Source organism: Bradyrhizobium sp. CCBAU 25338, from assembly GCF_028128965.1.
In the GTDB taxonomy this organism is placed as follows: Bacteria; Pseudomonadota; Alphaproteobacteria; order Rhizobiales; family Xanthobacteraceae; genus Bradyrhizobium; species Bradyrhizobium liaoningense.
Genome location: NZ_LFKY01000002.1, coordinates 676,980 through 734,127, shown reverse-complemented (window position 1 = coordinate 734,127; position 57,148 = coordinate 676,980). Strand labels below are relative to the sequence as shown.

The following is a 57,148-nucleotide window of genomic DNA, read 5'->3' as shown; positions in this document are numbered from 1 at the left end:
TTCGAAATATCTCCAGAGAACCACGCGAGGATGCCATGACCCTGCAGATGTCACGACGAGGCAAGCAATACATGGAAACGGCGCAGAGCCTGCTGCGCGCTGCGATGAGCATGACCGACGAGGTGGTCGCGACGCGGCTGAAGCTGCTGGCCGATGATTATCAGCGCCGCGCCGAAAAGGCCTCGAGCGTCGATGCCGCCAAACCGGCGGCGCGCTCGGCGGCCAGGCCCGAATACGATTGGTCGAAGGAGCTGACGTGAGATGATCAGGATCATCGCCGTGCTCTGCAGCCTCTCGTCTCCGACGGACTGTCATGAACAGATCGTCACGACCTCGGACTTCGCGGATGTGACGATGCAGTCCTGCCTGATCGGCGCGCCGCAGCTCGCCGAATGGATGGCGCAGCATCCGGCCGAACGTCTGGCCGGGTGGCGCTGCACGATCGGCAAACAGGGCGGCAGAGGAATTTAGGCTGCCAGCCTGGGGGCGCAGTGCAGGGCAATCGCAAATGGCATCTTCTCAGGGAGAAGCCAAGCGCATCGGTGCCCGCTGAAACTGCTGCCGCGCACTCCGTCCTCATCCTGAGGGCCCGCCAACGGCGGGCGTCTCGAAGGATGGCCACAGGGATGTCGCTTCCACATGCGATTGCTCTGCAGGGCGGGGGGGGGCGGATTGGGAGTCCGGTTGCCAACGCCGGGTTGTGCGACTAGGTTTTGCGACAAGCTACGCCCAAACGGTCTTTGGCCGCACATTCATGCCGAAATTCCTTCGCATCGGTGTCCATCAGTCGAACGTCTCCGGGTACACGTCGAAGGCGTGGTGCGTCAGGCGCGTTGGCTCGGCGGTCTTCCTGAAGTGGGGCGCCGTGGAGGTGCATGGCGCCGGTGCCGGCCGCAAGGTCTACTGGTCGCGTCTGCCGCAGGAGAAGACAGTTCGTTGCGGCAGCGCGCAGCGCGCGCAGGACTACACCAAAGCCGCGATCGCGCGGCGCCGCAATCATCGCTACGAGCCGCTGACCGGACCCATCGCGAACCGGAGCCCCTCGGCCGCACGCAGCGCCGAGCTCAAGCAGGCCCTCGCCACCATCCTGATCGTCGACATCGTCGGCTCCACCGCGAAGGCGGCCAAGCTCGGCGATGCGCGCTGGACCAAGGTGATGGGCCACTACTATGCCGCCGTTCGCAAGGAGCTGAAGACGTGCGGCGGCAAGGAGGTCGTGACCACCGGCGACGGCGTGCTCGCGACCTTCAAGAAGCCCGCCGCCGGCATCGCCTGCGCGACGGCGATCCAGAAAGCCATGCGCACGCTGGGCCTCGAGATCCGGGTGGGCCTGCACGCCGGCGAATACACCATCAGCGGCGGCGAAATGGTCGGCCTCGCCTTCCACATCGGCACCCGCGTCGCAGCGAAAGCGCGCGCCGGCGAGGTGCTGGTGTCGAGCGCGGTGAAGGAGCTGATGACATCGCAGGCGCAGATCAGCCTGAGGGATCACGGCGTGCACCGGCTCAAGGGCGTGCCGGAACGGTGGAGGCTGTGGCGGGTGGAGGGGTGAGGGATCGCGGGGCCATTGATGTAAATCCCTTCTCCCGCGCGAGCCTGTTGCTGGTGGGATGTACTAGAACTCGTGGAACAAAGCGGCCTGCTCGACTTGCCGATGCCCCATCATGATCTTCAGTCCTGCCAACGAGACAGACTGAATCACTGATCTACCTGCGTCCTTTCAACAGAAGCGCCCCTTAGCTGGCCCCAGCCCTTCGCGCCCTCGAAGTGAGAGGACCGACCAGCGGTCCGTATTTCCTTCAATTTCGAGCTCACTGTACTTCAGCGCTGGAACACAACCCTGCCGCCGACGATCGTGATGTCCGTCTTTATGTCCTTGATCTGCTCCTCCGGTACGGCCAAGTAGTCCGCGGAAAGGACCGCGAAGTCGGCAAGCTTCCCGGACTGGATCGTTCCCTTCCGCCCTTCATCGAACGTGTAGCGCGAAGCTGCAGACGTATAGAGCCGGAGTGCCTGCTCGCGGCTGATGGCTTCCGAGGATCCGTACACGCTTCCCTTGGGATCCTTTCGGGTCACCATGATGTACATGTTGAGAAACGGGTTAATCGGGTTGACGGGAAAGTCGGTGCCGGCACCAAGACTGTCAAGCCCCATCGTCGCGATCAACGTCTTAGTCGGCACCGCGCGGTCGGCGGTAGGCCGACCCAAGAAGCGTTCGACCGTCGCGGCCTTGTCCCACATGAACACGTTCTGGAAATCCACTCTGACCCCGAGCTTGCGCGCACGCTCCATCTGCTCCGGCCTGATCAGACTCGCGTGAATGAGAACGAAACGACGATCCCGGATCGACTTTTCCTTGTCGACTGCTTCAAACGCGTCGAGAACCTGGTCGATGCCGAGGTCGCCAACGACATGAACCCCCACACGCCAACCGAAGCGGTTACAGATCGAGACGAGCTTCGTCAGCCGCTCGGGGGTCTGTTGGGCGACGCCGTGGTAGTTGTCGTGAGAGTCAGGATAGACATCGCGCATCAGCGCCGTCTTCAGAGTCATGCCGCCATCGTAGAAGATCTTGATGCCGGCAAACCTGACCCAGTCGTCGCCGAATCCGGACGAGGCGCCGTTCCCCGACATGACGGCTTCCCACGAGCTAAGATCGGCGGGCGGTTCTGGCCGGAACATCAAACCTGTTCGCAGGGTCGCCTTGCCAGACGCCGCGATCTTCTGCAGGATGCGGACGTCGCGCGCTTCCGTCGCACCTTCGACTGCGCTTGTGATTCCAAAACTGTTGAGCGCGCCTTCGGCGATCATGAATTGTCTGATCTCGTCTTCTTCCGTCCATGGCGGAACGGCCTTCTCGACGCGGTCGATCGCCGTCTCGACGAGGACGCCAGTCAAGTCGCCGGTCGAATCGCGCTCGAAAGAGCCGCCACTCGGATCGGCGGTGGTCTTGTCGACACCAACGATTTCCAAAGCCTTCGTGTTCGCCATCGAGAAATGCCCGACGGTTCGCAAATAAACCGGGTTATCTGGAGCGACGCTATCGATCTCCTGCCGTGTCAGATAGCGTTTCTCCGCAAGTTGCGACGGGGGATGCCACGCGCCACCCACGATCCATTCGCCCGGCTTCTTCTTGACTGCGAATGTCTTGATGGCTTCGAGTGCGTCGGCGACCGTCTTCGCACGGCTCATATTGACGACGTAATCCGCAAGACCGGCAGCCTTGAAGTGGGCATGGGTGTCGATCAGACCGGGAACCACGGTCTTGCCGGAGACATCGAGTACCTGCGTGCGCGCGCCGGCAAGCGACCGGATCGATGCGCTAGTCCCTGTTGCAAGAATTCGTCCGTCCCGAACTGCGATCGCCTCGGTCACGCTCGATTGCTCGTCGAGCGTCAGAACCTTTCCGTTGACGAGAACGAGGTCGGGCGCTCCGAGGTCCAGCGGCTGAGCCACTGTCGAAGGAGCGCCTGCTATCAGCACTAGTGCGCCAAGCGTCGCGAGTGTCGCCAACTTGCAGGCCATTGCATCCCCCTCAACACTCGTTGTTCAATAGACGAACAGTTCTTCTTCCCAGAGTACTTTCCGATCAATTGCGGATCAATGCTTCGTCGAACGATCACGCCGCGGTGGTTGCGCACCATCGGCAATGATCGTCGAACAATCGAAAAGATTGCTGCCAGGACGACCGTTCCGGGATGGGCATGCGCTTCAATCTACCTGCATCTGCGAGCCAGCGCCGGCCGCTCGAACTTCACCAGCAGGGGCGCGGGCTCCTGCCTGAATGCCCATGATGACGCGCTTGCGCTCGGGGAATCGCCTCGTCCATATGCCGTGCTTGCGAGCGCAGCGTAGGCCGGATCGTGGAGCATAATCCGCTTCGGCCTCTATGAGATCGAGTCGTTCTGAGAACGAGATTGAGTCGTTCAAGGCGGAGATCGAGTCGCTTTCAAAGTGTCCGCATAGTGGCGGGGCAACTGGTGGGCCCGGCAGGACTCGAACCTGCAACCAGACCGTTATGAGCGGCCGGCTCTAACCATTGAGCTACAGGCCCCGCCGCGAGGCAGCCGCGGGGAGGCGGCCGGCAACGGTGCGCGGTTCGTTTACAGGGCCCGAGGCGGGGGTGCAATCCTCAAGCGTTTTCAAGGCGAAGGGGTCCCCGGTTCGCGCCTGGAAACGCGCGTCAAACAGCGCGGCCTGTTCGAGGGGAGCCGCCGGCGCTGCGCGGAACATGCGGCGTGTCGAATGATCGGATCATTGCGGAATTCGGAATAGTCGCATTTTGCCACTGTTTTGCCCGACAAGTCAAACGGCCCTCGCGATCATCCGGCCGGGGCCCATTCGGGGTGTCCGTAACCCGCTGTGATTGCACACCTCTTCTACTGTGCATGGGGTTGTTTTCGCACTTTTTGCTTTGAGAGGGCCTGTCGGCCCCCTCAAACGCCGTGCCGGCGAGCGGCGGCCTCCGCGGCGGGGCGCTGCCTAGTCCACCGAGACCCCGGCGAACTCGACCACCTTGCGCCACTTCTCCGTCTCGCTCGCGACCAGCTTGCCGAACTCGGCCGGCGTCATCGGCTTGGGGATGCCGCCGGTCTCGGCGAGCTTTGCCACCAGCTTCGGGTCCTTCAGCGCTTCGCCGACGGCCTTGTTGAGGATCTCGATCACCTCGGGCGGCGTGCCCTTCGGCGCGGAGATGCCGTAGAAGCCGACCGATTCGAAACCCGGCACGGTCTCGGCGATCGCGGGCACGTCGGGCACGCTCGGCCAGCGCTGCGGCGAGGTCACGCCCAGCGCGCGGACGTTGCCGCCCTTCACCTGCTCCATGGCCGAGGGCAGATTGTCGAAGATCAGCTGCACCTTGTTGGAGATGATATCGGGGAAGGCGATGGCCGAGCCGCGATAGGGCACGTGCACCATGTCGCACTTGGTCAGCACCTTGAACAGCTCGGCCGACATGTGCACCGAGGTGCCGTTGCCTGAGGAGGCAAAGGAGATCTTGCCGGGATTGGCCTTGCAATAGTCGACGAACTCCTGAACCGTCTTCGGCGGAAACGCGTTGGAGACGACCAGCATGTTGGTGAGTTGCATGATGCTCGCGACCGGCACGGTGTCGCGCAGGAAGTCGAACGGCAGCTTCTTGTAGAGCGAGGTCGAGATCGCGTTGTTGGGCGCGACGAACAGCAGGGTGTAGCCGTCCGGCGGCGAATTGATCGCGGCGGCGGCGGCGATGTTGCCGCCGGAGCCGGTGCGGTTCTCGACGATGACCTGCTGCCCGAGCCGCTCCGACAGCCACTGCGCCATGATCCGCGCCACGATGTCGACCGGGCCGCCGGCGGAAAAGCCGATCAGCCAGTGCACGGGACGGTCGGGATAGGCGGCGGAGGCGGGAGGGGTGGTGCTGAAAAGACCTAACAGGACTGCGAGCCCGAACAAACCGTGACGCAAAATTCGCACCATGACGTCTCCCATTGCTTTATTGTCGTTGGCTGCATGCTTTCACAAAATCGGGTCGCTGCCTATATCGTCGCAAGTCGGTGTTGACGCAGGTCCGCCAGGAGCGGCCATGAGATTCGCGATGATCCTTCTCGGTGCGGCGCTGCTCGCAAGCCCGGCTGCCGGCCAAACCGGAGGCACGGCCATTCCGACCACGACGATCAGCCTGACGATCAGCCTCGGGACCGCGACGCCCGGCGGCGGCTTCCCGCTCTATGGCAACGCCTTTGCGGGGGTCATGAACGCGGCCGATCCGCAATTGTCCATCGCACCCCGCAACACCAAGGGCAGCAACGAGAACATCCCGCTGCTGGAGAAGGGCGAACTCGATCTCGCGCTGGTCGCGGGCGAGCCGGCCTATGAAGCCTTCGCGGGCATCGGCCGCGCACCCGTGCGGCTGAAGATCCTCACGGCGATCTATTCCAACCCCGGCATGTTCGTGGTGCGCGCGGACAGTCCCTACAGGACGATCCGCGATCTCGTCGGCCAGCCCGTGGCGTTCGGCGCCAAGGGCTCGGGCCTGCCGATCCTGGCGCGCTATGTGCTGGACGGGCTCGGCCTGAAGCAGGACGATGACTTTAGGGCGGTCTATCTCGACCGCGCCGGCGATGGCCCGGCGATGGTCGAGGACGGCCGCGTCGCCGCGCTGTGGGGCGCCGGCATCGGCTGGCCCGGCTTTGCCGCGGTGGCATCGAGCGCTTCAGGCGCGCGCTTCATCGCGCCCAGTGCCGAAGAGATCACGCGCATCCGGGCCAGGCACGCGTTCCTGAAGCCGCTCACCGTGCCGGCGGGCAGCTATCCGAACCAGACCGCGCCGATCGCTTCGCTGGGGTCGTGGAGCTTCGTCCTGACGCGCGAGGATCTGCCTGACGATGTCGCCTACCGCCTCGCGAAGACGCTGCACGGCGTCGAGGCGACGTTGTGCAGGAAGCTCGCGCAGGCCTGCGAGACCACGGCGGCGAACACGGTCGCGGCCACGCCGAAGGCCGAGCTGATCCATCCGGGCGTGATGAAGTATCTTCGCGAGATCGGGGTAGTGAAATAGCGAATGGCGAGTTGCGAATAGCGAATGGAGGTGTTCCCCCATTCGCCACTCGCTATTCGCCATTCGCCAATCTCACTTCTTCACCATCGCACAGGCTTGGTCCGGCGGCCCGAACGCCTTGTCGCCGGAGATGGTCGTGAGGATCTTGTAATAGTCCCACGGATATTTGCTTTCCTCTGGCGTCTTCACCTGCACCAGCCAGAGGTCGTGCACCATCAGATTGTCCTCGCGCAGTTTGCCGTTGCGGGCGAAGAAATCCTCGATCGGTTTTTCCCGCATCTTGGCGGCGACCTTGAGCGGATCGTCGGTGCCGGTTTCCTTGATGGCGTTGAGATAGTGCATCACGCTGGAATAGACGCCGGCCTGCCACATCGACGGCATCTTGTTCAATTTGGCGAAATACCGCTTCGACCATTCGCGGGTCTTGTCGTCCATGTCCCAGTAGAACGACGTGGTCAGGAGCAGGCCTTGCGCCGCCTGCAGGCCGAGGCCGTGGATGTCGGTGATCAACGCCAGGAGCGCCGCCATCTGCTGGCCGCCCTTGAACACGCCGAATTCCGAACCGGTCTTGATCTCGTTCATGTTGTTGGGGGGACCGGCGGCAATGCCGATGATCTTGGCCTTGGAGGCCTGGGCCTGCAGCACGAAGGAGGAGAGGTCGGGGGTCGCCAGCGGCGGCCGTACCGAGCCCAGCACCTTGCCGCCATTGGCGGTGACGACCGCGGACGCATCGCGCTCCAGCGAGTGGCCGAAGGCGTAGTCGTCGGTGATGAAGAACCAGCTGTCGCCGCCGCGCTTGACCACCGCATCCGCGGTTCCAACCGCGAGCGCGCGGGTGTCGAACACCCATTGGATCGCGTAAGGCGAGCAGAACTTGCCGTGGAAATCGGCGGTGCCGGTGGAGTGGGTGATGAACAGCCGCTTTTTCTCGTTGGCGACGTTCTGCACCGCGAGCCCGACCGCGGAGACCGGCACGTCGACGATCAGATCGACCTGGTCGACGTCGTACCAGCGCCGCGCGATCGTGCCGCCGATATCGGCCTTGAGCTGGTGGTCGCCGATCACGATGCTGATCGGCTTGCCGAGCACGGTGCCGCCGAAATCGTCGATCGCCATCTGCGCCGCGGTCACCGAGCCCTGGCCGGTCGGCGCGGAGGCGGGACCGTTCATGTCGGTGAGCACGCCGATCTTGACGACGTCGTCGGAGACCTGCGCCATTGCGGCACCCGGCAGCAAGGCCGTCACCAAGGCAGCCGCGACCGGCAGTCCAAATCTGGTTGGATACACGCTTGTCCTCCCCTGAGCCGGCTCGTTGGCCGGTGTTGCATCCGGGTATGGCCCGGCTGAATTGGTTTCTTTTGCAACTATTCGGGGGCAGACGTCAACGTCAGGCCGCGAAGCGGATCTGTCCTGCGGGCGAGGGATCGTAACCGGTCAGCTCATCGGCGCGCTGGTGCAGCCGCCGGTCGTTCAGGAAGCGGAGCACGGCCTGCATCGCCGGGCGGAAATAGCTGCGCTGCCGCATCGCGAGGTCGAGATTCTCCCAGACCAGCGGCACGAAATCGAGACCGGCCGAGCGCGCCGCCGCGCGCGTCGCGATGCCGCAATCGGCCTGGCCGGCGCGGACCAGTTCGGCAAGATCCGGCCCGGTCAGGGCTGCGGTTTCGATCCGGCGCAAATCGCGCGTCGAGGCGCCCGCGCGCTTCAGGAGCACGTCGAGCAGCATCTGCGCGCCCGTGCCCTGTTGCCGCATCGCCATCCGGGCGCCGAGTGCGAGCACGTCGGTCAGGCTGTGCAGCCGCTTGGGATTGCCGTGCGGCAGCACCAGACCCTCTTCGCGGCGCACGAACGCGACCAGCACCACATCATGCAGGTCCGGCGTCGCCCGCAGGGCTTCGATACTGGCATCGCTGGCGAGATCGTCGGAGGGGGTCAAGGCATGGAAGTGCACCGCCGCTGCCATCACCTCGTTGCGCTGCAGGCGCTCCAGCCCGCGCGCGCTGCCCTCACTCATCGATCCCAGGCCAGAGCCGGATTCGCGCAGGCTCCAATCCAAGAGTTCGTCCTGGCTGCCGCCGACGACCGGCGGCGGCTCCGCGATCATCATGCCGGCCGGACGTGCCAGTCCCGACAGGACCCAGAGGTCGAGTTCGTGCCGCGGGAAGAGCCATTTCCCCGTCACTTTGGTGCAGGGGATCGCACCGGTGGTGACGAGTTCGTAAAGCTTGCGTTCGCCGAGCCGAAGATAGTCGGCGGCTTCGCTGGTCGTCAGGAATTCCATCCTGCATTCCTATGCAAATTATTGCTTCTTTTTGACGCCCGACGCAGGTGGAATTCTGCATTTCAGATTTTTTGTCGGCGGGAACCATGCCCGATCATCTCGCCGCTTTGCAATACATCAGCACGCGCGTCTTCTGCTTTGGTGAACGATCCTGAATCAATCGCTCGCGAGGCGCGCTTCGGCGGCGTTGCCGAAATTTCCCGGCCAGGCCGCGCGCAAGCGCGTCACGAGTGCGGCGCAATCGCTCATCATCATGATCGCATCATAGCCAAGGGGAACCCCGATCATGGGCCGCCTGTCCGTTGTATTTGCGCTTCTCTGCGGGCTTGCCGCGGGCGTTGCGGCGTCATCCGCGGAAGACCGCGCCATCGTCCTCGCCACGACCACGGCGACGCAGGAGTCCGGCCTGCTCGATCATCTGCTGCCGATCTTCCGCGACAAGACCGGCATCGTCGTCACCGTGATCGCGCGGCGCGCCGACGAAGTGCTCGATGGGGCACGACGGGGCGAGGTCGACGTCGTGCTGATGCACGCGCGGCCCCAGGAGGAGAAATTCATCGCGGACGGATTTGGCGTGAAGCGCTACGACGTGATGTACAACGATTATGTGCTGATTGGGCCGAAGAGCGACCCCGCGGGCGTGAAGGGCAAGGACATCGCGACGGCGCTGAAGGCGATCGAAGCCAAGGGCGCGCCGTTCGTGACGCGTGGCGATCGGTCGGGCACCCACGCCGCGGAACTCGCGCTCTGGATCGTCGCCGGCATCGACATCGCCGGCGCCAAGGGCGCCTGGTATCGCGAGGTCGGGCAGGGAATGGCCTCGGCGCTCCACGCGGCGCGCGCCGCGAATGCATATGTGCTGGCGGACCGCGGCAGCTGGATCGCCTTCAAGGATCGCGGCGATCTCGACATCGTCGTCGAAGGCGACAGGCGGCTGCTCAACCAGTACGGCGTGATGCTGGTCAACCCCGCGAAGTTTCCGAACGTGAAGAAAGACCTCGGGCAGACCTTCATCGACTGGCTGACATCGCCGGAGGGGCAGACGGCGATCGCCGGCTACAAGGTCGACGGGCAGCAACTGTTCTTCCCCAACTCGGACAGGTCGGGCGGTTGAGGCCCGCATCGCCGGCGGTTGCCAAAGCGGGCGATGCATGGTCCATCATGGCACATGACCCAGCGCCTGCCACCATCGCTGACGCCGCTCGACACCGCCCTCGCCGCGTTGCTGGACGGGCTTGAGCCGCGTGCAGTGGTGGAGCTGCAACTGGCGGAAGCGGCCGGCTGTATCGCGGCGGGCACGCCGCTGCTCGCGGCCCGCCCGTCCCACGACATCGCCGCCGCGGACGGCTGGGCGCTGCGCGCCAACGGTCTCGTCGGCGCGTCCTCTTATTCGCCGCTGCCTTTGACAAGCGCGCCCGTGTGGGTCGAGGCCGGCGACGCGATGCCGGCAGGATCCGACTGTGTGCTCGATGCCGATGCCGTGGAGGTGTCGGGGCCGCTCGTGCAGGTGCTGGCGGAGGGCGTGCCCGGACAGGGCGTCCGGCGCGCCGGCAGCGACATCGCGGAAGGCGCGCCTGCCGGCGCCGAGGGCTATCCGGTCGGTGCGGCCGATCTCTTGATGGCGCGCGTTGCGGGTCTGGAAAAGCTCGGCGTGCGGCGGCCCCGGCTGCACATTGTCAATGTTCCGGGCGCAGCGGCAACGATGCATATGGTCGCCGGGCTCGCGCGGGCGGCGGGACTCGACGTCGAGACGCGTCACGCTCGAGCACGCGACGAAGCATCGATTGCCGATGTGCTCGATGCGTCCTCTTGCGATCTTCTGCTGACGATCGGCGGCAGCGGGGTTGGCCGGCAGGACGCCGCCATCACGGCCCTGGCCCGGCGCGGTGAGGTGATGGTGCACGGCCTTGCGCTCGCGCCCGGACGCACTGCCGCGGCCGGACGGCTCGGACAGGTTCCCGTCGTCGCCTTGCCCGGCTCGCCCGATCATGCGCTTGCGGCCTGGCTCGCGCTCGTGCTGCCGCTCGTCGATCGTCTGTCGGCGCGTCGGCCGCGCCAGCGGATGACCCTGCCGCTCGCGCGAAAAATCGCATCCAGTGTCGGCATCGCCGAGATGGCTTTGCTGGCCGGGGAACATCGCGCCTGGATGCCGCTTGCCGTGGGCGAATGGCCGCTCCAGGCCATTGCCCGTGCGGATGCATGGCTGCTCATTCCCGCCAGTCACGAGGGATTTGCGGCAGGTACGCCGGTCGATGCCCATCTGTTGCGGGAGTGATATGGGTCCTGGCATGACGATGATCCCGAAATCACCGGACCGCAGCGCGCTCGAGCAAGAGCAGTTCCTCAGGATACTCTCGCGCGAGGAGGCCCTGGCGCGCTTCGAGGCGGCCTTGTTCCCGCGCGCGCTTCCGAGCGAATCGCGCAAGCTCGCTGCTGCGCTCGGTGCGGCACTCGCCGAAGATGTCACCGCGCCGATCGACGTGCCGCCGTTCGACCGGTCCAATGTCGACGGCTTTGCCGTGCGCTCCGCGGATCTTGCGGCGGCCGGCGAGGGCGCGCCCGCGCGCCTCGCGCTGAATGGCGAGACCATTCATTGCGGCACCGCGCCGAGCCTGCAGGTGGCGGCCGGCACCGCGACGCCGATTGCCACCGGCGGTCCGCTGCCGCGCGGCGCCGATGCCGTGGCCATGGTCGAACACACCCAGCCGGCAGGCCTCGATGCGATCGACGTCCGTCGCGCCGTCTCGCCGGGGCAATTCGTCTCGTACGCCGGATCCGACATCGCGCGCGGCGAGGCGCTGCTGCGCGCCGGCACCCTCATCGGCTCGCGTGAGATCGGCATGCTGGCGGCTTGCGGCATTGCCGAGGTGAGTGTCGTGCGCAAGCCGCGGGTTGCCGTGATCTCCACCGGCGACGAACTGGTTCAGCCCGGCCAGCCGCTCGCGCCTGCCGAAATCTACGATACCAACGGCGCCATCGTCGCGGCCGCGGTCGACGAGAATGGCGGCGAGGCCATCTTCCTCGGTGCCATTCCCGACGATGAAGCCAGGCTCGAAGCGGCCATGCGCCGCGCGCTTGCGGACTCCGACATGCTGGTGCTGTCGGGCGGTACGTCGAAAGGCGCGGGCGATCTCTCCCATCGCATCATCGGCCGGCTCGGCGCACCCGGCATCGTCGCGCATGGGGTTGCGCTCAAGCCCGGCAAGCCGCTGTGCCTTGCGGTGTGCGACGGCAAGCCAGTGGTGATCCTGCCGGGCTTTCCGACCTCGGCGATGTTCACCTTCCACGACATGATCGTGCCGGTGCTGCGCAGGATGGCCGGCCTGCCGCCCCGCTCCGATGCGAAGGTCAACGCAAGCGTGCCGGTGCGCATCGCCTCCGAGCTCGGCCGCACCGAATTCATCATGGTCTCGCTGGTCCAGGGCAGGGATAGCCTGATCGCCTATCCCTCCGGCAAGGGGTCCGGCGCGATCACGTCATTTGCGCAGGCGGACGGTTTCTTGCGCATCGATGCGCTGGCGGACCAGATGCCGGCCGGGACCGAAGCAGAGGTGACGCTGTTCACGCCGCATGTGCGCGTGCCCGATCTCGTCATCGTCGGCAGTCATTGCACCGGCCTCGATCTCGTCACCGCACCGCTCGCGCATGCCGGCTTGACCGTGCGCTCGATCGCGGTCGGCAGCCTCGGCGGGCTTGCGGCGGCCAGGCGCGGCGAATGCGACCTCGCGCCGATCCACCTGTTCGACGACAGAAGCGAGACCTACAACACACCTTATCTCGTCGAGGGGCTCGAGCTCGTCCCCGGCTGGCGGCGGATGCAGGGCATTGTGTTCCGCAAGGGCGACACGCGCTTCGAGGGCCTGAACGCGAAGGATGCGGTCGCTGCCGCGCTCGCTGACTCCACCTGCATCATGGTCAACCGCAACCAGGGTGCCGGCACACGCATCCTGATCGACCGGCTGCTCGGCGGCCTGCGGCCGGAAGGCTATTGGAACCAGCCGCGTTCGCACAATGCGGTCGCGGCGGCCGTCGCCCAGCGCCGCGCCGACTGGGGCATGACCATCGCGCCGGTCGCCCATGCGGTCGGCCTCGGCTTCATACCGCTGGCGGAAGAGCATTATGACTTCGCACTGGTGACGGCGCGCAAAGACCGGCCAGCCGTGCGGGCCTTTCTCGACGCACTCGGCTCGGACGAGGCGCGCGCGGCACTCGAGCGAGCCGGATTTCGGCCCGCGTAGCAACCTTGCAGGAGACCTCGCGCGCCAACATCTGGCTGGAGGAAAGGACCGGCACGAGCAGGGTCTATGGTGACGGGGCTGGTGGTGCCGCCGGCGGCCACAGCGGAGCGGTCTGGTCGAGGGCCATGAACTCAGACGGCCGCCGCAGCGACCAAGGGACGTGAGCCAGATCATGACCGCGTCAACATCCGCAAATTTCCGCAAGATTGCTGCACTCGTCGCAGCGGCCGGCACGCTGTTCTGGCTCTACACGTTCTACTTCATCGCTCATGTCCCGCCCGGTGACGGCAGCGGCTTTCAATGGCTCGCGGTGTTTCCGCTGGGCATGATCTTCATGCTGTTCTTCGTGCCGGCCTGGCTATTGATCGCCATCGGCCGCTTGCCGCGGTTCACCATCGTCGTCGGCCTCTGCGGCCTGATCGCGTTCGCGATCATCTGGTCGCAGCTGCTCAACGAGTTTCCGAAATCTTGAAGTTGCTAGGATGCCTCATCCAGCGCCGCCAAGCGCTCGGCTTCGGAGATGTCCTCGACCGTGTTGGCATTGAAGAACGGATCGAGCGGCTCCGCCGGCCACGTCACCGTTGCGAGCGGATAGCGCGCGGTCCAGCGGTCGATCTTGCGGAGGTCCTCGACGACCAGCGCGTGGCGCAGCTCCTCACGCAAGGCGACGCGCCACAGCCCGATTACCGGATGGGACTGCTGGCCTGACGCGGCGACCGCAAGCTGCGCATTCTCACGCGCGCGTGCGTCATGCAGCCGTGCGACGAGATCGCGCGGCAGGAACGGGCAGTCGCCGGCGGCGCTGACCACCCATTCGGTCTCCGGCCGGTTCGTCGCGGTCCAGTCGAGCGCAGCGAGGATGCCGGCGAGGGGACCGGGAAAGCCGGGCACGTCGTCGGCGACGACTTGCAGGCCGAACGCAGCAAAGCGGGCGGGATCGCCGTTCGCGTTGAGGATCAGCCCGCTGCACTGGGGCGAAAGGCGCGCGATCACGCGCTCCAGGATGGTACGCCCGCCAATGGTGCGCATCGGCTTGTCGCCGCCGCCCATGCGCCGCGCGAGACCGCCGGCGAGCAGCACGCCGAGAGTCGAAGGAACGCTCGTTGCCGGAACCCTAGTCGTCACCACCTTCACCCTTGCGCTTGTGCCTGGCCGACTCCTCCTCGACATAGGCAAGGTTCTGGTCGTAGACGATGCGCTCCTCGCCTGCGAGCGCGATGAAGCGCTTTCCGCGGGTGCGTCCCACCAGCGTCAGCCCGACCTGCCTTGCGAGATCGACGCCCCAGGCGGTGAAGCCGGAGCGCGACACCAGAATCGGAATGCCCATGCGGACCGTCTTGATCACCATCTCCGAGGTAAGACGCCCGGTGGTGTAGAGGATCTTGTCGCCAGGCTCGACGCCGTGGCGGTACATCCAGCCCGCGATCTTGTCGACGGCGTTGTGGCGGCCGACGTCCTCGGTGTAGCAGAGCGGGGTGCCTTCCTTGCACAGCACGCAGCCATGGATCGCGCCGGCCTCGAGATAGAGCGAGGGCATGGTGTTGATGGTCTGCGTCATCTGGTAGAGCCAGGAGGTGCGCAGCTCCGCCTTCGGCAGCGCGACGCTCTCGACCGCCTCCAAGAGATCACCGAAGGCGGTGCCCTGCGCGCAGCCTGAGGTCTGCGTGCGCTTCTTCAGCTTGGCCTCGAAATTGGTGTGATGTGCGGTGCGCACCACGACCACCTGGAGGTCGTCGTCGTATTCGACCTCGGTGACCACGTCGCTAAATTTCAGCATGTTCTGGTTTAGCAGATAGCCGAGCGCCAGATATTCGGGATAGTCACCGATCGTCATCATGGTGACGATCTCCTGGGCATTCAGGTAGAGCGTCAATGGCCGCTCCATCGGGACCTTGATCTCGACCCTGGCGCCGGTCTGGTCGGTCCCGGTCACGCTCTGGGTCAGGCGCGGGTCGTCGGGGTTGGGGATGATCAGGGGTACCGGGGCTTTGTCGATCTTCATCATGGCGGCGAGGTTAGCATGACATTCGGGTCAAGCCGATATATGCATGGCGGGGAGATAACGAAATGCCGCTTTGTCGTCTTTGCGAGCGCAGCGAAGCAATCCGGACTCCCACGCTGCGCTCGCAATGACGGGGAGAGGCCGCAGGTTCCATCGGCCAGCGAGCCGTTGGCGGAGTCGAACGTTTATGAAAGTCATCGGCCTTGCGGGCTGGAGCGGTGCGGGCAAGACCACGCTGTTGACGCGGCTGATCCCGCATTTCAATGCGCAAGGCTTGCGCGTTTCCGTGATCAAGCATGCGCATCACCAGTTCGACGTCGACGTGCCCGGCAAGGATTCCTGGCGCCATCGCGAGGCCGGCGCGGCGGAGGTGCTGGTCGCTTCCTCGAACCGCTGGGCCCTGATGCACGAGCTGCGCGGGGCGGCGGAGCCGCGGCTGCCGGAGCTGCTCGGCAAGCTCTCCGCCGTCGATCTCGTCGTGGTCGAGGGTTTCAAGCGTGAGCCGCACCGCAAGATCGAGGTGCACCGCGCCGGCAATGGCAAGCCGCTGCTGTTTCCCGATGATCCCGGGATTGCCGGGATCGCGAGCGACGTCGCGATTGACACAAGGCTGCCGACTGTCCATCTCGACGATATCGCGGCTGCCGCGGAACTGTTGCTGCGCGCGGCGATGCCGGTCGAGGAAGCGGTGGCAAAGAGCGCCGCGATACGCTGACGAGGCACCATGGCGCAACTATCGGACGATTGTTTTGCCTTCGGCGGCCCTATGATGTCGGTCGACGAAGCCGTTGGCCTCATCACGACGCGCGTCAACGCGATTGTCGATCTCGAAACCGTGGCGCTGGTCGATGCCGACGGGCGCGTGCTCGCGCGCGACGTGGCCGCACCTTTGCCGCTGCCGCCGTTCACCAACTCCGCCGTCGACGGGTACGCCCTGCGCAACGCCGACCTTCCGGAAAGCGCCGAACGGGCGTTTCCGCTCGACGGTCGCATCCAGGCCGGCGGCCTTGCACAGGCGCCGATCAAGCCCGGTCACACCGCGCGCATCTTCACCGGCGCGCCGATGCCGCCCGATGCGGACACCGTCTTCATGCAGGAGGACGTCCGCATCGACGATTCCGGCAGGATCGTGCTGCCGCCGGGGTTGAAGCCCGGCGCCAATGTCCGTCCCGCAGGCGAGGACATTCCGCAAGGTCACGTCGCGCTCCGCGCCGGCCAGCGCTTGCGACCGCAGCATGTCGCCCTTGCCGCCGCGTTCGGTCTGACGGGGCTCGAGGTCGTCAGGCGCATCCGTGTCGCCGTGTTCTCGACTGGCGACGAATTGGCGTCGCCCGGCGAACCGCGCGCCGCCTCGCAGCTGTTCGATTCCAACCGTTTCATGCTGCTGGCGATGCTGCGCCGGCTCGGCTGCGAGGTCAGCGACCTCGGCATTCTGCGCGACGAACGCAGTTCGCTCGCGAACGGCTTGAAGCAGGTCGCGGGTCACCATGACCTGATCCTCACCACCGGCGGCGTCTCGACCGGAGAGGAGGATCACGTCAAGGCTGCGGTCGAGAGCATCGGCTCGCTGGTGCTGTGGCGGATGGCGATCAAGCCCGGACGTCCCGTGGCGATGGGCATCATCGGCGGCACGCCGCTGATCGGATTGCCCGGCAATCCCGTCGCGAGCTTCGTGACGTTTGTCCATGTGGTGCGACCGACGGTCTTGGCGCTCGCGGGCGGCTTGCCGGAGCCGTTGACGCCCATCCCGTTGCGCGCGGCGTTTGCTTACAGGAAGAAGGCCGGCCGGCGCGAATATGTGCGCGCTTCGCTGCGGCGCGCGCAGGACGGTGCGCTCGAGGCGATCAAGTTTCCGCGCGAAGGGGCCGGGCTGCTGTCCTCGCTGGTCGAGACCGACGGCCTCGTCGAGCTCGGCGAGGGCATCACGACTGTCGAGCCGGGGCAGGACGTCGGCTTCCTGTCCTACGCCGGTCTGCTCTAGGCGCCTTTGGTTGACGCGATCGACTGGTCCCGCCATGTTGCAGCCATGACCAGAACGATGCTCGATCTCACCGGACTGAAATGCCCGCTGCCCGCCCTGAAGACGCGCAAGGCGCTCAAGCCTTTGCAGCCGGGTGATCAGCTCGAGGTTCACTGCACCGATCCCCTGTCGGTGATTGACATTCCGAACCTGATCCGCGAGACCGGCGACAAGGTCGAGATCACCGAGCGCAACGAGGCGCGCATCGTGTTCCTGGTCGAAAAGAGCGGCGCCCTGTAAAAAGGCGAATGTTCACGGCGGCGACGTTTGACTATGCTGCGCCTGCGGGGGAACGGCCGGAGCTTCGCTGCAATGCGAAAGACGCCGATTATTGCGGTGGATGATCTCAAACCCAAGTTTCTCAAACCCAAGATTCTCAAACCTAAGACATCGGGCATGACTTTCTCAACATCGAGGGCAAGCGCAACCGCAAACTCCGCGGTGGGACGCGAGCCTGACGTCAAGCTCGGCAAGACGGCCGCAGGGCCGGAGTTCAGCGCGCTGGCGCAGGCCTCCATCCTGATCGTCGACGACGAGCCGGGCATGCGCAACTTCCTGGTGCGCACGCTTGCGCCGCGCTGCAAGCTGGTGGACGAGGCGGCCGATACCGACCAGGCTTCGCGCAAGCTCGATTCCAACCGCTACGACGTCGTCATTCTCGACAACATCATGCCAGGCAAGAATGGCGTCGACTGGCTCGCCGAGCAGCGCGCCGTCGGCTTCTTCGCCGATGCCATCCTGATCACCGCCTATGCCGACCTCGACACCGCGATCCAGGCCTTGCGCGCCGGTGCGGCCGATTTCGTGCTCAAGCCGTTCCGCTCCAATCAGATCCTCAACGCGGTGGCACGATGCCTCGACCGCGTCCGTCTCCAGCGCGAGAACTATGTCCTGCGCTATGCTCTGCGTGCCTCGTCCGACCGCACCTTTCTGCGCGACAATCTGATCGGACAGTCGGCAGCGACGCTGCGCGTGCGTGAAACCATCGCGCGCGTCGCGCGCCTGCCGACCTCGATTCTCCTCACCGGTGAATCCGGCACTGGCAAGGAAGTGGCAGCGCGCTCGATCCACTCGCTGTCCGATCGCGCCGACAAGCCCTTCGTGCCGGTGAATTGCGCGGCGATCCCGCCGGACATGATCGAGGCCGAGCTGTTCGGACACATCAAGGGCGCCTTCACCGGCGCCGATTCGGGCCGCGAGGGCTTGTTCCTGTATGCCCATGGCGGCACGCTGTTCCTCGACGAGATCGGGGAGCTGCCGCTGCCGATGCAGAGCAAGCTGCTCCGCGTGCTCGAAGACCGCCGCGTCCGTCCGGTTGGCTCCGAGCGCGAAGTTCCGGTCGACCTGCGCTTCATCTTCGCGACCAATGCCGAGCTTCAGAAGGAGGTCGAGAAGGGCCGCTTCCGAGCCGACCTGTTCTACCGGCTCAACGTGATGCAGATTCGCCTGCCGCTCCTGAAAGATCGCGGCGACGACGTGCAGGAGCTCGCCACCATCTTCATGAGCAAGCTGTCGGTGCAGCTCGGCATGCCGCCGGTGCCGATCGACGCCTCGGTGCGGGCGGCGCTCGCAAGCTATGACTGGCCGGGCAATGTGCGCGAGCTGCGCAATTTGATCGAGCGCACGCTGATCCTCGGCGCCTTCCCCGACGATTTCGCCGGTCCCCGCAACAACGGTCAGTCGGCGCCTGCCGACAGTCTTGCGGAACTCGAGCGCCGTCACATTCTCGGCGTGCTGAAGGAGGTCAATGGCAACCGCGAGGAGGCGGCTCGGCGTCTCGGTATCTCGCGCAAGACCATCGACCGCAAATGTGCGTTGTGGGATGTCTGATGCTGCCGGCCGCAGCGGCGAGCCCGTGCGGGGACGCTCCGTCCGCTTCCGGCTGCTCGCGATCGCGCTGCTGCCGATGCTGGTCATCCTGCCGCTCCTGCTTGGCGTTGCGATCTATCGCTGGAACGCGAAATTCGACGCGACCCTGATCTCCAAGGTGAACGGCGATCTCACCATCGCCCACCAATATCTTGCCCGCATCCTGGAAAAGACCGGCGTCCAGATCCGGGCGCTCAGCCTGTCGGCTCGCTTCCACGAGGTGCTGGCGCCGGAGGCGCGCGGCTCCCTGCAGGATCTGCTCGACGAGACCCGCAGGGAGATCGGTCTCGATTTCCTGTATCTGACCAACGGTCGCGGCGACGTCCTGGCCTCATCGCCGCCGTTGCAGCATCAACCGAGAAGTGACTGGCCGATCATCATGTCGGCGCTGTTGGGCCAGGTCCCTGCGACGGGCATCGACATTTTCGGCAATGACGAGCTCGCCGCAATTTCGCCGGCCCTGGCCGAGCGCGCGCGATTGGACCTCGTGCCGACCCCGAACGCGGTGCCGACCGACCGCAGCACGGAGACGCGCGGCATGGTCGTGCATGCGGCGAGTCGGGCGATGCTACCCGACGGTGGCGCCGCTGCGCTGGTCGGCGGCACCCTGCTCAACCAGAATCTGGAATTCATCGACACGATCAACGATCTCGTCTATCGCGCGGCAAGCCTGCCGGAGGGCAGCCAGGGCACCGCGACGCTGTTCCTGGACGACGTGCGGATATCGACCAACGTCCGCCTGTTCGAGGGACGGCGCGCGCTCGGCACGCGCGTGTCGGCGGCGGTGCGCTCGGCCGTGCTGGGCGAGGGGCGCACCTGGCTCGACAGCGCTTTCGTGGTCAATGACTGGTACATCTCCGCCTACGAGCCGCTGGTCGACAGTTACGGCAAGCGGGTCGGCATGCTTTATGTCGGCTTCCTGGAGAAGCCGTTCAGCGAAGCCAAATACCAGACATTGGTGATCATCGTCGCAGCGTTCATCGCGATCACCGCCGCGACCGTGCCGATCTTCCTGCGCTGGGCGACCTCCATCTTCATGCCGCTGGAGCGCGTCACCGCCACGATCACCGAGGTGGAGCGCGGGAATCTCTCCGCCCGCACCAGGATGCCGGTGTTGGGTGACGAGATCGGCCGCGTCGCGGTTCATCTGGACAGCCTGCTCGACCAGATCCAGGAACGCGACCGACAGCTCCGGGAGTGGAACGAGGAACTGAACGTCCGCGTGCGGGAGCGCACCCGGGACCTCGAGCACGCCAATCTCAAGCTCGAGGCAACCACCAAGCAGCTCATCATGTCCGAGAAGCTGGCTGCGATCGGCGAAATCACCGCCGGCGTTGCGCACGAGATCAACAATCCGATCGCGGTGATGCAGGGCAATCTCGATGTCATCCGCAGCGTGTTCGGGGCCGATGCCGACAGGGCGAAGGTCGAGTTTCGCCTGCTCGACGAGCAGATTCACCGCATCAGCCAGATCGTGACCAAGCTGTTGCAGTTTGCAAGGCCGGAGGAATATGCCGGCTATGTCGAGCGCCATGCGCCGGCCAGCGTCATCTCCGACTGTCTGCCGCTGGTGCAGCATCTTCTGAACAAGACCGAGATCGCCGTGGTCAGGGACGACCGCGCCAACCGGCTCGTGCTGATGAACCGCAACGAGCTGCAGCAGGTGTTGGTCAATCTCATCGTCAACGCGATCCACGCCATGCCGGACGGCGGAACCCTGACGCTCCGCTCCTTCGATGCCGAGCGCGACGGCCATCAAGGCGTCGCCATCGAGGTCGCCGACACCGGCATCGGCATGAGCACTGAGGTGATCGAGAAGATATTCGATCCCTTCTACACCACGAAGCGGCGGCAAGGCACCGGTCTGGGCCTCTCCATCAGCCAGACGCTGATCGAGCGACAGGGCGGACAGATCACCGCCGAAAGCCGCGTCGGCTCCGGAAGTACATTCACGGTGTGGCTGCCGGAAGCGGCCTGATTGGACATTTTGTCCGAGGCTTCCAGGACATTCTGTCCGGCGCGGCACATTGCGCTGCGGGAAGTCGTTGAATCGTCACGACGCGACTTCTGGCACGCGCGTTGCTCATCTCAGGACAGGGTGTTGAGGGGGGATGAGGGCGCGATAGCCGTCACGGCAACGCTGCTTGCGAGGCGAAAGGATCACCCGCGATCAGCTGCTTGCTCGGCGCACATGACGCGACGTGCATCAGACGATTCCGCTTCGACATGAAGTCCGACCTGTGGTGCGCGGCTGCCGAGCCCGCGCGCGACCGGTCTCAAACCGATGTGCCGGCAAGGCCGCGCTTGGGAGGTAATGCTTATGACGACTGCCGATACTGTTCTTGCACCGGTCGGTGCGTCCGGCTTCCTCGATCGTGAACGCACGATCGCGACGGCCGGCTTCAATCGCTGGCTGGTGCCGCCGGCGGCGCTGTGCATCCATCTCTGTATCGGCATGGCCTACGGCTTCTCGGTGTTCTGGCTTCCGCTGTCGCGTGCGATCGGGATCACGGCGCCGAAGGCCTGTTCGGACATGTCGCTGTGGCAGGAGCTGTTCACCACGAGCTGCGACTGGAAGGTCGCCAGCCTGGGCTGGATGTACACGCTGTTCTTCGTGCTGCTCGGCGTCTCCGCCGCGATCTGGGGCGGCTGGCTCGAGCGGGTCGGTCCGCGCAAGGCCGGCTTCGTCGCCGCTCTGTGCTGGTGCGGCGGCCTGTTTCTCGGCGCGATCGGCATCTACACCCACCAGCTCTGGCTGATGTGGCTGGGCTCGGGTGTGATCGGCGGCGTCGGTCTTGGCCTCGGCTACATCTCGCCGGTGTCGACGCTGGTGAAATGGTTCCCGGATCGCCGCGGCATGGCAACCGGCATGGCCATCATGGGCTTTGGCGGCGGTGCCATGATCGGCGCGCCGCTGGCGAATCTCCTGATGAACTACTTCAAGAGCCCGACCTCGGTCGGCGTCTGGGAGACGTTCGTTGCGATGGGCGTCATCTACTTCGTGTTCATGATGATCGGCGCGTTCCGCTATCGCATTCCGCCGACCGGCTGGCAGCCCGAGGGCTGGACGGCGCCGGTCAAGGCCAATGCGATGATCTCCAAGAACAACGTCCACCTGAATGACGCGCACAAGACGCCGCAGTTCTGGCTGATCTGGTGGGTGCTGTGCCTCAACGTCTCCGCCGGCATCGGCGTGATCGGCATGGCCTCGCCGATGCTTCAGGAAATCTTCGCCGGCAAGTTGATCGGCCTGCCCGACATCGGCTTCAACCAGCTCGATGCCGGACAGAAGGCGCAGATCGCGGCCATCGCCGCAGGCTTCGCCGGCCTGCTGTCGCTGTTCAACATCGGGGGCCGGTTCTTCTGGGCCTCGCTGTCGGACAAGATCGGACGCAAGAACACCTACTACACGTTCTTCATCCTCGGCATCGTGCTTTACGCGCTGGCCCCGACCTTCGCGGCGATGGGCTCGAAGCTGCTCTTCGTGCTCGGCTTCGGCATCATCCTGTCGATGTATGGCGGCGGCTTCGCCACCGTGCCGGCCTATCTCGCGGACATGTTCGGCACCCAGTTCGTCGGTGCCATCCATGGCCGGTTGCTGACGGCATGGTCGACCGCGGGCATCATCGGCCCGGTCGTGGTGAACTACATTCGCGAGTTCCAGCTCGCGGCCGGCGTTCCCCGCGACCAGCTCTACAACACCACCATGTACATCCTCTGCGCCATGCTGGTCGCGGGCCTGATCTGCAACTACCTGATCAAGCCCGTCGATTCGAAGTGGCACATGAGCGATGCAGACGTCGCCAAGCTCCAGGCCGCGAGCGCCAGCGCCGCCGCCGCAGGCCCGCACGGCTCCTACGGCATCGGCTTCGGCGGGCTCGACGCCAAGGCGGCGCTGTTCTGGGCCTTCGTCGGCATTCCGCTCGCCTGGGGTGTCTGGAAGACGCTGGAGAGCGCGGTCAAGATCTTCTGATCGCGCGCATTCGTTGCGAGCGGGAGCGCACCATGCGCGCGCTCCCGCCGTTCATTTCGATAAGGAGTGTCGCAAGGACGTGAAGGCCAAGGGCCTCGCGGGTGACGATCGCCAATTCCATATCAAGGAGTGCACGAGCAAATGCTGACCTTTCAACACCCTGGGCATGGAGGGTCACCTGTAGCCTCGGAGCGGGAGCTCGATGCGATTTCGCTATCGCAGCATAGGAAGCCTTTATTGATCTCCGGACCAATTCAGGCTTCGTTCTGTGAGTTGGCGCGTTGGACGAACGCAAGGCCACGTCCGGACAGCGATGCAGGGTTGCCCTTGGGCTGCGCGCTTAACTGCTTCCGTGAGCATGATAATTTTCTTGGCATATGGCATGCCAGAAGCTAGAACTGGAGCAGTTCTAAAGGACGAGATCGGGACGAATCGATGAGCCATGACGACGTGCACAAGGTCCGCTCCTTCGAGCATCCCGGAGAGGGACGCCGGCGCGCCAAGGCGACCCCGAAGGGACGCCAGGTCGATCCGGCCGCTGCGCATGAAATTGAGTTGCTGCTCGGCGACCGTCCACGGCGGCGCGACCTGCTCATCGAATATCTGCACCTGATCCAGGACAAATATCGCCAGATCTCGGCCGCGCATCTGGCAGCCCTCGCCGACGAGATGAAGCTCTCCTTCGCCGAGGTGTTCGAGACCGCGACCTTCTACGCCCATTTCGACGTGGTGAAGGAGGGCGAGCAGGATATTGCGCCGCTCACCATCCGCGTCTGCGACTCCCTCACTTGCGCGATGCTCGGCGGTGAGAAGCTGCTGGAAGACCTGCAAAGCAAAGCTGGACCGGGCATCCGCGTCGTACGCGCGCCCTGTGTCGGCCGCTGCGATACCGCACCCGCCGCCGAGGTCGGTCACAACTTCGTCGATCACGCCACCGTAGCCAATGTGATGGCGGCGGCAAAAGCAGGCGACACTCACGCGCATCTGCCCGGATATGTCGACTACGACGCCTATGTCGCCGGCGGCGGCTACAGGCTGCTGGGCCGTGTGCGCTCGGGCGAGCTGCCGAAGGACGATCTCCTGAAGGCGCTCGACGACGCCTCGCTGCGCGGCCTCGGCGGTGCCGGCTTCCCGACGGGGCGCAAATGGCGCGCGGTGCTGGGAGAGCCCGGCCCGCGGCTGATGGCGATCAATGGCGACGAGGGCGAGCCCGGCACGTTCAAGGACCGCTACTATCTGGAAACCGATCCGCATCGTTTCATCGAGGGCATGCTGATCGGCGCGCAGGTGGTCCAGGCCTCCGACGTCTACATCTATCTGCGCGACGAATATCCGGCCGCGCGCGAGATCCTCCAGCGCGAGATTGCAAAGCTGCCGCCGGGCGGCCCGACCCTGCACATGCGGCGCGGCGCCGGCGCCTACATCTGCGGCGAGGAATCCTCGCTGCTGGAGAGCATCGAGGGCAAGCGCGGCCTGCCCCGGCACAAGCCGCCTTATCCGTTCCAGGTCGGCCTGTTCGGCCTGCCGACCCTGATCAACAACATCGAGACGCTGTGGTGGGTGCGCGACATCGTCGAGAAGGGCGCCGACTGGTGGAAGGGCCATGGCCGCCACGAGCGTCACGGTCTGCGCAGCTTCTCGGTCTCCGGGCGCGTGAAGAATCCCGGCATGAAGCTCGCGCCCGCCGGCATCACCGTGCGTGAGCTGATCGAGGAATATTGCGGCGGCATGGCCGATGGCCATCAGTTCTACGCCTATCTTCCGGGTGGCGCGTCCGGCGGCATTCTGCCGGCGTCGATGGACGACATCCCGCTCGATTTCGGCACGCTGGAGAAATACGGCTGCTTCATCGGATCGGCCGCGATCGTGATCCTGTCGCAAAAGGACAGCGTGCGTGCGGCGGCGCTGAACCTGATGAAGTTCTTCGAGGACGAGAGCTGCGGCCAGTGCACGCCGTGCCGGGTCGGAACCCAGAAGGCAGCGCTGCTGATGCAAAAGCCGGTCTGGAACCGTGCCTTGCTCGAAGAATTGAGCCAGGCGATGCGCGATGCCTCCATCTGCGGGCTCGGACAGGCGGCATCGAATCCGCTGTCCTCCGTGATCAAATATTTCCCTGACGAGTTCAAGGAAGCGGCCGAATGACGAAGATTACGTTCGAGCTCGACGGCAAGCAGGTCGAGGCCAATCCCGGCGAAACGATCTGGCAGGTGGCAAAGCGCCAGGGCCGCGAGATTCCGCATCTGTGCTATTCGCCGGCACCGGATTATCGCCCCGACGGCAATTGCCGCGCCTGCATGGTCGAGATCGAGGGCGAGCGCGTCTTGGCGGCGTCCTGCAAGCGCACCCCGTCGGTCGGCATGAAGGTGAAGACCGAATCCGCGCGCGCGGTCTCGGCGCAAAAGATGGTGATGGAGCTGCTGGTCGCCGACCAGCCGGCGCGCGAGACCTCGCACGATCCGGATTCGAAGTTCTGGCACTGGGCCGAGACGACGGGCGTCACCGAGAGCCGCTTCCCCGCCGCCGAGCGCTGGGCGACCGACGCCAGCCATCCGGCGATGCGCGTCAATCTCGATGCCTGCATCCAGTGCGGCCTCTGCGTGCGCGCCTGTCGCGAGGTCCAGGTCAACGACGTCATCGGCATGGCCTATCGCAACCATGGCGCCAAGATCGTGTTCGACTTCGACGATCCCATGGGCGAGTCCACCTGCGTCGCCTGCGGCGAATGCGTGCAGGCCTGTCCGACCGGCGCCTTGATGCCGGCCGTGATGCTGGACGAGAAGCAGACCCGCGTGACCTATGCCGACAGGAAGGTCGACTCGCTCTGCCCGTTCTGCGGCGTCGGCTGTCAGGTGACCTACGAGGTCAAGGACGAGAAGGTGATCTATGCGGAAGGCCGCGACGGCCCCGCCAATCACAATCGTCTTTGTGTGAAGGGCCGCTTCGGCTTCGACTACATCCACCATCCGCATCGCCTGACCAAGCCGCTGGTACGGCTGCCGAATGCGAAGAAGGACGCCAACGACCAGGTCGATCCGGCCAATCCGTTCACCCATTTCCGAGAGGTGAGCTGGGAGGAAGCGCTCGACATCGCGGCCAGGGGGCTCGTCAAGATCCGCGACGAGAAGGGCGTGAAGGCGCTGGCCGGCTTCGGTTCGGCCAAGGGTTCGAACGAAGAGGCCTATCTGTTCCAGAAGCTGGTGCGCACCGGTTTCGGTTCGAACAACGTCGACCATTGCACCCGCCTGTGCCACGCATCGTCGGTCGCAGCGCTGTTCGAAGGCTTGAGCTCGGGCGCGGTGTCCGCGCCGTTCTCCGCCGCGATGGATGCCGAAGTGATCTGGGTGATCGGCGCCAACCCGACCGTGAACCATCCGGTCGCCGCGACTTTCATCAAGAACGCGGTCAAGCAGAACGGCGCCAAGCTGTTCGTGATGGATCCGCGCCGGCAGACGCTGTCGCGCCATGCGACCAAGCATCTACAGTTCAAGCCCGGCTCGGACGTCGCCATGCTGAACGCGATGATCAACACGATCATCACCGAGGGCCTCACCGACGACCAGTACATCGCCGGCTACACCGAGGGGTTTGAGGAGCTCAAGGAGAAGATCAAGGAGTTCACGCCGGAGAAGATGGAGCCGATCTGCGGCGTCCCGGCGCAGACGCTGCGCGAGGTGGCGCGGACCTATGCCCGCGCGAAGTCGTCGATCATCTTCTGGGGCATGGGCATCAGCCAGCATGTCCACGGCACCGACAATGCGCGCTGCCTGATTGCGCTGGCGCTGATCACCGGCCAGGTCGGCCGTCCCGGCACGGGCCTGCATCCGCTGCGCGGCCAGAACAACGTGCAGGGCGCCTCCGACGCCGGCCTGATTCCGATGTTCCTGCCGGACTATCAGCCGGTCGGCCGCGACGACATGCGCGGCGCTTTCGAAAAGCTCTGGCAGCAGGATCTCGATCCCGTCCGCGGCCTGACCGTGGTCGAGATCATGAACGCGATCCATGCCGGCGAGATCAAGGGCATGTATATCGAGGGCGAGAATCCCGCGATGTCCGATCCCGACCTCCAGCATGCCCGCCAGGCGCTGGTCATGCTCGATCATCTCGTGGTGCAGGATCTCTTCGTCACCGAGACGGCGTTCCACGCCGACGTCATCCTGCCGGCCTCGGCCTTCGCCGAGAAGGAGGGCTCGTTCACCAACACCGACCGCCGTGTGCAGCTCGCGCGCCAGGTGATCAAGCCGCCCGGCGATGCGCGGCAGGATCTCTGGATCATCCAGGAGATCGGCAAGCGGATGGGCCTGCCGTGGAATTATGCCGGCCCCGGCGACGTCTTCACCGAGATGGCACAGCTGATGCCCTCGCTGAAGAACATCACTTGGGAGCGGCTGCTGCGTGAAGGCGCGGTGACCTATCCGGTCGACGGTCCGGACCAGCCCGGCAACGAGATCATCTTCACCACGGGCTTCCCGACCGCGAGCGGCCGCGGCAAGATCGTGCCGGCCAAGGTGATCCCGCCGGACGAGTTGCCTGACGCCGAATACCCGATGGTGCTCTCGACCGGCCGCGTGCTGGAGCACTGGCACACCGGCTCGATGACGCGCCGCGCGCAGGTGCTCGACCAGATCGAGCCGGAGGCGGTCGCCTTCATGTCACCGAAGGACATGCGCAAGAAGCAGCTCGCGCCCGGCGATTTCATTCGGCTGGAGACACGGCGCGGTGCCGTCGAGGTCAAGGTCCGCTCCGACCGCGACGTGCCGGAGAATATGGTGTTCATGCCGTTCTGCTACGCGGAAGCGGCGGCGAACCTGTTGACCAACCCGGCGCTCGACCCGTTCGGCAAGATCCCGGAGTTCAAGTTCTGCGCAGCCAGGGCCGAGCGTGTCGAGATGAGGGACGCGGCGGAGTAGGGCTAACGCACTCCGCGGTCTTTCGACGTCGCGAAGCGGCCAAGCTCTCGGTGTCGTCCCGGCGAACGCCGGGACCCATACCGCGTGATTCACTCGAGTGGGGACGGTCGCAGTCCCGGACCACGAGTCTTCGCCAAATTCCTCCTTGGGGTGATGGGTCCCGGCGTTCGCCGGGACGATACCGGGTTTGTGGCGCGGGTGTGGATTCCATCGCCATGGCTTCGCTCATCGCAATGACGGTGGTAAACGTGGCCCATGTCCAAAGTCACGCCCGCTACACGCACGCTCACGGCCGCCGGTGTTGCCTTCACCGTCCATGCTTACGACTACGATCCCGACGCCGAGAGCATCGGCCTTCAGGCGGCTGCCGCGCTTGGCGAGGATCCGGCACGCGTGTTGAAGACGCTGATGGCGCTGGTGGATGGCAAGCCGGTCTGCGTGATCGTGCCGTCCGACCAGGAGGTCTCGATGAAGAAGCTTGCCGCTGCGACAAGCGGCAAGTCGGCGCAGATGATGAAGCCGCCCGAGGCGGAGCGTGTCACCGGCTACAAGGTCGGCGGCATCAGCCCGTTCGGGCAGCGCAAGCCGGTACGTACCGTGATCGAGCAGAGCGCGCTCGCGCACGAACTGGTCTATCTCAATGGTGGCCAGCGCGGCTTGCAGGTGCGGCTGAAGCCCGGCGACGTCAGGGATGTGCTGAAGGCGGTCGTGGCGGATGTGCTGGCTTGACGGCAGCGGAGCGGGATCGTGAGGTGGCCGCGGCTGCTGTGGCTCGCGGCGCTGCTCGGCATCGCTCTCCCGGCCGAGGCGCATCAGGTCAACCTCGTCACGGCGCGCGTGGCGCTGAGCGCCGATCGCACGGTGAGCGTCGAGATCGGATTGAAGGGCAGCGATGTCGATCGCCTGATCGGCACGAGGACCTACGACGCGAGACAGGACGCGGTCGATCCTGTGGCGGTGGAGGCTGCCAGATCCGCCATCCTCGTCTATATGAGCACGCACCTGGCCGTAACTGGCGGCGGCAGGGCCTGTTCGGCCGGAGATGCAGCGATCCTGGCGGACGGCGACGGCATCATCTGTCGCAACAGCTTTGCCTGCGCCGACGCCCCCGGCGACCTCATCTATCGCTCGACCGTGCTGACCGAGAAAGACCCGGCCGCGCGACAGGTCGTGCTGATCGCGCAGGGCAGATCGGAGGTGCAGGCCTTGCTCGACGCCGGCAACACGACGGTCATGCTCTCGACCGCGCCGCCGCCGCTGGGGTCGACGATGCAGCGCTATCTCCTCACCGGCATCGAGCACATCTTCCTCGGCTACGACCACGTCGCATTCCTGATTGCCGTGGTGCTGTGGGCGAGACGGCTCATTCCGGTCGTCAAGATCGTGACGGCCTTCACCATCGCCCATTCGATCACCTTGTCGCTGGCCGCGCTTGATGTCCTCGTCATCCCGAGCAGCCTTGTGGAGCCCGCGATCGCGGCCTCGATCGTCTTCGTGGCCGTGGAGAACTTCTTCTCGCGCGATGTCGACAAGCGCTGGCGCATGGCCTTTCTGTTCGGACTGATCCACGGTTTCGGTTTCGCCGGTGCGCTTCGCGAGATCGGGCTGCCACCCAACGCAGCGGTGCCGGCGCTGGCCGCCTTCAACATCGGCGTTGAGATCGGACAGGTCGCGATTGTCGCAGTCGCGCTGCCGATCCTCCGCCTGGCCGATCGACTGAGTGTTGAGGATCGGTCCGAGCCGGTGAGGGCGGCGGGGCTGGTCTATGCAGTGTCCGCAGTGATCGGCCTGCTCGGCGGCTATTGGCTGCTCGCGCGCGTCCTCGAAGCCTGATTTCGGGCCGCGCCGGCGGCGAGACAGAACTTCACCCCTGAACGGGCGGCCTCCCCGCGGCACCGCATGCGGCCCCATGCACTTGAGTTCGCTCACAAGCCCTGTATAGAAGTGGAGATGAAATAGAATAACGTTCTGTCTAGCAGAACGATGGGAACGGACCGATGGAATCCGAACGCGTCCATCAAGGCGGCCCGCCGGTGTCGTTCACGCCCGGCGCCGTCATCACGGCCTTCGAGGCAATCCCCGACTTGCTGGCACGGGATGCCACTCTGACCGCCCGCGGACGTTGGCTCGACGTCGACTGCCTGCTTGGGCCGAGCACGCAGCCATTTCACGTTGCCATCCGCGCCGGGCAGATCGTGGATATGACGCCGGCTCCAGTGCTGATGCGTTCCTGGCGTTTTTCCTATCGCGCAACACCTGCCGCGTTCGCCGCTTACTGGCAGCGGATGCCGCCGGCAGGCTGGCACGATCTGCTGGCGATCAATAAGCGCGGCCATGCGACGCTTGAAGGCGATCTGCATCCCTTCATGACGCATCTTCAGTACTTCAAGGATCTCTTGGCGCTGCCGCGACAGAACGGTTTTGGAGGTGCGTCATGAACGGATTCATCGAGCCGATCGTCGGGCGTTACATCCACGTCGAAGTCAATGGAGAGATCAACCGCATCTACTTCGAGGAAAACGGCAGCGGCATTCCACTGGTCTGCCTCCACACCGCCGGCTCCGATGCGCGGCAATGGCGACATCTGCTCGTGGATGACGAGTTCACCAGGCATCTCCGCGTCATCGCCTTCGACATGCCCTGGCACGGCAAGTCCAATCCGCCGGACAGCCAATACGGCACCGAATATCGGCTGACCACCGCAAGCTACACCGCGACCATCCGCGCGTTCTGCAACGCGCTGAAGCTGGAGCGCCCGGTGGTGATGGGCTGCTCGATCGGCGGCCGTATCGTGCTCAATCTCGCCATCGAGCATGCGCGCGAATTCCGCGCCTTGATCGGCCTCGAGGCTGCGGACTTCCAGCAGCCCTGGTACGACACGGCCTGGCTGAACCGGCCCGACGTTCATGGCGGTGAGGTCTGCGCCGCCCTGGTGTCCGGGCTGATCGCGCCGAACGGCCCGGAAGCTTCGCGCAACGAGACGCTGTGGGGCTACAAGCAGGGCGGCCCCGGCATCTTCAAGGGCGATCTCTATTTCTATCGCGTCGATGGCGATCTGCGCGGGCGCACCTGTAACATCGACGTCAACCAGTGTCCGCTCTATCTCCTCACCGGCGAGTACGATTTCTCCTGCATGCCGGAGGACACGCTGCGGACAGCGGCCGGCATTTCCGGCGCCAAGGCCACGGTCATGGAGCGGCTCGGTCATTTTCCAATGAGTGAGAACCCGGAACAGTTCCGGCGCTACATCGCGCCGGTGCTGCAAGACATCCTCAACAAGCAAAATTCGTAAACGGGAGGCGTATCTTATGAAGTTGCGTTGGATCATGGCGGCAATTCTGGCCGCACAGGCGAGTACCGCGCTTGCAGCCGACAATGTGATCAGGATCGGCGTGCTCAACGACCAGTCCGGCGTGTTCGCCGACAATGGCGGGCGAGGCTCGGTTGCGGCCGCTAAGCTCGCCGCGGAAGACTTCGGCAACGAATTGCTCGGCAAGAAGATCGAGATCATTTCGGCCGACCACCAGAACAAGCCGGATATTGCATCGGCCACCGCGCGCAAATGGTTCGACAACGAGGGCGTCGACATGATTGCGGACGGTGCGGCCTCTTCGGCCGGCTTTGCCATCCTCGAAGTCGCCAAGCAGAAGAACAAGATCTTCGTCATCTCGGGCCCCGGCTCATCCGACTTCACCGGGAAGTCGTGCTCGCCGGTCAGCTTCCACTTCAACTACGACACCTACGCGCTGTCGAAGCTCACCAGCGACGCGATCACGCGGGCCGGTGGCAAGACCTGGTACTTCGTGACGGCCGACTATGCCTTCGGCCACGCACTTCAGCGCGACGCGACCAAATTCATCGAGGCCGCCGGCGGCAAGGTGATCGGCTCGGCCGCCCATCCGCTCGGCACCGCCGATTTCGCGTCGTTCCTGTTGCAGGCGCAGGGCTCCAAGGCCGACGTCGTCGGGCTGGCGACGTCGGGCGCGGACGTGCAGACCGCGATCAAGCAGGCGGGCGAGTTCGGCATCGTCGAAGGCGGTCAGAAGCTCGCCGGTCTTCTCGTCTTCATCACGGACGTGAATTCCCTCGGCCTGAAGGTCACCCAGGGCCTGCAGGTGACGACTTCGTTTTACTGGGACCTCAATGAGGGAACCCGGGCCTGGTCGAAGCGCTACGCCGCTCTGATGGACGGCAAGGTCGCGAGCATGGTGCAGGCCGGGGTCTATAGCGGCGTCCACCACTACCTTGCCGCGGTGAAGGCGGCGGGCACGACGGATGCGACGGCCGTTGCCGCCAAGATGCACGAGATGAAAGTCAACGATATGTACAACAAGGACGTCACGATCCGTCCCGACGGGCGCGTGCTGCACACGATGTATCTGGTTCAGGTGAAGAAGCCGGAGGAGTCCAGGTACAAGTTCGACTATTATCGGATCGTCAGCTCCAAGCCGGGCGAAGAGGTGTTCCGGCCGATGAGCGAAGGTGGCTGTCCGCTGGTGAAATAAATGCGTCGACCGGGCGGGCCTGCACCCGCCCGGTCATGGGATTTTCGAGGGAGAGTAACGGAATGTCTGGTTCGATTGGGTTCATCGGTCTCGGTGTCATGGGCGAGCCGATCTGCCGCAACCTCTTGCGCAAGAGCGGACGGCCGGTGCTGGCGTTCGACCTCGCTGCCGAGCCGCTGGCGCGGATCGTTGCGGATGGAGGGACCGCGGCGAGATCGGTCAAGGATGTCGTCGGCGGCACCGAGACGATCTTCCTGTGCCTGCCCAGTGCCAAGCATGTGATGTCGGTCTTCGAAGGCATCCTGCCGGCCATCGGAAGCGGCCAGACCGTGGTCGATCTCGGCACCTCCGATGTCGGCCTGACGCGGTCGTTCGCTAAGCAACTCGCTGACAAGGGCGCGCTCTGGATCGACGCGCCGATCGCGCGCACGCGTCAGGCTGCGCAAGACGGCACGCTCAGCGTCATGGTCGGCGCGACAGTCGAGCAGTTCGCGAAGGTCGAGCCACTGATCCGGCATTTCGCCACGGATGTCACCCTCTGTGGCGACACCGGGGCCGGGCAGGTCACGAAAATCCTCAACAACATGGTGCTGTTCGAGACCGTCAATGCGCTGGCGGAGGCGGTCGCGATCGCTAAGCACAGCGGCGTCGAGCCGAAGCTGCTGCTGGAGACCCTGTCCAAGGGGTCGGCGGATAGCTTCGCGCTGCGTAACCATGGCATGAAGGCGATCGTCGCCAGGGAGTTTCCGCTGCGCGCGTTCTCGACCGAGTATGCAATGAAGGATCTCTCTTACGCGCTGGAGTTGGGTGCCCAGGCCGGGCTAAATCTGCGCGGCGCAGCGCTGATGCGCACGATCTTCCAGGAGACGATCGACAAGGGCATGGGCGATGCGTATTTTCCCGTCATCGCAAAGCTGATCGATCCCTCCGGATTCCCTGACTAGGAGACCGCATGCCTTCGTCCGGTGTCGCCGCCGTCGACCGCGCCCTGAGCATCCTTGCGGCCTTCGAGGATGCGCCGGAGCCGATGACTCTGGCCGAGCTCGCCCGACGCACCAAAATGTACAAGAGCACGCTGTTGCGGCTGATGACGTCGCTTCAGGAATTCGGCTATCTCGTGCAGTTCGCCGACGGTCGCTATCATCTCGGCCCGACGCCGTTCCGGCTCGGTGCGGTCTACCAGCGCAGCAACAATCTGCATGATCGGGTGGTGCCGCTGTTGCGGCAGCTCGTGGCCGATGGCACGGAAAGTCCGTCGTATCACGTGCGGCATGATGCCAAGCGCAGGCTCTGCGTCTTCCGCGTCGATTCCCAGCATTCGACGCTCGACCGCGTCGAGGCCGGCATGCTGCTCCCGCTCGATCGCGGCGCGGCGGGCCGGGTTATCCTTGCCTTCGACGGTGAGAAGGGGGAGGGCTATGATGAGATTCGCGAGGGCTGCATCGCAGTGTCCTTTGGCGAGCGTGATCCGGATTGCGCCGGACTTGCCTGCCCGGTGTTCGGCCCCGCTGGAAAATGCGTTGGCGCCTTGTCGCTCTCGGGGCCGAAGCTGCGCTTCACGCGGGACAATATCAAGGCGATGACGTCTCTGTTGCTGAAGGCTGCCATCCGCCTGACGCGCACGCTGGGCGGCCCGACCGAACTGCTTGACAATGCCTTGCCGGCCTCGGCTGAAGACGCGCGTCCCGCGCGCAAGGTGAGGCGGTAGGCGGCTTATTGCTTCTGCAACAATTTCAGCCGGCAGCGCAGCGCTTCCCGGATATGCGCGCGCGCCAGCTTTTCCGCCTTGTCGCCATCGCGCGCGGCAATGGCCTCGATAATGGCCTGATGCTCGCTATGACTGGTCGAGGGGCGCCCCGATACGGTGAAGGTGGTCGGGCCGAGCAGGGCGATCCAGTCCTGCAATTCCCGCGAAGCGTTGTCGAGATAGCGGTTGCGCGCGGCGCGGCAGATCGCCTCGTGGAAGGCGCGGTTGAGCCGCGCCATCTCGGCGGCGTCGGTCTGCGGCGCCTCGACAAAAGCCTGCTCGATGTCTCGGAGCGCGTCGATTTCCGTCGTTGAGGCGTGCTCGGCGGCGAGGCGCGCGGCGGCGCCTTCCATGATCTCGCGCATGGCGTAGAGCTCGAGCACCTCGGAAATGTCGAGGTTGCGGACGATCAGCCCGCGGCCGCCGGCGGGCTCGACGAAGCCGCGCGCGGCGAGCCGGCCCAGCGCTTCCCGCACCGGCGTGCGGCTGACCTTCAGCCGCTGGGCGACTTCCTCCTCGCGCAGGCGGTCGCCGGCGCGGTAGCTGCCGGCCTGGAGCGCCTCGCACAGCGAGCGGAACACGGCTTCTCCCAGCGCCACGCCGGCGCCGCGCGACACCGATCCGCCTGTCCTTGCCGGGCGTCTGGCCATGATCCCTCGATGCGCATCCTGCCCATGCAGAGATGCCGCTTGCGTGGCTTCTGTATATCTTTGTATACAAAGGTGTGCAATGGTCGGATCGGCTCCATCGAGACCGCCCGCTGGCAGAATGTCTCCAACCTTTGTCGCATCAGGCAGACGGCATGAGCAGCAAATACGACGTGCTGGTGATCGGCGGCGGCAATGCGGCGCTGTGCGCGGCGATCAGCGCCAGGCGCGGCGGCGCCTCGGTGCTGGTGCTCGAGGGGGCGCCAAAATTCTATCGCGGCGGCAACACCCGCCACACCCGTAACATGCGTTGCGCCCATGACGCGGCGACCGAAATCCTGACCGGTCCCTACACGGAAGAAGAGTTCTGGGAGGATCTGCTGCGCGTCACCGGCGGACAGACCGACGAGATGCTGGCGCGCCACATGATCCGCGAATCCAAGGACATCCTGAACTGGATCGTGGAGCAGGGTGTGCGCTGGCAGCCTTCGCTCGGCGGCACGCTGAGCCTCGGCCGCACCAACTCCTTCTTCCTCGGCGGCGGCCGCGCGATGCTCAACGCGCTCTATCTCACCGCCGAACGGCTCGGTGTGGAGGTCGAATACGATGCCGAGGTCACCGACCTCGTGATCGAGGACGGCATGTTCCTCGCTGCCCGCCTCAAGCGGCCGATCAAGGGCGAGACCGAGATCCGCGCGACCTCGCTGGTCGCCGCCGCCGGCGGCTTCGAGGCCAACATCGAATGGCTCAAGCAATATTGGGGCGAGGCCGCCGACAACTTCCTGATCCGCGGCACGCCCTATAATCGCGGCTCGATCCTGAAGATGCTGCTCGACAAGGGCGTGCAGGAGGTCGGCGATCCCACCCAGTGCCATGCGGTCGCGATCGACGCCCGCGCGCCGAAATTCGACGGCGGCATCATCACGCGGCACGACTCGGTCGTGTTCGGTATCGTCGTCAACAAGCACGCGCAGCGCTTCTACGACGAGGGCGAAGACATCTGGCCGAAGCGCTATGCGATCTGGGGCCGGCTGGTTGCCGCGCAGCCCGACCAGATCGCCTACATCATCTTCGATTCGACGGTGGTCACGAGCTTCATGCCGACGCTATTCCCGCCGATCGCCGGGCAGACGGTGGTGGAGCTCGCCGGCAAGCTGGAGCTCGATCCGGCCGCGCTGGAGAAGACCATCACCGAGTTCAACGCCGCGGTGCGGCCCGGCACCTTCGACCATACCATCCTGGACGACTGCCGCACCGAAGGCATCACGCCGCCGAAGACGCACTGGGCGCGCCGGATCGAGACGCCACCTTATCTCGCCTATCCGGTGCGGCCCGGCATCACCTTCACCTATCTCGGCACGCGCGTGAACAAGGAGGCGCGGATGCTGATGAAGGGCGGCAAGCCGTCGGCCAACATGTTCGCGGCCGGCGAGATCATGGCCGGCAACGTGCTCGGCAAGGGCTATGCCGCGGGCATGGGCATGACCATCGGCAGCGTGTTCGGGCGGATTGCGGGACAGGAAGCGGCGAAACATGCACGGAACTAGGATTCTCGACGAAGCCGACCGTCTGATGACGGTCTGCAATTCCTGCCGTTACTGCGAAGGCCTGTGCGCGGTGTTTCCGGCCATGGAAATGCGCCGCGCCTTCTCGGACGGCGATCTCAACTATCTCGCCAATCTCTGCCATTCCTGCGGCGCCTGCTACGTCGACTGCCAGTTCTCGCCGCCGCACGAGTTCAATGTCAACGTCCCCAAGACGCTGGCGGTCGCGCGCGCGGAATCCTATGCGGCCTATGCCTGGCCGCAGGCCCTGTCCGGTGCGTTCGCGCGCAATGGCCTCGTCATCAGCATGATCGCCGCGCTCAGCATGGCCGCCTTCATCCTCGGCTTCGCCGCGCTGAACGACCGCAACGTGCTGTTCGGCGTGCACACCGGGCCAGGCGCCTTCTACAAGCTGATGCCACACAACACCATGGCCGCGTTGTTCGGCGCCGCCTTCCTCTATGCGATCCTGGCCCTTGTCATGAGCGTGCGCGCCTTCTGGCGCGACATCGGCGCACCCATTGGTGGCCGTGCCGACGGAGGCTCGATCCTTCAGGCGATCCGCGACGCCGGCGAGCTGCGCTATCTCCATGGCGGCGGCGTCGGCTGCTACAACGAGGACGACAAGCCCACCGACCGGCGCAAGTTCTATCACCACCTGACCTTCTACGGCTTCCTGCTCTGCTTTGCCGCGACATCGGTGGCAACGCTCTATCACTATCTGCTCGGGCGCGAGGCGCCATATCCGTGGTGGGACCTGCCCGTGGTGCTGGGCTCGCTCGGCGGCATCGGCCTGATTGTCGGGCCGGTCGGCCTGTTCATGGCCAAGATGCGACGCGATCCGGCAATGCTCGACGAGGACAGCTACGGCATGGATGTCGGCTTCATCGCCATGCTGTTCCTGACCGGCCTCACCGGAATGCTGCTGCTGGTCCTGCGCGAGACTGCCGCGATGGGACCGCTGCTCGCGCTGCATCTCGGCGCGGTGTTTGCGCTGTTCATCACCATGCCCTACGGAAAGTTCGTGCACGGCATTTATCGCTTTGCCGCGCTGGTACGCTACGCGCAGGAGCGGCGGACGGCGGCGTGACCCGCGCACCGTCCGTCCCGGAATCTCTTACGCCACCTCACGCTCCGGCGCCGACGCCTGCTCGCGCGCCATCGCCGTTGCCGTGACATAGTCGGTCTTGCCGGTGCCGAGCAGCGGCACCTTGTCGACCACCATGATCGCAGCGGGCACGGTCAGCTCGGAGGCGCCGATCGCCTTGGCCTGAGCCTGCATCGCGCTGCGCTCGGCGTTCTTCTCCGTCGTCAGCAAGACGATGCGTTCGCCCTTGCGCTGGTCCGGGATCGACACTGCGACAGAGGCCGCCCGCGGCCACAGCGCGGTCGCGATGGCTTCGACCGCCGACAGTGAGACCATTTCGCCCGCGATCTTGGCAAAGCGCTTGGCACGGCCCTTGATGGTGATGAAGCCGGCGGCGTCGATCGCCACGATGTCGCCGGTGTCGTGCCAACCCTCGGCCAGCACTTCGAGCACGCCGGGATTCTCCGCCCGCAAGTAGCCGAGCATCACGTTCGGCCCGCGCACCGAGAGGCGTCCACCTTCCTCGATGCCGGGGACCGGATCGAGGCGGCTTTCCATCAGTGGCGACAGGCGGCCGACGGTGCCGGGACGGTTGGCCATCGGCGTGTTCATCGCCAGCACCGGCGCCGTCTCGGTGACGCCGTAGCCTTCGAGAATGCGGATGCCGTAGCGCTCCATGAACACCTGCCGCGTGCGTTCCTTGACCGCCTCGGCGCCGGCGATCACGAGGCGCAGGGTCCGGAAATCGTAAGGGTGCGCCGAGCGGGCATAGCCGGTGAGGAACGTGTCGGTGCCGAACAGGATCGTCGCGCCGGTCTGGTAGATCAGCTCGGGCACGATCCGGTAGTGCAGCGGCGAAGGGTACATGTAGATCGGGATGCCCGCCAGCATCGGCATCATCATTCCGCCGGTCAACCCGAAGGAGTGGAACACAGGCAGCACGTTGAACACCTTGTCATTGGCATTGGCGTCAACCCGCGCCAGCGCCTGCGCCGCGTTGGCGAGGATGTTGCGGTGGGACAGCACGACTCCCTTGGGCGTGCCTTCCGAACCCGAGGTGAACAGCACGACGGCCGGATCGCTGGCCTGGCGGGACACGCGTGGCGCGGTGCCGACGAGCAGGCCCTTGATCTTGTCGACGGCCCCGATCGAGGCGCGGACGTCTTCGAGATAGACGACTCGCGCCTCGGCGGAGATCGCAGTCATCAGCTTGTCGAGCTTGCCCTTCTCGATGAAGGCCTTCGACGTCAGCACGGTGTTGACCTGCGCGGCCTTCATGGCGGCGAGGACGTTGACCGGGCCGGCCGAGAAGTTGAGCATCGCCGGCACCCGGCCGATGTTCTGTAACGCCATGAAGACGGCGGCAACGCCCGCCGAGTTCGGCAACAGCACGCCGACATTCTCGCCGACGGCGGTGCCGCTCTCCAGCTTGCGGCTCAGGACCTGCGCACCGAGGATCAGTTTGCGATAGGTCAGCCTGGTGCCGAGCGCGTCCTCGATGATGACCTTGCCGGTGTCGCGGTCGCGATAGGCGTGTCCGAGTGCTTCGAACAGCGTGTGATCGAGCATGGCGTTCTTCACGAGCGCGTCGATCATGACGTCCTGCAGTGCGGCGCCGGCGGCATTGCGGCGCGCCTTGCCCTTGAGCGTTTCGTCGACCGGGAGCTTGACTGGTGGAAGGATGGTGACCGTCACGCGCGGAAACCACGACCGCTTGATCTGGCTGCTGTTGAGATAGCTGAGATATGAACGCTGCGCGCCTTCGATGCGAACCGGCACGACCACGGCGTCGGCCTTGTCCGCGATCATCGCGGTGCCGTCATAGACCTTCATCAGCGAGCCGGAGACGGTGATGCGTCCTTCCGGGAAGATCACCACCGGCTCGCCGGCGGCGACGAGCTTGATCAGGTCGCGTGCGGCCAGCGGCTTGGTCGGATCCATGGTGTAGTGCTTGACGACGCGCAGGAACGGCTTGGCCCACCAGGCGTTGGCGATGCCGGTATCTACCGCGAAGCTCGCGTCGATCGGCAGCACGGCGTGCAGCAGCGGGCCGTCGATCAGGCTGACATGGTTCGGCGCGATCAGCATGCGCGTGCCTGATGGCGGCAGGTTTTCGAGACCGCGGACCTCGGTGCGGAACAGCGCACGGAAAAGCAGCCCACCGAAGTCGCGCACGCCCTCCTTGCCCCACTTCGCGAGCACGAACCAAACCGCGCCGAAGCTGGCGACGCCGAGGCCGAAGAAGATCCAGCCGATATGGAGGCCGGCCGCCTGCAGCAGTGCGACGAACAGCGAGCCGACCACCATGAAGGCGGCCTGCAGCACGTTGCCGGCGGCGATGATGCGGGCGCGCTCGGACGGCGCCGACCAGGCCTGGACGGCGGCGAAGGACGGCACGACGAACAGGCCGCCGCCGAAGGCGAAGGCGGCGAAGTCGACCAGCATGCGCAGGCCCGCGAACGAGGTCGCGAAACCGGCCGCGGTGAGGTCCTGAGCCTTGGCGGTGACGCCGATGGCCCAGGCGAGATCGAGGCCGGCACATCCCATGATGATGGCGCCGATCGGCACCAGCGCGAGATTGGGACGAACATGGCTGAGGCTTGCGGCGAACAGCGAGCCGATGGCGATGCCGATCGCGAAGATCGCAAGGCACAGCGTCACCACGCCCTCGGTGCCGCCGACCACCTCCTTGATCAGTGCCGGCAGCAGCGACAGCACGATGGCGCCGACCAGCCAGAACCAGGAGACGATCACGGTGCCGTCCCACAGCCGGTGATCGGCGTGCAACGTCCTGAGCAGGCTCAGCGTCGAGGTCCAGGGATTGGCATCGACGGGCAGATCGGGCGCGGAGGGCGTCGTCTGCGGAATGCGGGACGCGAACACCCAGGACAACACAGCCAGCACGACCACGGCCGAGGCGACCCAGCCCATATGCGCGGAGCCGGCCACGAACTGGCCGCCGGCGACTGTGCCGAGCAGGATGGCCATGAATGTTGCGCCTTCGACCAGCGCGTTGCCGGTCGCGAGCTCGCCGAGCTCGAGCTGGTCCGGCAGCATGGCGTACTTCACCGGGCCGAACAGGGCGGCGATGACGCCGAACAGCGCCAGCGCTGCGAACAGCAGCGGCACCGAATGCAGGAAGAAGCCGGCGGCGGCAAAGCCGGCGGCGAAGATCTCGGCGAATTTGAGCCGCCTTGCGACGACGGATTTGACGTACTTGTCGGCGAGCTGGCCGCCGAGGCCTGACAGGATGAAGTAGGGGAAGATGAAGACGGCGCCCGCGACCGTCACCAGGGCATCGCCGTGGCCGGTCGCTGCGCTGTAAAGCAGAATGATGACGAGTGCATTCTTGAGCACGTTGTCATTGAGCGCCGAGAAGAATTGCGCCCAGAACAGCGGCGCGAAGCGGCGTGACGACATCAAATCCCTGATCATGACCAGTCCTGTTTTGGAAACGCATCTTGGGGTTGTTACGCTGTCGGTGGGGCGTCGGGACCAGAGATATGCGATGGGCAAATTGCGAGGTGAGGACGATCGTCCCGGCTCGCTTTGCGCCGTCGCTCCTTCCGATCCTGTTGGTCTCCGATTGGCGTCGTTAGGTTCGCAAATGACTTTGGAGGCGGCGTATCAGGCTCCGGCAGGAGGGCCGCAGCTCCACGGATATTGCGCCGGGCGATGAGGAAAACCTGAACCGCATCGCCGAGGGCCGCGCCATCCGGCGCGAATATCGGGGCATGGTGAGTCCGACATTGTAACCGGCTCTTCATTCGAACCGATCGGAAGGTGCCGGCTGCGCGTCTCAGGTGAGATGGGCGAGGTGCCGAAACGGCGACAAGCGGCCGAGCAGGCTGAACCGGCGTCGCTCGCGGCGGGCTCGCACGCGGTTCGCCCGCCACATCCGGAAGGTCGCGCGGCGCTCGGCAAGCACGCCGGCAATGTCGCAGGCATTGGCGATGCGATCGATCGGCGACATCACGACCTTGAGGGCGGCTCGGCCGAGGCCGGTCACGAGAGCCGTGGCGTCATCGAGGAAGGTGGCGGCGATATCAACAGCGAGAGTTTGCATTTCGCAGGTCTCCGAGTTAAATTGAACAATGTTCATATGAGTAGCTTGAAAATGAACAATGTTCAAGATGAATCGCTGCGCGACCAGAAAAAAAGCCGGCGGCGGCGCCAGATCCTGGAGATCGCCCGCGGCATTATCGCAGCTAAAGGGCTGAGATCATTGAAGGTTCGGGACGTTGCCGAGGCTGTCGGCTGTTCGGTTGGCAGCGTCTATAACGAGTTCGGCGACTTCGACGGGGTCATCCTGACCGTCAATCGGGAGACGGTTCAGGCGCTCACGGCGCGGCTGCGGGGTGTTCCCGCCGAGGATCCGGTTCGCCAGCTCTATGGGCTTGCCGAGACCTATCTCGATTTCTTTGCGGGACACGCCAATCTGCTGCGTTCCTTGTTCGAGCATCGGATGGAGGACGATCGACCTTATCCGGACGACATCCTTCAGATGGTGATGGATGCCTTTGCGCTGATGCATCCACCCCTGGTGCGGCTATTGCCGGATGCGGATGACGTGAAGATCGCGCTGCTGTCTCGCACGCTGTTTTCCGCCGTGCATGGCATCATCTCGCTCGGCCTCGAGGAGCGCATGGTGGCCGTGCCGCCGCAGATGCTGCGCCAGCAGATCGAACAATTCCTCGACGTGCATCTCAGAGGGCTCGGGATTCTGCCCCAGCGCTGACAGCGGCGAGCCGCGTCAGGCGCGCGCAGCTTCGCGCGGGCGGGTTGCGACGGCGACGGCGCCCGGACTTCCGCTCTCGACCTGAACGCGGTTGCGTCCCTTTTCCTTGGCGCGATAGCAGGCAGCATCCGCGCGCCGCATCGCATCCTCGAGCGTGATGTTGCGGTCGGCAATGCAGGTCACTCCGATGCTGGCGGTCACCGCAAAGCAACGATCGTCCCAGGCGAAACTGAGCAGTTCGAGCGACCTGCGCAGACGCTCGGCGATGTCGACGGCATCGAAGGGCGAGCATTGCGGCAGGATCAGCCCGAATTCGTCACCGCCGAGCCGGGCCACCAGATCACGCGCGTGCCGGCCCTGTTGCAGGAGGCGCGAGACCTCGCGGAGCAGCCGGTCGCCGGCAAGGTGGCCACAGCTATCGTTGACGCTCTTGAACTGATCGAGGTCGAGCAGGATCAGGCCGAGCGCACCCGCCGCGGCATTGTCCAGCTCGCTTTGCAGGCGCGCCTCGAAGGCGCGACGGTTCGACAGGCCGGTCAGCCAGTCGTGCGAGGCCTGCCAGGCCAGGCGCTGTGTCTCGGCATGCAGGGCGTTTTCGAACGCCTGTCGTTGCAGCACCAGCCGCCGCGTATGCCAGATCAGAAGCAGGATCAGCGCCGCGGCGGTGGCGATGTTGATGCAAGTCAGCGTCACCTTGATGGCGCGGGAGCCTTCGCCGAGGACGGTGGAGAACCGCTTGGCATGCACCGTGAACTGGGTATTGAGCTCCGAGAGCCGCGACGACAGGAATTGCAGGCGGCCGTCTTGAATGGGACCGTTCTCCAGCTCGGAGCGGATCAACTCGCCGAACACGCTCAGCTCCAGCAGCATGGGATCTGTGGCCTCCCATTCCCGGATCGCGTCCTGGAGGAAGCTGACGCGGTTGAAGTAGCGAAACAGCCAGATCAGTCCCGCCACGTCATCGGGATGGTTGCCGCCCTGCAGGAAGCCGATACGGGCGGCCTCGACGTCGACCGGATCGCGTTCGAGCGCCCAGCGCGCAAACTCGTCCCCGATGGGAACGGCGAGCGCGGCCTGGTACTGCGCGAACTGGCTGGCGTCGCCCGAATGCAGGTAGCGATTGAGGAAGTAGACGGCATTCTTCTGCGAGCGCGACCATAGCGCTTCGCCCGCGACATAGGCGCGGACCGACGACATCACCTCGAGGCTGAATCCCGCGATCGCCGCCTGGAGCACGACGACCATCACGAAAGGCGAAACGAGCTTGATGACGTGAAGGAAGCAGTGTCCCTCCGCCGACGTCGCTGTTCTGCGAAACACCTTATTCCCCAAGTCGATCAACGATCCCAACGGAGCGTTGCGCCTGCAACGCCAAGTAGACGGGATGGTTGCTTAACTCGACCTGAATGGTGCGGAGGACTCCGTCGCAGGGTGAAGCCGTCGTGAAGCAGTTGCCCGCAAATCGCTTCAAATGCTGGCGAACCGGGACCGGCGCGGCATCGGCGAGCCAATGCAGTGCATTCGTCGTGCGCGGTTCACCTGATCGAGGGGGCGGTTCGGCTAGACCAGCACCGGCTTGCGCACGCGGCCCGCGTCGCCGAACACGCGCAGGTAACGCTCGATCTCCGAGGGAAGGCCGGTCGCCTTCTCCGGATTGTCGGAGAGCTTGACGGCCGGATGACCGTCGACCGACGAGACCTTGCAGACCAGCGAGATCGGATCGAGGTTGAACGAGCCGTCCGGCGTGCAGCCGACGAAGTCGTTGGTGAGGTTGGTGCCCCAGCCGAAGGAGAGTCGCACGCGCCCGGTGAAGTGGTGATAGGTCTCCTCGATCGAGCCGACGTCCATCGCGTCGGAAAAGACGAGCAGCTTGTCCCTGGGGTTGCGGCCCTTCTTGTCCCACCAGGCGATGATCTCCTCGCCGGCCTGGATCGGCGGCGCGCTGTCGGGGCGGAAGCCGGTCCAGTCGGCGACCCATTCCGGCGCATCGCGCAGGAAGGCCTTGGTGCCGAAGGCGTCGGGCAGTGCGATCAGGAGATTGCCGCCATAGGTCTGGCGCCACTGGTCGAGAATGCGGTAGGGCGCCCAGCGCAATTCCTCGTCGTCCCTGGCGAGCGCGGCCGCGACCATCGGCAGCTCATGCGCGTTGGTGCCGATCGCTTCGAGATCGTTGTCCATCGCGAGCAGCACGTTGGACGTGCCGATGAAGGAGGAGCCCAGGCCTTCCTTCACCGCCTCCACGCACCAGCGCTGCCAGAGGAAGCCGTGACGGCGGCGGGTGCCGAAGTCGGAGAGCCGCAGGTTCTCGAGCTTGCGCAGCCGTTCCACCTTGGTCCACAGCTTGGCCTTGGCGCGGGCGTAGAGCACGTCGAGCTCGAAACGGCCGCGGCCTTTCATCGCCGCGCGCGAGCGCAGCTCGTTGAGGATGGCCAGCGCCGGAATTTCCCACATCGTGGTGTGGGTCCAGGGGCCGTGGAAATGCAGCTCGTACTGGCCGTCGACCTTCCGCAGCTCGTATTCGGGCAGGCGGAATTCCGCCAGCCAGCGGATGAAGTCGGCCGAGAACATGTGGGTCTTGCCGTAGAAGGTATTACCGGCAAGCCAGATCAGCTCTTTCTTGCTGAAGCGGATGGTGCGGGCGTGATCGAGCTGGGCGCGCAGCTCGCCCTCGTCGATGATCTCGGCGAGCCGCACATGGCGCGAGCGGTTGATGACCGAGAAGGTCACCTGCTGATCCGGGTAATCTTCCCGAATCATTTGCAACATCAATAGCTTGTAGAAGTCGGTATCCAGCAGGCTGCGGATGATGGGATCCAGCCGCCAGCTGTGATTGTAGGTCCGGCTCGCAATGTCGGTCACTGTCATGGGGGGATTTTAGCGTGGCTGCCCTTGCGCAACCAGTGGGTTTGGCGGGAATCAGGTTTTGCGGCGGAGGGCCGGTCGTTCAGGCGGCGGCCGTCGCCGCGACAGTCTCGAGCTGGCTCCTGATCCAACGATGGGCCGGGTCTTTCTGATAGCGCTGGTGCCAGACCATGAACATCGGCAGCTCGGCCAGCGTTCGCGTGCGGGAGGCCAATGGTATTCGCGTTTGCGCGAAATCGCGCATCACGCCGGGCGCGAGCAGGCTCGGCATGCTCGCAAGCATCTGCGAGCCGCGCAGGAAGGACGGCACGCCGGAGAAGCTCGGCACGGAGATCGCGATGTCGCGGTGAAGCCCGTTCGCAGCGAGCCTGCGGTCGAAGTCCAGCCGCTCGTTGTCGGTGTAGACCACGGTGATGTGACGTGCCGCGAGATAGGCGTTGCGGCTGGCAGGCGCAGCACGCGCCTTTGCATCGTAATAGCAGACGTAGTGATCCCTCAGCAGCCGCTTCTGCACGATGTCGACGCCCGACGGAGGCAGCGGCGTGATCAGGAGATCGCAGCGATTTTCGCGCAGCATCGCAGGCGAAGGCGATTGCGAGGGGATCACGCGCAGGTTCAGGCTCTTCACCCGCTCGGCGACATGGCTGAAGAAGCGGGGCAGCAGAAGGTCGCGCTGGAAGTCGTTGGCGGCGATCGTCAGCGACAGCTGGGCCTGCGCCGGCGCGAAGCTGACGCCGCCGGCAAAGCTGCGCATCTCGTCGATCAACGCGCGCGCCTTCGCGGCGAGGGCCTGGGCGTGCGCCGTGGCGACGATGCCGCGGCCAGATTTGGCGAACAGCGGATCGCCGGCAATCCGCCGCAGCTTGTTCAGCCCGTGGCTGACCGCCGACTGCGTCAGGCCGAGCCGTGTTGCCGCCGCCGTCACCGAACCTTCCTCCAGCACGGCGAGGAACAGCTCAAGAGAGTGGCCGTCGAGGGCCAAATGATCGATTTCCTTCATGGAATTCATTATGATTGATCTATTTATCTTAAGAATAGACCGTTCCATGATCTCCCGACAAGCCGCGCGCCCGGACCGGGGCGCCACAGGGAGAGACAACGCCGATGAATGCCCAGGCGCCAGCCTTGCGGGATCCCCGCCTCAATCGTCCCGAGCCCTTTACGCCGCCGCTCGGCGACGGCGGCTTCTTCCAGCGTGACCGTTCCATCCATCCACCGGCGCATGCGCCGGGGTACAAATCCTCGGTGCTGCGCTCGCCGCGCCAGGCGCTGTTGTCGCTCGAGAACTCGGTCTCGGAGATCACGGGGCCGGTGTTCGGGCACAATGATCTCGGCCCGCTCGACAACGATCTGATCCGCAACTACGCCAAGGACGGCGATCCGATCGGCGAACGCATCATCGTCCACGGTCGCGTGCTGGACGAGACCGGCCGCGGCGTTGCGAACACGCTGGTCGAGTTCTGGCAGGCCAATGCCGGCGGCCGCTACCGGCACAAGAAGGACACGTATCTGGCGCCGATCGACCCGAACTTCGGTGGCTGCGGCCGCGCGCTGACCGACGAGACCGGTTACTACTATTTCCGCACCGTGAAGCCGGGTCCTTATCCCTGGCGCAACTACGTCAACAGCTGGCGCCCGGCCCACATCCACTTCTCGGTGTTCGGCTCGGGCTTCGCGCAGCGGCTGATCACGCAGATGTATTTCGAGGGCGATCCCCTGATCCCGGTCTGCCCGATCCTGACGACGATCCCGGACAAGGATGCGCTCGACCGCCTCGTCGCGCCGCTCGACCTCAACGCCTCGTCGCCCTTCGACTCGCTCGCCTACCGCTTCGACATCGTCCTGCGCGGCCAGCGCTCCACCTATTTCGAAAATCGTACCGAGGGGAACTGAGCCATGCCGCAGCCGCTCAACTATCTCAAGGAAACCGCCTCGCAGACGGCCGGGCCCTACGTCCATATCGGCTTGATCCCGGCGATGGCCGGCTTCGACATCTTCGAGAAGAACTTCTCCAACGTGCTGGTGACGCCGAACACCGCAGGTGAACGCATTACGCTGGAAGGCAAGGTGCTCGATGGCACCGGCACGCCGCTGCGCGACGTGCTGCTGGAGATCTGGCAGGCCAATGCGGCTGGGCGCTACAACCATCCGGCCGATCGCTCGGCGGGCGCGCTGGAGCCGGAGTTTCGCGGCTGGGGCCGGGCTGGTTCCGACTTCGAGAGCGGCCTCGTCACCTTCGAGACCATCAAGCCGGGCGCGATCACCGACAAGGCGGGCCGCAAATGCGCACCGCACATCAATGTCTGGGTCGTCGCGCGCGGCATCAATATCGGCCTCAACACGCGGCTCTACTTCTCGGACGAAGAGGCGGCCAATGCCGCCGATCCCGTGCTCAACCTGATCGAGCAGCCGACCCGTCGATCGACGCTGATCGCAACGCGCAGCGAGCGTGCCGGCAAGGTCGTGTACTCCTTCACGATCAATTTGCAGGGGCCGGAGGAAACGGTGTTCTTCGACGTCTGAGGTGCCAGCGGCCGTCCCCGGTTCATTCCACCCGGTCGCTCCGATTGATGGATCCGCGCGCGAGGAATTGCGGTGGCTGCCGCACCTCGCGCGATCCCGGCCGGTCGACCGGATCGCGCGCCACTTTCAGTTTCAGGTCTGCCAGGTCGATGAACACGTCCGCCTGCCGGCGCAGGTCGTCGGCGACCATGGGCGGCTGAGTGGAGAGTGTGGAGACGACCGTCACGCGGACACCGCGGCGTTGCAGTGCCTCGACCAGCGACCGAAAGTCCCCATCGCCCGAGAACAGCACGATCTGATCGACGTGTTCGGCGAGCTCCATCGCACTCACGGCAAGGTCGACATCCATGCTGCCCCTCACCTTGCGGCGGCCGGTGGTGGCGTCGACGAACTCCTTGGTGAGCTTGGTGACGACGGTGTATCCGTTGTAGTCGAGCCAATCGATCAGCGGGCGGATTGACGAAAACTCCTGATCCTCGATGACGGTCGTGTAGTAAAAGGCGCGCAGCAGCGTACCCCGGCCTTGAAACTCGCTGAGCAACCGCCTGTAATCGATGTCGAAGCCGAGCGCCTTGGAGGTGGCATAGAGATTGGAGCCATCGATAAAGAGCGCGATCTTCCCAAACGAAGACATTATGCACAAATCCCGAGTTCAACACGAAAGCTGACGGATCCAGCCGAAATGGCGCGATGTGTCGGCCGGAAAATACTGAAGGCGCCGATGGCTTGCTGAAAAGGCGGCGCAGACGACCGGACAGGGGCGGCCGCCTTGCGCCGAGGTTAGGGAGGTTCCATGCCACCAGCGCCAGGGCGCTGAATGCAGTCACGCTAAGGCGCGCGCATTCGCCGCTCAATTGTACGGAGGTAAAGGGCCTCTATCCAAAGGATAGCACCCCTTATACGAAGGTAAGTGGGGCGCGCCGGCAACCAACGCGACTGCGGCGTGGCCTCCGACCATCAGCGCGCGTGGTCTTTCGTCCGGTGGTTCAGCCTTCGCGGTCATGCAGCTGCGCGCGAAACGCGCGCGGCGATAGTCCCGTGGCGGCGGCATAGACCCGGCTGAAATAGGCGGGGTCCTCGAAGCCGAGGGCGTAGGCGATCGTCGAGACCGGCAGGTTGGTGTAGACGAGGTTGCGCCGCGCCTCGCGGATCAGCCGGTTGAGGATCAAATGCGAGGCGGTGTCGCCGGTCGCCGCCCGCGTGATCCGGTTGAGATGGGTCGGCGTGATCGACAGCGCGCCTGCGTAGTCCGCAACGCTCCAGCGCTCGAGATGGTGCTGCTCGAGCAGCGCCTCGAAGCGCCGGAATAGTCCGCTTTCCGCCGTGCCGTTGCCGCCGCTCTCTCCCGCAAGCGCGCGGGCCACAAGCCCGATCATGGCCGACGACAAGGCGCGGAGCACGTGCGCGCGGCCGAAATCGCGAGCGGCGTGCTCGGCGAAGATCTGCTTCATGGTGGCGCGGATCTGCGGCGTGCCGCGCACCACGGCCGATCGCGACAGCGGGCCGCGCAGACCCTCGGCGGCGAGCAGCGCCTCATCCAGAATCTCCGCCGCGATGGTCAGCACCCAGCCCTGGGTATCAGGCACGAAGCGGAAGCCGTGGACGTGGCCGACAGGCACGTTGACGATCTGCATCGGCCTCAAGGGCACCACGCGTCCGTCGAGCGTCGCCTCGCCGCCGCCGCGCTCGATCAGCAGCACCTGGTGCAGCCGGGCATGGCGATGCACGGCCAGCGTCCAGTCGTGCAGCACCGAGCGCGACGCGATCGTCTCGCAATGCACGACGTCGGGCAGATCGCCGGACTCGCCGAACAGATTGTAGACCCGGATCGCCGGGCCGGGGGCTGAGCTTCTCATGTTCGAATAGTACAAGACAATGGCAAAACCCTCCATCGGTTCGCAGCGCTGAATCTGCAAAAAAGTGCCGACGGGAGGATGCAAAAATGAAAGTTCAGGTCTGTATCATCGGCGGTGGGCCGTCCGGGTTGTTGCTGTCGCAGCTTCTGCACCTGAAGGGCATGGACACGATCGTGCTGGAGAAATACAGCCGCGATCACGTGCTCGCCCGCATCCGTGCCGGCGTGCTCGAGCACGGCTTTGCCAAGCTGATGCGCGAGGCCCAGTGCGGCGAGCGGATGGACCGGGAGGGGGAGATTCACCGCGGGTTCGAGATTGCCCATGACGGCGTGCTCTCCAAGATCGACCTGCACAAGCATTCCGGCGGCAATTCGGTGCTGGTCTACGGCCAGACCGAGTTGACGCGCGACCTCTACGAGGCGCGCGACCGGCTCGGCGGCAAGGTCGTGCACAATGCCGAGGACGTGACGCCGCACGATCTGACGTCGGACCGGCCCTACGTGACCTATCGCTCGAACGGTGAAACGATCCGCATCGATTGCGACTACATCGTCGGCGCTGATGGTTTCCACGGCGTCAGCCGCAGGTCGATCCCGAAGGACGTTCTGCGTGAATATGAGAAGGTCTATCCGTTCGGCTGGTTGGGGGTGCTGTCGCGCACGAAACCGGTGTCGCCCGAGCTGATCTATGTGAAGCACGAGCGCGGCTTTGCGCTCTGCTCCCTGCGCTCGCAGGTGCTCAGCCGCTACTACATCCAGGTGCCTTTGACCGACAAGGTGGAGGACTGGAGCGACGATGCGTTCTGGGCCGAGCTGAAGCGCCGCCTGCCGGAGCAGGTCGCCGGGCGCCTGATCACGGGGCCGTCGATCGAGAAGAGCATCGCGCCGTTGCGCAGCTTCGTCGCCGAGCCGATGAGCTATGGCCGGCTGTTCCTCGCCGGCGATGCGGCCCACATCGTGCCGCCAACCGGCGCACGCGGACTGAACAGCGCCGCTTCCGACATCTACTATCTCTACCACGCCTTGCTCGCGCATTATCAGAGCGGCGACGATTCCGGTCTCAAAGGCTATTCCGCCAAGGCGCTCGCGCGTATCTGGAAGGCACAACGCTTCTCTTGGTGGATGACGATGCTGCTGCACCGTTTTCCCGACCGGCTCGAATATGAGGATCGGCTGCAGCAAACGGAGCTGGACTATCTGCTCTCGTCCGAAACGGCGCAGCGCCTGCTCGCGGAGAACTACGTGGGGCTGCCGTTTTAGAGGCGACGATCTCTCTTTCACCCTCCAGGGGAAGGTAAGGGCCGCTACTTCCCTTCCAGCGTGTTGACTGGTGTCCAGTCCGGCGGTGGTGGATCTGAGATGAGCGCTCGCGCGCGTTCGGCAAACAGCGCCGACGCTGGATCGATCTTCGCGACCTGATCGAACGCGTCAGCGGCCTTCGCGAACTCCCGTGTGCGCCAGCATACCAGCCCCTCCGCATACGCCGCGGCCACCCTCGTCTGCTCGTCGCTCTCGGCGTCCTTCTCCGCCAGCGGCTCGAACACCCTGATGGCCTCGCCGCGCCCCATCACCCTGATCGCATCGAGTTCGCGCCAGGCGAAGGTGTTGCCGGTCTGCGCCATCGTGGTTTCCGACGCCATGATCGCGGTGCCGTAATATTTGTTGGCGCCCTCGAGCCGCGAGGCGACGTTCACGGTGTCGCTCATCACGGTGTAATTGAAGCGGCGCCGCGAGCCGATATTGCCGACCACGGCTTCGCCGCTGTTGAGTCCGATGCGATGCGACAGGCCGTGACCGGCGAAGGCCGGATGGCCGGCATTGAGCTCCGCCAGCTTCTCGTGGCACTTCAGCGCGGCACGAACCGCGTTGCGCGCGTGCGCGGGATCGTCGGCCGGCGCGCCGAACATGGCGACGATGGAATCGCCGATATATTTGTCGACGTAGCCGCCATGGCTTTCGATGATGTCGGTCATGGCGGAGAGATATTCGTTCATCAGCGTGACCAGCTCCACCGGCGTGATGGTCTCCGCGATCGAGGAGAAGCCGCTGAGATCGGAGAAGAACATGGTGACGTTGCGCATCTCGCCGCCGAGCGCCGGCATCTTGCCGGACGCCACCATGGTATCGATGACCTCGGGCGCGAGATAATAGGCGAAGCTCTTGCGGAGGAAGCGCTCGTCGCGATCGGCCAGCACGAATCGGTAGCCGATCATCATCGCCAGCGCGGCGAGGCTCGCCAGGGCCGGTTCAACAAGAGGCAGCGCCAGCGCATGCACGAACGCAGCGACGGCGAGGGCTGCGTAAACGGCGACGACGGCGAGCCAGGCGGTCACCGCGCCGACAGGTGCGAGCATGCAGGCCGCGCAGGCGATGATCGCCGCGAGCGCAATCGTGAGAACGGTCCGCGCGGCAAAGCCGAGCTCGGTCACCGCGTCTTGCTCGATCAGATTTCGGATCGCAGTGGCATGCACGAACACACCTGCGATGTCGCTACGGGCCTTCTGCGCGGTGCCGGCGCGAGCGGGCAGGGCGCATCGTGGCGCGGGCGAGCCGTCATAGCCGCCCGACAATCGCATCGAGGTCAGCTTGCGGTCCTCGAAGTTGAGGATGGTGCCGAGCAATACGACCTTGCCGTCGAAGCCGCGGCGGAAGAAATCGCGGTCGCCCTTCTCGGCGCAGGCGCGCAGGTCGGCGAAAGAATAGGTCGGGACGTCGCGGCCCAGGCCACGAAAGTTGAGCGTCAGCGTATTGGGCTCCGCGCTCGGAATCGCGTAGCCGGACAGCTCCATCACGCCGGATGGCCCGATCTCGGGTTTGGCGCCGAGTGCCCGCGCGGCGAGTTCGACCGCCATCGCGGGCACCGGCTTGTCACCGATGGAGAAGGTGAGCGGCATCCGTCGGATCACGTCGTCGGGGTCGGTATGGACGTTGAGAGCGCGGATATTGTTCTTCACCGCCAGCTGCTGCGCGCGGTAGGGCCTCTCCGGATGGTCGTTGCTCAGGATTTCGCCGAGCACCAGCTTGCCGGTGTCGGAGATCTGCCGCAGGGCTATCAGATAGTCCCGGTCAAAGCCCTTCATGCGCGTGCCGAGCGGCGCGTCGCCGAAGGAAATCTCGGATTGCTCGATCGAGCTCGGAAAGATGACGTCGAAGCCGATCACCTTGGCGCCGCCCTCGGCGATGCTCCCGAGCACCCGGCCGATCTCGCGCGTCCAGGTCTGGGTCGGCGATCCCTTGAAGGGCGGGGTGTCGTAGGTCTCTCCGTCGATCGCCACCACGACGACGGGCGACGTGGCGGGATCACGGCGATCGCCAATGACCTTGCCGCGCAGCGCCGTGAGGATGTCGAGGGAGAGACCTTGCAGCGTCTGAAGCGGCGGTGACGTGAAGATCGCGCCCGCAAGGAGCGCAATCAGGATCGTCGCAACGATGTCCCGCCTGCCGATCCGCCGCATCGCGCCTTCGCGGAGCCGCCTATTCGAGCCGCAGCAGGCGGCCGACGATCGGCGTCGGCGATGACGTCGCGCTGGCGTCGATCTGGAAGGCGTAGCGCTTGGCGCCGAGAATGGCGAGATAGCTGCCGCCGGGCGTCAGCGACTTCCCGGCTTTGGCGAAGTCATAGAACTTGCCGCCGACCATGGTCTCGTTTCTGAGTGGCACGGTGATCGTGGGCTCCTTGCCGTCGGTGCGCTCGATCACCAGCGTGCTCCCGCTCCTGGCCTGCACCAGCGGAGCGACCCCGTAGAGCGTCGGCAGCTTGGACGGGGCGCTCTTCGCGTCCGACCGCACGGTGCGGAAGGTCGTTGCGGCGCTCTGGTTCGCCTGGCGCTCCGACAGTTTTGCCGCATTGGTATCGCAGGGCACCTTCTCCCGCTTGACCTCGCCCAGCTGCACGGTGCTCTGCTCGGTGCCGACCAGAACGACGCCTTCGCTGATCGTCTCGCGCTCGCAGGATTTGAGGTAGCTGAGCGTGATGCTGGCCTTGGGCCCGAGCTTGATGATCTTGCCCGGCGCCACATAGTCCATGAACGCGATACCGTCGACCTTGCCCTGGACGTCCTCGACGATCGCGGCAGGAGTCTGCGCTAAAGCGGGGGCCGCAAGGAAGAACGCGCCGACACAGGCGCCAATCAGGCTTTTCATGGGAATTCTCATCCAATTCGACGATGCTCTGCCGCCCCGTCCCGGTTCAATGCCTAGCAGCAGGGCGTCCGGGCAAGTGTGACCAGAATCACTCTTGGTTATTGGTGCCACTCTAGCAGGAACAGGTTCAAACCGGCGACCGGAGAAAAATGAAGCCGCGGCAAGATGTTGGCGGATTGCCAAGGCGGTCGGGACGGCCCCGGCCGAATGGCCCTGGATCGAACCGCTCTCCGCCGCATTCACTACGACGGAGCGAGAGGGGCGTCGGTCCTCTGAAAAGGAGTCGTCCGCCGACCGGCGGCGATCTCGACCACCTCGTCCCAGCGCGACAGGAAGGCCTCGACGCAGGTCGGATCGAACTGCCGGCCCGCGTTCTCGACCAGGTAATTGCGCGCCGCCTCGAGCGGCATCGGCTCCTTATACGGCCGCCGCGTCGTCAGGGCATCGAAGACATCGGCGACTGCGACCACGCGTGCGGCGATTGGAATTTCATCCGCCTTGAGGCCGTTCGGATAGCCTGCGCCGTCCCAGCGCTCGTGATGTCCTGCGGCAATTTGCGCACCGAGCCGGATCAGCTCGCAGCTGGAATCGGCCAGGATCCGCTCGCCGATCGTCGCATGCGTCCGGATCACCGCCATCTCCTCGTCGGTGAGCTTGCCCGGCTTAAGCAGAATGTTGTCGGGAATGGCGACCTTGCCGACGTCGTGCAGGGGGGCGGCCAGATAGATGTCGCGGCAGAGCCGGGCCGGCAGCCCGAGCTGGTCGGCGATGATACGGCTGTATTTGGCGACCCGCAGCGTGTGCTCGCCGGTGTCGTTGTCGCGGTATTCGACCGCGAGCGCGAGCCGCAGGATGATCTCCTCCTCGCGCTCGCCGAGCTTTCGTGTCGCTGCTGCGACGTCGCTGGCCAGATGCGCGGCGCGGTCGTTGAGCTTGCGCACGGCTGCACCAAGCTGAACTAAATTCCGCAGGCGCACCGTCATCTCGAGGCTTTGTGGCTGCTTGGGTAGAAAATCGGTTGCACCGGCCTGCAGCGCTTTCATCTTGACGTCATCGGTCTGACGCGAGGTGATCATCGCGATCGGGATGTCGGTGCAGCCGGGAAGCCCGCGAAAGGCGCGGATGAAGCCGATGCCGTCCATATGCGGCATCTCGTAGTCGACCAGCACCAGATCGAAGGCGCGCTCCTGCGCGCAGGCCAGCGCCTCCACGGGATCGAGGAAGGTGGTGGCCTCGACCAGACCTTCAGCCTCGATGTGACGTTTCAGGAAGTTGAGGACGGAGCGGCTGTCATCAACCAGGAGCGCTTGGGTCAGCATTGGTGGCCGGGGCTCTCTTCACTGGCAAAGACACGAACCCCAGCCATAGCCCAAGCGAATTTAACGCGAAGCAAACGGCCGCACGGATGTGCACGTCTCGATGACATCTCAGCAGGTTGTGCACGCCTGCGTACAGTTGCGCGAATTCCGAACGAGTGTCACCCGTAGTTGTACGGATGCCCGTGTTAGGGGTTTGCTCACTCGATTCGCGTCAAACGAGTGTCGGAATTCTAGCAAAGGCGGGTGCAGCGATGGCGCTCAATCCCACGGAGCCGAAGTGGTCGTTGCGGTTGCCCGCCGATTGCAGCATCGCGGCCATTCGCAACGTCTATGAGCTCATTCGCGAGGCGTTCGGCCGCCAGGAGCGGCTCGAGATCGACTGTTCGAGCGTCGACAAGGCCGACGTGACTTCGATCCAGCTTCTGCTGTCGACCGCCAAGACGGGCGAGGCCCAAGGCCGCCCGGTGGTGCTCACATCATTCTCTCAGTCTCTGCGCAACACCCTTCGCCGCGCCGGCTTCGCCAGCGAGGCGATGATCGATCAGCACTTCCCGCAAAAGAAAGATGGCACCTGATGGCCACGATTCTTACCGTCGACGATTCCCCCAGCATCCGGCAGATGATCAAGGTCGTGCTCGAGCCGGCCGGTCACAACGTGATCGAGGCCGGCGATGGTGCGCAAGGACTCGCCAAGGCCCAGGCCGGCAAGCTCGACCTCGTCATCACCGACCTCAACATGCCCGTCATGAACGGGCTGGAGCTGATCCGCGCACTGCGCAAGCTCCCGAGCGCGATCGGCATGCCCATCGTGTTCCTGACCACCGAATCCAACGAGACGGTGAAGCAGGAGGCTAAGAGCGCCGGCGCCACCGGCTGGATCACCAAGCCCTTCAAGCCTGAGCAGTTGCTCGCCGTGGTCGGCAAGTTGGTGCGCACATGAGCGCAATGGACCCGACCGAGGTCTTTCGTCAGGAAGCCAGTGAGCTCTTTGAAGTTCTCGAAGGGGCCTTGCTCGATCTCGGCCAGCGTCCCGACGACCGCGAACTGGTCGATTCCGCCTTCCGCGCCCTGCATACGATCAAGGGCTCGGGCGCCATGTTCGGCTTCGACAAGGTCGCCTCCTTCACCCACGAGTTCGAGACCGCCTTCGACCGTGTCCGCAAGGGCGAGATCAAGCCGACGCAGGAGCTGATCTCGGTCGCGCTCGCCGCCAAGGACTATATCCGTGCGTTGATCGAGGATCCGCAGTCGACCGACGACATTATCGGCGAAGCCATTCTCGATGATCTCAAGCGCTTCGTCTCGGCCGACAGGCCTGGCGCTCCGGTCGTCGAGATCGCCGAGGCGCCGCCGCTGGCGCCTGGCGGGAGCAAGCAGGCCGGCTGGCACCTCTATCTGGAGTTCGAATCCCACATCCTGCGCAACGGCTCGAATCCGCTCGACCTGTTGGAAGATCTCTGCAAGCTCGGACCTTGCTTCGTCGTGCCTGTCACCGACGGCATCCCGTTCCTCGACGAGATGGAGCCGGAAGACTGCTATCTGAAGTGGGACGTCAAGCTGCACGCGGCCTGCGACAAGGACGCGATCGACGACGTCTTCATGTTCGTCCAGGACGAGTTGAAGCTCACCCTCTCGCCGCTCGAGCATGTCGAAGCGCCCGCGCCTGCACCGCTCTTTCAGCTTATCGACGAGGAGCCGGCGCCCATGGCCGAGATGCCTGCGCCCCCGGTCGAGCTTCCCGCCGCGCCGGTCGCCGAGCAGCCCGTCGCCAAGACCGAGCCCAAATCTGAACCGAGGCCGGAGCCGAAGCCCGAAGCCAAGCGCGAAGAGCGCGGCATTGCCACCGTCCGCGTCCAGGCCGAACGCCTCGACGAACTGATGGACCGCGTCGGCGAGCTCGTCATCGCCCAGGCGCGGCTGACCCAGCTCGCATCGTCCGGCTCCGACCTCTCGATCAAGATGATCGCCGAGGAGATCGAGCGCCTCGCTTCCTCCTTGCGCGACACCACCATGGGTGCCCGCATGGTGCCGATCGGCTCCTTGTTCGGCCGCTTCCGCCGCCTCGTGCACGATCTGTCGCGGGATCTGTCCAAGCCGGTCGAATTCGTCACCACAGGCGAGGATACCGAGCTCGACAAGACCATGATCGAGTGCCTGGCCGACCCGCTGGTGCACCTGATCCGCAATGCCATCGACCACGGCATCGAAGACACCGCCACGCGCGCTGCCAATGGCAAGACCGAGCAGGGCCGGATCGAGCTCGCCGCCGTCCACTCCGGCGCGCAGGTGCTGGTCACCGTGAAGGACAATGGCGGCGGCCTCAACACCGCGCGCATCCGCGCGAAGGCGG

General features: G+C 65.1%; 49 protein-coding genes and 1 tRNA gene (1 of these 50 running past the window's edge). 32 read left to right on the top strand and 18 right to left on the bottom strand.

Going from position 1 to position 57,148, the window contains the following annotated elements; all coding sequences use genetic code 11:
* The first annotated feature begins 35 nt into the window (after positions 1-35).
* The 3 genes from ACM42_RS04835 (at position 36) to ACM42_RS04825 (ending at position 1,552) form a co-directional block, all read left to right on the top strand.
* Positions 36-260, top strand: coding sequence for a hypothetical protein (locus tag ACM42_RS04835; protein ID WP_271526844.1), 225 nt, complete (start codon positions 36-38; stop codon positions 258-260).
* 1 nt (position 261) lies between these two features.
* On the top strand, positions 262-471 hold the full coding sequence (locus tag ACM42_RS04830) for a hypothetical protein (RefSeq protein ID WP_028180976.1): 210 nt from the start codon (positions 262-264) through the stop codon (positions 469-471).
* Positions 472-754: 283 nt separating this feature from the next.
* On the top strand, positions 755-1,552 hold the full coding sequence (locus tag ACM42_RS04825; RefSeq protein ID WP_271526843.1) for an adenylate/guanylate cyclase domain-containing protein: 798 nt from the start codon (positions 755-757) through the stop codon (positions 1,550-1,552).
* Between the two features lie 269 nt (positions 1,553-1,821).
* Here the strand turns inward: ACM42_RS04825 and ACM42_RS04820 are convergent, their stop codons facing one another.
* The 3 genes from ACM42_RS04820 to ACM42_RS04810 all read right to left on the bottom strand — a co-directional run bounded on the left by ACM42_RS04820 (position 1,822) and on the right by ACM42_RS04810 (position 5,457).
* Positions 1,822-3,525, bottom strand: coding sequence for an amidohydrolase (locus ACM42_RS04820; protein ID WP_271526842.1), 1,704 nt, complete (start codon positions 3,523-3,525; stop codon positions 1,822-1,824).
* 453 nt (positions 3,526-3,978) lie between these two features.
* Positions 3,979-4,054 (bottom strand) — tRNA-Ile (locus tag ACM42_RS04815).
* Positions 4,055-4,482: 428 nt separating this feature from the next.
* The gene (locus tag ACM42_RS04810) at positions 4,483-5,457 is read right to left on the bottom strand and encodes a Bug family tripartite tricarboxylate transporter substrate binding protein (protein ID WP_271526841.1); all 975 of its coding nucleotides are present in this window, start codon (positions 5,455-5,457) and stop codon (positions 4,483-4,485) included.
* A gap of 106 nt (positions 5,458-5,563) precedes the next feature.
* Between ACM42_RS04810 and ACM42_RS04805 the strand changes: the two genes are divergently transcribed.
* The gene (locus ACM42_RS04805; protein WP_271526840.1) at positions 5,564-6,538 is read left to right on the top strand and encodes a TAXI family TRAP transporter solute-binding subunit; all 975 of its coding nucleotides are present in this window, start codon (positions 5,564-5,566) and stop codon (positions 6,536-6,538) included.
* A 72-nt stretch (positions 6,539-6,610) separates the two neighbouring features.
* Here the strand turns inward: ACM42_RS04805 and ACM42_RS04800 are convergent, their stop codons facing one another.
* The 3 genes from ACM42_RS04800 to ACM42_RS04790 form a co-directional block, all read right to left on the bottom strand.
* On the bottom strand, positions 6,611-7,825 hold the full coding sequence (locus ACM42_RS04800; RefSeq protein ID WP_271526839.1) for an ABC transporter substrate-binding protein: 1,215 nt from the start codon (positions 7,823-7,825) through the stop codon (positions 6,611-6,613).
* Positions 7,826-7,925: 100 nt separating this feature from the next.
* Positions 7,926-8,819: a helix-turn-helix transcriptional regulator gene (locus tag ACM42_RS04795; protein WP_271526838.1), complete on the bottom strand. Its 894-nt coding sequence runs from the start codon at positions 8,817-8,819 to the stop codon at positions 7,926-7,928.
* Between the two features lie 156 nt (positions 8,820-8,975).
* Complete coding sequence (locus ACM42_RS04790) at positions 8,976-9,107, bottom strand: hypothetical protein (protein ID WP_271526837.1); 132 nt, start codon at positions 9,105-9,107, stop codon at positions 8,976-8,978.
* On the opposite strand from ACM42_RS04790, the gene ACM42_RS04785 reads away from it, so the two are divergent.
* From ACM42_RS04785 to ACM42_RS04770, 4 genes are all read left to right on the top strand, one after another.
* Entirely contained in the window at positions 9,106-9,933 is an 828-nt protein-coding gene (locus tag ACM42_RS04785; RefSeq protein ID WP_271526836.1) for a substrate-binding domain-containing protein, read from the top strand. The two genes, ACM42_RS04790 and ACM42_RS04785, sit on opposite strands and share 2 nt — an antisense overlap.
* Before the next feature lie 54 nt (positions 9,934-9,987).
* Positions 9,988-11,094: a molybdopterin-binding protein gene (locus ACM42_RS04780; RefSeq protein WP_271526835.1), complete on the top strand. Its 1,107-nt coding sequence runs from the start codon at positions 9,988-9,990 to the stop codon at positions 11,092-11,094.
* 13 nt (positions 11,095-11,107) lie between these two features.
* Entirely contained in the window at positions 11,108-13,057 is a 1,950-nt protein-coding gene (locus ACM42_RS04775) for a molybdopterin biosynthesis protein (protein ID WP_271526834.1), read from the top strand.
* A 172-nt stretch (positions 13,058-13,229) separates the two neighbouring features.
* A complete protein-coding gene (locus ACM42_RS04770; RefSeq protein WP_271526833.1) occupies positions 13,230-13,529 on the top strand; it encodes a hypothetical protein in 300 nt (99 codons plus the stop codon).
* A 5-nt stretch (positions 13,530-13,534) separates the two neighbouring features.
* Here ACM42_RS04770 and mobA read toward each other — a convergent pair whose 3' ends face one another.
* The gene (gene mobA / locus ACM42_RS04765; RefSeq protein WP_370115557.1) at positions 13,535-14,191 is read right to left on the bottom strand and encodes a molybdenum cofactor guanylyltransferase MobA; all 657 of its coding nucleotides are present in this window, start codon (positions 14,189-14,191) and stop codon (positions 13,535-13,537) included.
* Entirely contained in the window at positions 14,172-15,062 is an 891-nt protein-coding gene (locus ACM42_RS04760) for a formate dehydrogenase accessory sulfurtransferase FdhD (RefSeq protein ID WP_271526831.1), read from the bottom strand. The genes mobA and ACM42_RS04760 overlap by 20 nt, the downstream gene beginning before the upstream one ends.
* Before the next feature lie 184 nt (positions 15,063-15,246).
* Here ACM42_RS04760 and mobB point away from each other — a divergent pair, with 184 nt between their 5' ends.
* The 15 genes from mobB (at position 15,247) to ACM42_RS04685 (ending at position 34,041) form a co-directional block, all read left to right on the top strand.
* Positions 15,247-15,774 carry a molybdopterin-guanine dinucleotide biosynthesis protein B gene (gene mobB, locus ACM42_RS04755; protein WP_028181370.1) on the top strand — a complete coding sequence of 176 codons (528 nt, stop codon included), beginning with the start codon at positions 15,247-15,249 and terminating at the stop codon, positions 15,772-15,774.
* 9 nt (positions 15,775-15,783) lie between these two features.
* Positions 15,784-17,040, top strand: a complete 1,257-nt coding sequence (locus ACM42_RS04750; RefSeq protein ID WP_271526830.1) for a molybdopterin molybdotransferase MoeA — start codon at positions 15,784-15,786, stop codon at positions 17,038-17,040.
* A 45-nt stretch (positions 17,041-17,085) separates the two neighbouring features.
* Complete coding sequence (locus ACM42_RS04745) at positions 17,086-17,319, top strand: sulfurtransferase TusA family protein (protein ID WP_271526829.1); 234 nt, start codon at positions 17,086-17,088, stop codon at positions 17,317-17,319.
* 156 nt (positions 17,320-17,475) lie between these two features.
* Complete coding sequence (locus tag ACM42_RS04740; protein ID WP_271526828.1) at positions 17,476-18,909, top strand: sigma-54-dependent transcriptional regulator; 1,434 nt, start codon at positions 17,476-17,478, stop codon at positions 18,907-18,909.
* Positions 18,902-20,926: a sensor histidine kinase gene (locus ACM42_RS04735; RefSeq protein WP_271526827.1), complete on the top strand. Its 2,025-nt coding sequence runs from the start codon at positions 18,902-18,904 to the stop codon at positions 20,924-20,926. The genes ACM42_RS04740 and ACM42_RS04735 overlap by 8 nt, the downstream gene beginning before the upstream one ends.
* Before the next feature lie 342 nt (positions 20,927-21,268).
* Positions 21,269-22,921, top strand: coding sequence for an OFA family MFS transporter (locus ACM42_RS04730; protein WP_271526826.1), 1,653 nt, complete (start codon positions 21,269-21,271; stop codon positions 22,919-22,921).
* A 435-nt stretch (positions 22,922-23,356) separates the two neighbouring features.
* On the top strand, positions 23,357-25,063 hold the full coding sequence (locus ACM42_RS04725; RefSeq protein WP_271526825.1) for an NADH-ubiquinone oxidoreductase-F iron-sulfur binding region domain-containing protein: 1,707 nt from the start codon (positions 23,357-23,359) through the stop codon (positions 25,061-25,063).
* On the top strand, positions 25,060-27,828 hold the full coding sequence (fdhF, locus tag ACM42_RS04720) for a formate dehydrogenase subunit alpha (RefSeq protein ID WP_271526824.1): 2,769 nt from the start codon (positions 25,060-25,062) through the stop codon (positions 27,826-27,828). Before ACM42_RS04725 ends, fdhF begins: the two co-directional genes overlap by 4 nt.
* A 255-nt stretch (positions 27,829-28,083) precedes the next feature.
* Positions 28,084-28,557, top strand: a complete 474-nt coding sequence (gene ybaK, locus ACM42_RS04715; RefSeq protein ID WP_271526823.1) for a Cys-tRNA(Pro) deacylase — start codon at positions 28,084-28,086, stop codon at positions 28,555-28,557.
* Between the two features lie 18 nt (positions 28,558-28,575).
* Positions 28,576-29,661, top strand: coding sequence for a HupE/UreJ family protein (locus ACM42_RS04710; RefSeq protein ID WP_271526822.1), 1,086 nt, complete (start codon positions 28,576-28,578; stop codon positions 29,659-29,661).
* A gap of 200 nt (positions 29,662-29,861) precedes the next feature.
* Positions 29,862-30,266 (top strand): hypothetical protein, encoded by a 405-nt coding sequence (locus tag ACM42_RS04705; protein WP_271526821.1) that lies wholly within the window; start codon positions 29,862-29,864, stop codon positions 30,264-30,266.
* A complete protein-coding gene (locus ACM42_RS04700; protein WP_271526820.1) occupies positions 30,263-31,120 on the top strand; it encodes an alpha/beta fold hydrolase in 858 nt (285 codons plus the stop codon). Before ACM42_RS04705 ends, ACM42_RS04700 begins: the two co-directional genes overlap by 4 nt.
* A gap of 16 nt (positions 31,121-31,136) precedes the next feature.
* The gene (locus tag ACM42_RS04695; RefSeq protein ID WP_271526819.1) at positions 31,137-32,333 is read left to right on the top strand and encodes an ABC transporter substrate-binding protein; all 1,197 of its coding nucleotides are present in this window, start codon (positions 31,137-31,139) and stop codon (positions 32,331-32,333) included.
* Positions 32,334-32,395: 62 nt separating this feature from the next.
* Complete coding sequence (locus tag ACM42_RS04690) at positions 32,396-33,277, top strand: NAD(P)-dependent oxidoreductase (RefSeq protein WP_271526818.1); 882 nt, start codon at positions 32,396-32,398, stop codon at positions 33,275-33,277.
* Positions 33,278-33,285: 8 nt separating this feature from the next.
* Positions 33,286-34,041, top strand: a complete 756-nt coding sequence (locus ACM42_RS04685; protein ID WP_271526817.1) for an IclR family transcriptional regulator — start codon at positions 33,286-33,288, stop codon at positions 34,039-34,041.
* A 5-nt stretch (positions 34,042-34,046) separates the two neighbouring features.
* Here ACM42_RS04685 and ACM42_RS04680 read toward each other — a convergent pair whose 3' ends face one another.
* Positions 34,047-34,730, bottom strand: coding sequence for a GntR family transcriptional regulator (locus tag ACM42_RS04680; protein WP_271526816.1), 684 nt, complete (start codon positions 34,728-34,730; stop codon positions 34,047-34,049).
* A gap of 152 nt (positions 34,731-34,882) precedes the next feature.
* On the opposite strand from ACM42_RS04680, the gene tcuA reads away from it, so the two are divergent.
* Entirely contained in the window at positions 34,883-36,274 is a 1,392-nt protein-coding gene (tcuA, locus tag ACM42_RS04675) for an FAD-dependent tricarballylate dehydrogenase TcuA (protein WP_271526815.1), read from the top strand.
* Positions 36,261-37,361: a tricarballylate utilization 4Fe-4S protein TcuB gene (gene tcuB / locus ACM42_RS04670; protein WP_271526814.1), complete on the top strand. Its 1,101-nt coding sequence runs from the start codon at positions 36,261-36,263 to the stop codon at positions 37,359-37,361. Before tcuA ends, tcuB begins: the two co-directional genes overlap by 14 nt.
* A gap of 27 nt (positions 37,362-37,388) precedes the next feature.
* Here the strand turns inward: tcuB and ACM42_RS04665 are convergent, their stop codons facing one another.
* Complete coding sequence (locus ACM42_RS04665) at positions 37,389-40,793, bottom strand: acyl-[ACP]--phospholipid O-acyltransferase (RefSeq protein ID WP_271526813.1); 3,405 nt, start codon at positions 40,791-40,793, stop codon at positions 37,389-37,391.
* A gap of 682 nt (positions 40,794-41,475) precedes the next feature.
* On the opposite strand from ACM42_RS04665, the gene ACM42_RS04660 reads away from it, so the two are divergent.
* Positions 41,476-42,096 carry a TetR/AcrR family transcriptional regulator gene (locus tag ACM42_RS04660; RefSeq protein ID WP_271526967.1) on the top strand — a complete coding sequence of 207 codons (621 nt, stop codon included), beginning with the start codon at positions 41,476-41,478 and terminating at the stop codon, positions 42,094-42,096.
* 15 nt (positions 42,097-42,111) lie between these two features.
* On the opposite strand, the gene ACM42_RS04655 is transcribed toward ACM42_RS04660, so the two are convergent.
* The 3 genes from ACM42_RS04655 to ACM42_RS04645 all read right to left on the bottom strand — a co-directional run bounded on the left by ACM42_RS04655 (position 42,112) and on the right by ACM42_RS04645 (position 45,967).
* Positions 42,112-43,416 carry a sensor domain-containing diguanylate cyclase gene (locus ACM42_RS04655; protein ID WP_271526812.1) on the bottom strand — a complete coding sequence of 435 codons (1,305 nt, stop codon included), beginning with the start codon at positions 43,414-43,416 and terminating at the stop codon, positions 42,112-42,114.
* Positions 43,417-43,656: 240 nt separating this feature from the next.
* Complete coding sequence (gene pncB / locus ACM42_RS04650; protein WP_028178239.1) at positions 43,657-44,961, bottom strand: nicotinate phosphoribosyltransferase; 1,305 nt, start codon at positions 44,959-44,961, stop codon at positions 43,657-43,659.
* A gap of 79 nt (positions 44,962-45,040) precedes the next feature.
* The gene (locus ACM42_RS04645; RefSeq protein WP_271526811.1) at positions 45,041-45,967 is read right to left on the bottom strand and encodes a LysR family transcriptional regulator; all 927 of its coding nucleotides are present in this window, start codon (positions 45,965-45,967) and stop codon (positions 45,041-45,043) included.
* Positions 45,968-46,062: 95 nt separating this feature from the next.
* Between ACM42_RS04645 and pcaH the strand changes: the two genes are divergently transcribed.
* The gene (gene pcaH, locus ACM42_RS04640) at positions 46,063-46,851 is read left to right on the top strand and encodes a protocatechuate 3,4-dioxygenase subunit beta (RefSeq protein WP_028178237.1); all 789 of its coding nucleotides are present in this window, start codon (positions 46,063-46,065) and stop codon (positions 46,849-46,851) included.
* Between the two features lie 3 nt (positions 46,852-46,854).
* Positions 46,855-47,481, top strand: coding sequence for a protocatechuate 3,4-dioxygenase subunit alpha (gene pcaG / locus ACM42_RS04635; RefSeq protein ID WP_271526810.1), 627 nt, complete (start codon positions 46,855-46,857; stop codon positions 47,479-47,481).
* 22 nt (positions 47,482-47,503) lie between these two features.
* Here pcaG and ACM42_RS04630 read toward each other — a convergent pair whose 3' ends face one another.
* Positions 47,504-48,115 carry a LabA-like NYN domain-containing protein gene (locus tag ACM42_RS04630; protein WP_271526809.1) on the bottom strand — a complete coding sequence of 204 codons (612 nt, stop codon included), beginning with the start codon at positions 48,113-48,115 and terminating at the stop codon, positions 47,504-47,506.
* A gap of 352 nt (positions 48,116-48,467) precedes the next feature.
* Complete coding sequence (locus ACM42_RS04625; protein ID WP_271526808.1) at positions 48,468-49,373, bottom strand: helix-turn-helix domain-containing protein; 906 nt, start codon at positions 49,371-49,373, stop codon at positions 48,468-48,470.
* 50 nt (positions 49,374-49,423) lie between these two features.
* Between ACM42_RS04625 and pobA the strand changes: the two genes are divergently transcribed.
* Positions 49,424-50,596, top strand: coding sequence for a 4-hydroxybenzoate 3-monooxygenase (pobA, locus tag ACM42_RS04620; protein ID WP_271526807.1), 1,173 nt, complete (start codon positions 49,424-49,426; stop codon positions 50,594-50,596).
* Between the two features lie 44 nt (positions 50,597-50,640).
* Here pobA and ACM42_RS04615 read toward each other — a convergent pair whose 3' ends face one another.
* The 3 genes from ACM42_RS04615 to ACM42_RS04605 form a co-directional block, all read right to left on the bottom strand.
* The gene (locus tag ACM42_RS04615) at positions 50,641-52,791 is read right to left on the bottom strand and encodes an adenylate/guanylate cyclase domain-containing protein (RefSeq protein WP_271526806.1); all 2,151 of its coding nucleotides are present in this window, start codon (positions 52,789-52,791) and stop codon (positions 50,641-50,643) included.
* A gap of 19 nt (positions 52,792-52,810) precedes the next feature.
* Positions 52,811-53,479, bottom strand: a complete 669-nt coding sequence (locus ACM42_RS04610) for a hypothetical protein (RefSeq protein WP_271526805.1) — start codon at positions 53,477-53,479, stop codon at positions 52,811-52,813.
* A gap of 242 nt (positions 53,480-53,721) precedes the next feature.
* Positions 53,722-54,798, bottom strand: coding sequence for an HD domain-containing phosphohydrolase (locus tag ACM42_RS04605; protein ID WP_271526804.1), 1,077 nt, complete (start codon positions 54,796-54,798; stop codon positions 53,722-53,724).
* A 251-nt stretch (positions 54,799-55,049) separates the two neighbouring features.
* On the opposite strand from ACM42_RS04605, the gene ACM42_RS04600 reads away from it, so the two are divergent.
* The 3 genes in view from ACM42_RS04600 to ACM42_RS04590 are tightly spaced (each overlapping or abutting the next) and all read left to right on the top strand, a layout consistent with a single transcriptional unit that may run on beyond the window.
* Complete coding sequence (locus ACM42_RS04600; protein WP_028178231.1) at positions 55,050-55,373, top strand: STAS domain-containing protein; 324 nt, start codon at positions 55,050-55,052, stop codon at positions 55,371-55,373.
* Complete coding sequence (locus ACM42_RS04595) at positions 55,373-55,738, top strand: response regulator (protein ID WP_239621677.1); 366 nt, start codon at positions 55,373-55,375, stop codon at positions 55,736-55,738. The genes ACM42_RS04600 and ACM42_RS04595 overlap by 1 nt, the downstream gene beginning before the upstream one ends.
* Positions 55,735-57,148: the 5' portion of a chemotaxis protein CheA gene (locus tag ACM42_RS04590; protein ID WP_271526803.1), read on the top strand. Its footprint extends 662 nt past the window's final position; only the first 1,414 of its 2,076 coding nucleotides appear in the window; the start codon lies at positions 55,735-55,737; the stop codon falls past the right edge of the window. The genes ACM42_RS04595 and ACM42_RS04590 overlap by 4 nt, the downstream gene beginning before the upstream one ends.

Coding starts and splice junctions, on each gene's coding strand:
- pcaH (WP_028178237.1), top strand. CDS start 46,063: ATGAATGCCCAGGCGCCAGCCTTGCGGGATCCCCGCCTCAATCGTCCC.
- ACM42_RS04740 (WP_271526828.1), top strand. CDS start 17,476: ATGACTTTCTCAACATCGAGGGCAAGCGCAACCGCAAACTCCGCGGTG.
- ACM42_RS04820 (WP_271526842.1), bottom strand. CDS start 3,525: ATGGCCTGCAAGTTGGCGACACTCGCGACGCTTGGCGCACTAGTGCTG.
- ACM42_RS04665 (WP_271526813.1), bottom strand. CDS start 40,793: ATGATCAGGGATTTGATGTCGTCACGCCGCTTCGCGCCGCTGTTCTGG.
- ACM42_RS04645 (WP_271526811.1), bottom strand. CDS start 45,967: ATGAATTCCATGAAGGAAATCGATCATTTGGCCCTCGACGGCCACTCT.
- ACM42_RS04780 (WP_271526835.1), top strand. CDS start 9,988: ATGACCCAGCGCCTGCCACCATCGCTGACGCCGCTCGACACCGCCCTC.
- tcuA (WP_271526815.1), top strand. CDS start 34,883: ATGAGCAGCAAATACGACGTGCTGGTGATCGGCGGCGGCAATGCGGCG.
- ACM42_RS04790 (WP_271526837.1), bottom strand. CDS start 9,107: ATGATCGGGGTTCCCCTTGGCTATGATGCGATCATGATGATGAGCGAT.
- ACM42_RS04685 (WP_271526817.1), top strand. CDS start 33,286: ATGCCTTCGTCCGGTGTCGCCGCCGTCGACCGCGCCCTGAGCATCCTT.
- ACM42_RS04595 (WP_239621677.1), top strand. CDS start 55,373: ATGGCCACGATTCTTACCGTCGACGATTCCCCCAGCATCCGGCAGATG.
- ACM42_RS04700 (WP_271526820.1), top strand. CDS start 30,263: ATGAACGGATTCATCGAGCCGATCGTCGGGCGTTACATCCACGTCGAA.
- ACM42_RS04805 (WP_271526840.1), top strand. CDS start 5,564: ATGAGATTCGCGATGATCCTTCTCGGTGCGGCGCTGCTCGCAAGCCCG.
- pobA (WP_271526807.1), top strand. CDS start 49,424: ATGAAAGTTCAGGTCTGTATCATCGGCGGTGGGCCGTCCGGGTTGTTG.
- ACM42_RS04835 (WP_271526844.1), top strand. CDS start 36: ATGACCCTGCAGATGTCACGACGAGGCAAGCAATACATGGAAACGGCG.
- ACM42_RS04680 (WP_271526816.1), bottom strand. CDS start 34,730: ATGGCCAGACGCCCGGCAAGGACAGGCGGATCGGTGTCGCGCGGCGCC.
- pcaG (WP_271526810.1), top strand. CDS start 46,855: ATGCCGCAGCCGCTCAACTATCTCAAGGAAACCGCCTCGCAGACGGCC.
- tcuB (WP_271526814.1), top strand. CDS start 36,261: ATGCACGGAACTAGGATTCTCGACGAAGCCGACCGTCTGATGACGGTC.
- mobB (WP_028181370.1), top strand. CDS start 15,247: ATGAAAGTCATCGGCCTTGCGGGCTGGAGCGGTGCGGGCAAGACCACG.
- ACM42_RS04735 (WP_271526827.1), top strand. CDS start 18,902: ATGTCTGATGCTGCCGGCCGCAGCGGCGAGCCCGTGCGGGGACGCTCC.
- ybaK (WP_271526823.1), top strand. CDS start 28,084: ATGTCCAAAGTCACGCCCGCTACACGCACGCTCACGGCCGCCGGTGTT.
- ACM42_RS04760 (WP_271526831.1), bottom strand. CDS start 15,062: ATGATGAAGATCGACAAAGCCCCGGTACCCCTGATCATCCCCAACCCC.
- pncB (WP_028178239.1), bottom strand. CDS start 44,961: ATGACAGTGACCGACATTGCGAGCCGGACCTACAATCACAGCTGGCGG.
- ACM42_RS04770 (WP_271526833.1), top strand. CDS start 13,230: ATGACCGCGTCAACATCCGCAAATTTCCGCAAGATTGCTGCACTCGTC.
- ACM42_RS04750 (WP_271526830.1), top strand. CDS start 15,784: ATGGCGCAACTATCGGACGATTGTTTTGCCTTCGGCGGCCCTATGATG.
- ACM42_RS04600 (WP_028178231.1), top strand. CDS start 55,050: ATGGCGCTCAATCCCACGGAGCCGAAGTGGTCGTTGCGGTTGCCCGCC.
- ACM42_RS04795 (WP_271526838.1), bottom strand. CDS start 8,819: ATGGAATTCCTGACGACCAGCGAAGCCGCCGACTATCTTCGGCTCGGC.
- ACM42_RS04730 (WP_271526826.1), top strand. CDS start 21,269: ATGACGACTGCCGATACTGTTCTTGCACCGGTCGGTGCGTCCGGCTTC.
- ACM42_RS04605 (WP_271526804.1), bottom strand. CDS start 54,798: ATGCTGACCCAAGCGCTCCTGGTTGATGACAGCCGCTCCGTCCTCAAC.
- ACM42_RS04625 (WP_271526808.1), bottom strand. CDS start 49,373: ATGGAGGGTTTTGCCATTGTCTTGTACTATTCGAACATGAGAAGCTCA.
- ACM42_RS04775 (WP_271526834.1), top strand. CDS start 11,108: ATGACGATGATCCCGAAATCACCGGACCGCAGCGCGCTCGAGCAAGAG.
- fdhF (WP_271526824.1), top strand. CDS start 25,060: ATGACGAAGATTACGTTCGAGCTCGACGGCAAGCAGGTCGAGGCCAAT.
- ACM42_RS04785 (WP_271526836.1), top strand. CDS start 9,106: ATGGGCCGCCTGTCCGTTGTATTTGCGCTTCTCTGCGGGCTTGCCGCG.
- ACM42_RS04830 (WP_028180976.1), top strand. CDS start 262: ATGATCAGGATCATCGCCGTGCTCTGCAGCCTCTCGTCTCCGACGGAC.
- ACM42_RS04615 (WP_271526806.1), bottom strand. CDS start 52,791: ATGCGGCGGATCGGCAGGCGGGACATCGTTGCGACGATCCTGATTGCG.
- ACM42_RS04825 (WP_271526843.1), top strand. CDS start 755: ATGCCGAAATTCCTTCGCATCGGTGTCCATCAGTCGAACGTCTCCGGG.
- ACM42_RS04630 (WP_271526809.1), bottom strand. CDS start 48,115: ATGTCTTCGTTTGGGAAGATCGCGCTCTTTATCGATGGCTCCAATCTC.
- ACM42_RS04725 (WP_271526825.1), top strand. CDS start 23,357: ATGAGCCATGACGACGTGCACAAGGTCCGCTCCTTCGAGCATCCCGGA.
- ACM42_RS04745 (WP_271526829.1), top strand. CDS start 17,086: ATGACCAGAACGATGCTCGATCTCACCGGACTGAAATGCCCGCTGCCC.
- ACM42_RS04695 (WP_271526819.1), top strand. CDS start 31,137: ATGAAGTTGCGTTGGATCATGGCGGCAATTCTGGCCGCACAGGCGAGT.
- ACM42_RS04610 (WP_271526805.1), bottom strand. CDS start 53,479: ATGAAAAGCCTGATTGGCGCCTGTGTCGGCGCGTTCTTCCTTGCGGCC.
- ACM42_RS04810 (WP_271526841.1), bottom strand. CDS start 5,457: ATGGTGCGAATTTTGCGTCACGGTTTGTTCGGGCTCGCAGTCCTGTTA.
- ACM42_RS04660 (WP_271526967.1), top strand. CDS start 41,476: ATGAACAATGTTCAAGATGAATCGCTGCGCGACCAGAAAAAAAGCCGG.
- ACM42_RS04690 (WP_271526818.1), top strand. CDS start 32,396: ATGTCTGGTTCGATTGGGTTCATCGGTCTCGGTGTCATGGGCGAGCCG.